At 67.5% G+C, this 42,648-nt stretch carries 33 protein-coding genes; 22 read left to right on the plus strand and 11 right to left on the minus strand.

The window, feature by feature from the left end; translation table 11 throughout:
- Positions 1-418: 418 nt before the first annotated feature.
- Together cls and RN629_RS15690 are read left to right on the plus strand one after the other, a co-directional pair.
- Positions 419-1,840 (plus strand): cardiolipin synthase, encoded by a 1,422-nt coding sequence (gene cls / locus RN629_RS15685; protein WP_407036079.1) that lies wholly within the window; start codon positions 419-421, stop codon positions 1,838-1,840.
- Between the two features lie 53 nt (positions 1,841-1,893).
- Positions 1,894-2,568, plus strand: a complete 675-nt coding sequence (locus RN629_RS15690; protein WP_407036080.1) for an FABP family protein — start codon at positions 1,894-1,896, stop codon at positions 2,566-2,568.
- Positions 2,569-2,634: 66 nt separating this feature from the next.
- Here RN629_RS15690 and RN629_RS15695 read toward each other — a convergent pair whose 3' ends face one another.
- The 8 genes from RN629_RS15695 to RN629_RS15730 form a co-directional block, all read right to left on the minus strand.
- Complete coding sequence (locus RN629_RS15695; RefSeq protein ID WP_407036110.1) at positions 2,635-2,967, minus strand: 2Fe-2S iron-sulfur cluster-binding protein; 333 nt, start codon at positions 2,965-2,967, stop codon at positions 2,635-2,637.
- Between the two features lie 165 nt (positions 2,968-3,132).
- The gene (locus RN629_RS15700; RefSeq protein ID WP_407036081.1) at positions 3,133-3,780 is read right to left on the minus strand and encodes a TetR/AcrR family transcriptional regulator; all 648 of its coding nucleotides are present in this window, start codon (positions 3,778-3,780) and stop codon (positions 3,133-3,135) included.
- A gap of 302 nt (positions 3,781-4,082) precedes the next feature.
- On the minus strand, positions 4,083-5,168 hold the full coding sequence (locus tag RN629_RS15705; RefSeq protein WP_407036082.1) for a hypothetical protein: 1,086 nt from the start codon (positions 5,166-5,168) through the stop codon (positions 4,083-4,085).
- A gap of 376 nt (positions 5,169-5,544) precedes the next feature.
- The gene (locus tag RN629_RS15710) at positions 5,545-6,699 is read right to left on the minus strand and encodes a peptidylprolyl isomerase (protein ID WP_407036083.1); all 1,155 of its coding nucleotides are present in this window, start codon (positions 6,697-6,699) and stop codon (positions 5,545-5,547) included.
- Positions 6,699-7,418, minus strand: a complete 720-nt coding sequence (gene narI, locus RN629_RS15715; protein ID WP_407036084.1) for a respiratory nitrate reductase subunit gamma — start codon at positions 7,416-7,418, stop codon at positions 6,699-6,701. Before narI ends, RN629_RS15710 begins: the two co-directional genes overlap by 1 nt.
- Positions 7,419-7,429: 11 nt before the next feature.
- Entirely contained in the window at positions 7,430-8,113 is a 684-nt protein-coding gene (gene narJ, locus RN629_RS15720) for a nitrate reductase molybdenum cofactor assembly chaperone (RefSeq protein WP_407036085.1), read from the minus strand.
- A gap of 2 nt (positions 8,114-8,115) precedes the next feature.
- Positions 8,116-9,651, minus strand: coding sequence for a nitrate reductase subunit beta (narH, locus tag RN629_RS15725; RefSeq protein ID WP_407036086.1), 1,536 nt, complete (start codon positions 9,649-9,651; stop codon positions 8,116-8,118).
- Positions 9,648-13,376: a nitrate reductase subunit alpha gene (locus RN629_RS15730; RefSeq protein WP_407036087.1), complete on the minus strand. Its 3,729-nt coding sequence runs from the start codon at positions 13,374-13,376 to the stop codon at positions 9,648-9,650. The genes narH and RN629_RS15730 overlap by 4 nt, the downstream gene beginning before the upstream one ends.
- Positions 13,377-13,721: 345 nt before the next feature.
- On the opposite strand from RN629_RS15730, the gene RN629_RS15735 reads away from it, so the two are divergent.
- The 5 genes from RN629_RS15735 (at position 13,722) to fixJ (ending at position 19,451) form a co-directional block, all read left to right on the plus strand.
- Positions 13,722-14,978: an MFS transporter gene (locus tag RN629_RS15735; RefSeq protein ID WP_407036088.1), complete on the plus strand. Its 1,257-nt coding sequence runs from the start codon at positions 13,722-13,724 to the stop codon at positions 14,976-14,978.
- Positions 14,975-15,973: a GTP 3',8-cyclase MoaA gene (moaA, locus tag RN629_RS15740; RefSeq protein ID WP_407036089.1), complete on the plus strand. Its 999-nt coding sequence runs from the start codon at positions 14,975-14,977 to the stop codon at positions 15,971-15,973. Before RN629_RS15735 ends, moaA begins: the two co-directional genes overlap by 4 nt.
- Positions 15,974-15,993: 20 nt before the next feature.
- Positions 15,994-17,220, plus strand: coding sequence for an NnrS family protein (locus RN629_RS15745; protein WP_407036090.1), 1,227 nt, complete (start codon positions 15,994-15,996; stop codon positions 17,218-17,220).
- Positions 17,221-17,296: 76 nt separating this feature from the next.
- Positions 17,297-18,850 (plus strand): sensor histidine kinase, encoded by a 1,554-nt coding sequence (locus RN629_RS15750; protein ID WP_407036091.1) that lies wholly within the window; start codon positions 17,297-17,299, stop codon positions 18,848-18,850.
- Positions 18,840-19,451, plus strand: a complete 612-nt coding sequence (gene fixJ, locus RN629_RS15755; protein WP_407036092.1) for a response regulator FixJ — start codon at positions 18,840-18,842, stop codon at positions 19,449-19,451. Before RN629_RS15750 ends, fixJ begins: the two co-directional genes overlap by 11 nt.
- A gap of 158 nt (positions 19,452-19,609) precedes the next feature.
- Here the strand turns inward: fixJ and RN629_RS15760 are convergent, their stop codons facing one another.
- Both RN629_RS15760 and RN629_RS15765 read right to left on the minus strand, forming a co-directional pair.
- Positions 19,610-20,422, minus strand: coding sequence for an alpha/beta fold hydrolase (locus tag RN629_RS15760; protein ID WP_407036093.1), 813 nt, complete (start codon positions 20,420-20,422; stop codon positions 19,610-19,612).
- Between the two features lie 21 nt (positions 20,423-20,443).
- On the minus strand, positions 20,444-21,601 hold the full coding sequence (locus RN629_RS15765) for an MFS transporter (protein WP_407036094.1): 1,158 nt from the start codon (positions 21,599-21,601) through the stop codon (positions 20,444-20,446).
- 167 nt (positions 21,602-21,768) lie between these two features.
- Here RN629_RS15765 and RN629_RS15770 point away from each other — a divergent pair, with 167 nt between their 5' ends.
- On the plus strand, positions 21,769-22,200 hold the full coding sequence (locus RN629_RS15770; RefSeq protein ID WP_407036095.1) for a MarR family winged helix-turn-helix transcriptional regulator: 432 nt from the start codon (positions 21,769-21,771) through the stop codon (positions 22,198-22,200).
- Between the two features lie 14 nt (positions 22,201-22,214).
- Here RN629_RS15770 and RN629_RS15775 read toward each other — a convergent pair whose 3' ends face one another.
- Positions 22,215-23,102 (minus strand): LysR family transcriptional regulator, encoded by an 888-nt coding sequence (locus RN629_RS15775; RefSeq protein WP_407036096.1) that lies wholly within the window; start codon positions 23,100-23,102, stop codon positions 22,215-22,217.
- A gap of 97 nt (positions 23,103-23,199) precedes the next feature.
- On the opposite strand from RN629_RS15775, the gene RN629_RS15780 reads away from it, so the two are divergent.
- The 14 genes from RN629_RS15780 (at position 23,200) to RN629_RS15845 (ending at position 42,502) form a co-directional block, all read left to right on the plus strand.
- Positions 23,200-23,940: a sulfite exporter TauE/SafE family protein gene (locus RN629_RS15780; RefSeq protein WP_407036097.1), complete on the plus strand. Its 741-nt coding sequence runs from the start codon at positions 23,200-23,202 to the stop codon at positions 23,938-23,940.
- A 122-nt stretch (positions 23,941-24,062) separates the two neighbouring features.
- On the plus strand, positions 24,063-24,644 hold the full coding sequence (locus tag RN629_RS15785) for an ANTAR domain-containing response regulator (protein WP_407036098.1): 582 nt from the start codon (positions 24,063-24,065) through the stop codon (positions 24,642-24,644).
- On the plus strand, positions 24,641-25,837 hold the full coding sequence (locus tag RN629_RS15790; RefSeq protein WP_407036099.1) for a CmpA/NrtA family ABC transporter substrate-binding protein: 1,197 nt from the start codon (positions 24,641-24,643) through the stop codon (positions 25,835-25,837). Before RN629_RS15785 ends, RN629_RS15790 begins: the two co-directional genes overlap by 4 nt.
- A 252-nt stretch (positions 25,838-26,089) precedes the next feature.
- On the plus strand, positions 26,090-27,325 hold the full coding sequence (locus RN629_RS15795; protein ID WP_407036100.1) for a nitrate/nitrite transporter: 1,236 nt from the start codon (positions 26,090-26,092) through the stop codon (positions 27,323-27,325).
- The gene (locus RN629_RS15800) at positions 27,325-28,512 is read left to right on the plus strand and encodes an alginate export family protein (RefSeq protein WP_407036101.1); all 1,188 of its coding nucleotides are present in this window, start codon (positions 27,325-27,327) and stop codon (positions 28,510-28,512) included. The genes RN629_RS15795 and RN629_RS15800 overlap by 1 nt, the downstream gene beginning before the upstream one ends.
- On the plus strand, positions 28,512-30,992 hold the full coding sequence (gene nirB, locus RN629_RS15805; RefSeq protein ID WP_407036102.1) for a nitrite reductase large subunit NirB: 2,481 nt from the start codon (positions 28,512-28,514) through the stop codon (positions 30,990-30,992). Before RN629_RS15800 ends, nirB begins: the two co-directional genes overlap by 1 nt.
- On the plus strand, positions 30,989-31,342 hold the full coding sequence (gene nirD, locus RN629_RS15810) for a nitrite reductase small subunit NirD (protein ID WP_407036103.1): 354 nt from the start codon (positions 30,989-30,991) through the stop codon (positions 31,340-31,342). The genes nirB and nirD overlap by 4 nt, the downstream gene beginning before the upstream one ends.
- Positions 31,343-31,368: 26 nt before the next feature.
- Positions 31,369-33,957 carry a molybdopterin-dependent oxidoreductase gene (locus RN629_RS15815; protein ID WP_407036104.1) on the plus strand — a complete coding sequence of 863 codons (2,589 nt, stop codon included), beginning with the start codon at positions 31,369-31,371 and terminating at the stop codon, positions 33,955-33,957.
- Positions 33,947-34,780, plus strand: coding sequence for a uroporphyrinogen-III C-methyltransferase (gene cobA / locus RN629_RS15820; protein WP_407036105.1), 834 nt, complete (start codon positions 33,947-33,949; stop codon positions 34,778-34,780). The genes RN629_RS15815 and cobA overlap by 11 nt, the downstream gene beginning before the upstream one ends.
- A gap of 484 nt (positions 34,781-35,264) precedes the next feature.
- Positions 35,265-36,203, plus strand: a complete 939-nt coding sequence (locus tag RN629_RS15825) for a formylglycine-generating enzyme family protein (RefSeq protein WP_407036111.1) — start codon at positions 35,265-35,267, stop codon at positions 36,201-36,203.
- Positions 36,204-36,246: 43 nt separating this feature from the next.
- Positions 36,247-38,091, plus strand: a complete 1,845-nt coding sequence (locus RN629_RS15830; RefSeq protein WP_407036106.1) for an arylsulfatase — start codon at positions 36,247-36,249, stop codon at positions 38,089-38,091.
- Between the two features lie 26 nt (positions 38,092-38,117).
- The gene (locus RN629_RS15835) at positions 38,118-38,297 is read left to right on the plus strand and encodes a YezD family protein (RefSeq protein ID WP_407036107.1); all 180 of its coding nucleotides are present in this window, start codon (positions 38,118-38,120) and stop codon (positions 38,295-38,297) included.
- 378 nt (positions 38,298-38,675) lie between these two features.
- Complete coding sequence (locus RN629_RS15840) at positions 38,676-41,129, plus strand: TonB-dependent receptor (RefSeq protein WP_407036108.1); 2,454 nt, start codon at positions 38,676-38,678, stop codon at positions 41,127-41,129.
- An 11-nt stretch (positions 41,130-41,140) separates the two neighbouring features.
- The gene (locus RN629_RS15845) at positions 41,141-42,502 is read left to right on the plus strand and encodes an MFS transporter (RefSeq protein WP_407036109.1); all 1,362 of its coding nucleotides are present in this window, start codon (positions 41,141-41,143) and stop codon (positions 42,500-42,502) included.
- Positions 42,503-42,648: the final 146 nt, after the last annotated feature.

Raw genomic sequence — 42,648 nt, forward strand, 5'->3', positions numbered from 1 at the left:
CGTGGCACTTTACCGGCGGGTAAAGTGCCACGGCTGGTTCGCATGGCCACGGGCAATCGATCGTGGTGGTCGGTCGCGTGTTGCGATGGCGACGCTTGGGCTGGAACCGAAGCATGCCGGGATCGCCCCATTCCCTCCCCCCGTTCCCTCATGGTCCCGTCCTGGGAAAGCCGCGCGCGGCGGAGCGTGGGGTGTAGTTGCCAATGGCGAAGTGCTGATGCAGGAAAGGCTGTCACCAAGGGATCGAATGTGCCGCGCTCCATGAACCAGTCCGGTGGCGTTCCACGCTCAGGCCAAGGCTATCCTGCGTCCCGGCAGGTAATCGACGCAGGGAATGGCGCGCGTCGCAGGAAAGCGCCAATCACCATGCGCGGCGCGTGTTGATCGTGCGAGAACACCGGCCGGCGCGCGTCTCGCGATGACGCTGGCGGTTCTGATCGGGCTGCTACAGGTGGCGATCGTCGCGTTGACGCTGCTGCACATCCTGGCGCGGCCGGACATCAACGCGACGGCGCGGATCGCCTGGGCGCTCGCGCTTGTCGTGCTGCCGATCTTTGGCGCGCTATGCTATTTCCTGTTCGGGCGCATCCGGTTCGACGGCGCACAAGGCGCGGCGCATCGGCAGGCCGAACGCGCCACCCGGCAGATGGTGCTGCACAGCGGAGCACCGCATGACCTTGGCGCGCAGGGACCGGCCAGCGGCTTCGCCAGCGCGATCAACGGATTCGGCGTCACTCTTGGCAACCGCGCCGAATTGCTCGACAGCCCCGATGCGCAGCGCGCGCGGCTTGTCGCGGATATCGATGCCGCCCGGTCCTTCATCCATGTCTTCTATTATATCTGGCTGGACGACGACACGGGCCGGTCGGTCGCCGACGCGCTGATCCGCGCGGCACGGCGCGGCGTTCATGTCCGCGCCGGGGTGGATGCGATCGGGTCGGCCGCGTTTCTCAAGTCCGGCGTCTGGCGGGCGATGCGCGACGCGGGCATCGAGACCATGGCGGCGCTGCCCATCGACAATCTCCTGGCGACCATGCTCGTCCGCCGGCCCGATCTTCGCAACCACCGCAAGATCACGATCATCGACGGCGTGGTGTGTCATTGCGGCAGCCAGAATTGCGCCGATCCAGCCTTCTCGCCCAAGCCACGATATGCGCCCTGGATCGATGTCATGGCCCGGTTCGAGGGACCGGTCGCACGGCAGATGGACCTGTTGTTCGCGCAATCCTGGTTCGAGCGCGGGCCGATCGACCTCTCCCCCTGGGCATATCCCCCCGCCTTTTTCGACGATGGCGTCACCGCGCAGGTCGTCGGCACCGGCCCGACCACGACAAAGGGCACCACGGCCCAGCTGCTCGCCCGCCTGATCGGCGAAGCAAGGCGGGAAATCATGATCACGACCCCCTATTTCGTGCCGGGCGATGTGGTGGCGGACGCCATGATCGGCGCTGCGATGGCGGGCGTCGACATCCTGATGACGGTGCCCCGTCGCAACGACTCCTGGTTCGTCGGCGCGGCGAGCCGGTCTTATTATCCGAGGCTGCTCGATGCGGGTGTCCGGATCCGGGAGTTCGAGGGCGGGCTGCTCCATGCGAAGATCCTGACCGTGGACGGCGCGTCGACCTTTTTCGGGTCGACCAATCTCGACTTCCGAAGCTTCGACCTCAATTTCGAGAACGACATCCTGGTGCGGGATGCGGACTTCACCGCCGCCATGCGCGAACGCCAGCAGGACTATGTCCGGTCGTCATGCGCCGTGACGCTGGACGATATCAGGGCGCTTCCGCTGCATGCCCGCATCTGGCGCAATGCCCTCGCCGCCCTCGGCCCCCTGATCTGACGGCCGGTTGCGCTTTTCCCGCATCATGCTCATGGTCCATCGACGCGAGGAGAATGGCACAGATGGTTGGCATGCCCGTCCCCAAGGACATCTTTACCGAACCCCGGAATGTGGACCCGGACACGCTCGCCAACCTCGGCCCGCTGCGCCGGCTGGCGGGCATCTGGGAGGGCGACAAGGGGCTGGACCTCAACCCTAAGGCGGATGGCCCGGAGCAGCGGCGATATTATGAGCGGGTCGAGATGCAGCCGATCGACCCGCAGACGAACGGACCGCAACTTTTCTACGGCCTGCGCTACCATACCCATATCGGCACGCGCGAAGAGGACATCACCTTTCACGACCAGATCGGCTATTGGTTGTGGGAACCCGCGACCGGCCTCATCCTACAGACGCTGGCGATTCCGCGCGGCCAGGTGGCGCTGGCCCATGGACAGGCGGCCCAGCATGACATGACGCTGACGGTGAAGGCGGTCCGCGGCCAGACCGACTATGGGATCTGCTCGACCGACTTCCTCGAACAGGCATTCCGTACCGACGATTACCAGCTGACGATCGACTTCGCGGCGGACGGATCCTGGACCTATGCGAGCGAAACCACGCTGATGGTCAAGGGCCGCGATCAACCCTTCGTGCACCGCGATGCCGGGAGCCTCAAGAAGGTCGGAGAGGCCGACCTCAATCCCTGGCTCCGCATCGTCCGGGACAAAGCGGGCCAGTCCGGCTGACGCCCACCGCGATCAGGGCGGATTGCGGACGGCAAGCCCGGGACGACGCTCAATCGACCCTGTCCCTCAATCCTCGGGCGCGATGCGTATCCGGCATCCCGGCCCGATGTCGCGCATCGCCAACTGGCAGGACAGGCGCGATTGGTCGGTGCGCCAGGCGCTGCTGTCGAGCAGATCGTCCTCGTCCGGGCCGGGCGGCGGCAAATTCTCCCGGCCCGCCTCGACATAGACGTGACATGTCGCGCAGGAACAGCATCCGCCGCACATCGCCCGCAGATCATCGACGCCCGCATCGCGGATCGCTTCCATGACGCTGGCATCGGCTGCACCCTCGACGTCCAGCCGCTCGCCGTCGCGCGTGATGACCTCGAAGGGGGCACCGAGGGGTTGATAGAATATACCAACGCCCAGACGATCGTGCGACGGTGCTGAACATCGGCTCGACTCTGCCCATCGGCACCGAAAGGCCATGTCTGCCCGGCAAGCCGGCATGCCCCGCCTGCTGCGAGATCAGCCTCGCAAGCCGGAAAATGGATGCAGTTTGCGTTCAGGGGGGCCTGTTATTCAAACGGCGGAACGATAACCCTCAAGGAAGAATCGAACGCTCTTTTTCACCTCGCTTCGCACGATGGCGGTCACGCCTTCGGGACGCGGCGCCAAGACAGAGGCTCTTATCTCAGGAGCGATCGCCACGTCCCACAATCGGCGTGCCCCCTGATGAAACACGTCCTCTGTCTTCCCGGCTGCATCGGGATGGTCTCGAAGGATCGTCGTGAAAAACGCCAATCCTTCGTGTTTCGCCGCCGCGATGGTTTGCGCGACCTCTGGAAAACGGACCGATTCCGATGAGCTGAGCCGATCCATCGCGATGACGTCCGGTGCCAGTGCGATGTCCAGGACCTGAAGGCATCCGGCAACGAGCCGCTCATCCAGCGGACCACTACCCTTCCGGCCGTCGAGAAGACCGAGCGTTGCTTTCGAGTAGGATTGGACGACGGTTCGAAACAGGTCTTCCTTGGTCGGGAAGCGACTGTAGAGGCTGCGCTTGGCGACACCGGCAATGCCGGCGATCTCTTCCATGCCGGTCGCCGCATAGCCCTTGTCGAGAAAGAGCCGCGTCGCCAATGCCACGATCCGCGTCGTGAGCTCTGCCGCCTGTTGGTTCGTGGGCCTGCCGCCAAGGCGCTTGGTGATTTCCTTATCCTGCGTCAACCGTCATCACTCCAGGCCCGACGATTGTTCGTCCATTGTCTATGTGGCCATCGACCATCTCTGTGTCGCTCCGAAACGGACGTGGCAAGATTGGTCTTGCAGGAGGCGGTAAGAACATCGGAAAATCATTACAAAGCCTTGTGGACAGCCCTCGGCCTCCAGCAGGCCGTCCATCGGCTGGCCGGGGCGTTCTCCACCCCTTTCCACCGCCCGGTCATGAAGTCGCTTGTCACTGGCGCCCGTTTGTCGACGGCGCCGGTCGTAGGCCGGACCGGTGGAAAGGCTATGGTCGATGGGGGCGTCTACCCGCGTTCGTGCTGTTTGATGGTTGTTGGCCGACCAAAAAAGTCCATGTTTTCGAGCGTGCCGCTACCGGTTGTCCGCACGGCGGGGCCATCGGACTGGCGGATATCGACGGTCACCTTGGCCGGGAAGCGCGTATACCAGGTTTCCCAGTTGCTTGAGGAGTTTGCCCACTGGAAGGATGCGATCACGGTGTGCTGGCCGTCGAAACGTACCGAAGCGCTCAGATCGCCTCGTTCAACCAGATAGATGCAATCGCTGCTTACATGCTTGCCGGTGTCAGGCTGCGGAATCTTGACCCCTTCGAGGCAAACGACGTCGTCGTTGAAGGCGTCGACGAGGATATCATCACCGCGCGCCACATAGAGCAACGGCGTCTCGCGGCCGCCGACATCCTGCCTGAATCGAACCGAGGCAGAAACAACTGTGGTGCCCTCGACTTCGGCCCGGCTCCACAGCCAGTCCGACAAAATCCTGTCCATGGGGACATTGCCCCAATTATGATCGTGATAGCCGTTGCCCTGCACCTCGACAGTCTCTCCGTCGACGAACAACTGCCCCTTGGCGTTGGCACCGGGAACGGCGCAGAACCATGAGAAATGGCAGCCATCCACATCCCAGCGCCCTGTACCCGGCCGGTATGACGGCACCGTCCGCTCCAGGATGAGATCGACCCCGAACCCGCGCGCTTCCGTCGGATCGACGTAAACATGATAGCGATCCATCCCGCCGTCGATGCTGCGGAAAAAATGCTTGCCCAGTTTTGTGTCGCAATGATCTTGCGAAAACGATGCACTGTCCGCGTCGACGGGGATCCGGAGATCGCAGAGCTTCTTTCCGTCTTTGGCGATGTTCAGGCTGATAAACGGATGATTGATACCGTTTGAGTCGATCTCGATGTGGTGGGACGCGACGCAGAAATAACCGTTCGAAAAATGCGCATCGCAATACCACCATTCCCATGAACCGGCTACGAACGGCTGCGGCAGACGCAACCCGTCTTCCCAGGAGCGGGCGGTCCGGCGATCAATGCCCAGCTGGTCGAAACTCGCACTATCGCCGAGTAGGTTGCCTTCGCTTGCCATTTCCATATCTCCACTGTGCTGTGCCGTGCCGTGCCGTGCCGTGCCGTGCCGTGCCGTGCCGTGCCGTGCCGTGCCGTGCCGTGCCGTATCGTCGTAGAACTTCAGGCCATAAACGCAACGGTTGCGTTGCGTTTATGGCCTTGCAAATGCCTCGTCTCGCCGTAGCGGCCGGGAAGGCGGTGCTCGACCCCACCGTTCGTTGGTGCGGTGTCTTCGTTGGCAAGGAAGGAAAGCCCATGACGCTGATGCGTCACGGAAGCGCCACGACCGCCCCGTGCCGAGAAGAAGGGCCCGGCGGGAGCCAAAGTCAGACCATGGCGCGGCCGGGCACGCGGCCGGGGTCAAGTTCTTGCGTGCGCAACGTCCCGGCACGCACCTATCGCCCGGTGCAACCGCTCCGACCCGGCTGGCTGGATGCCGTCGCGGGTTGCGGTGTGCCGCAGGATCCGGCCGTCTCCAGTTGCGCCTTCATGATCAGCGCCAGCGCCGCCCGGGCGGGGTCCTCGGCATCCCGCGCGGCGGAAATAAGCCTGGTCCAATGGTCATCGGTCGCGCGTTCGACAAAGTCCGCGACCACCCTGCGAACATAGGAAACCGCATCGATCCCCGCCGCGCCGGTCGCCGCCCGGAGACGCAGGCCGGTCTCCGGATCGCTCGCCTCCAGCCAGGGAACGAGGCGTTCGGCAAGCGCCCTGTCACCGATCAGGTCGCCGACCAGGTCGCCGAGACAGGCGGAGCCCTCCCTGGGCGTCCCGCCCGCAAGGGTAATCGCGATCCCCCTGGCGGTGGCCGCCTCGGCGAGACCGGCGACATAGCGCGCGCCCGCGGCCAGCCACGCCCGGCTTTCCAGATGAAGGCGGATGCGGGGCTCGGCGATCTCGAACGGCAGGATGCCAGCATCGATGCGCCGCTCGAGTTTCAGGATATGCCAGCCGAAGCGCGACCGGACCGGCGCGGGCGCCATGGTGCCCGGCGACAGGGCCAGCAGCGGCGCCTCCACCTCGGCGACCAGATCCCCGCACCGCATCTGGCCCAGCGACCCGCCGACCGCCGCGGACGGGCAGGACGAATAGTCCCGCGCCGCCTCGGCAAACGCGATCTCGCCCGCGGCGAGGCTGGCGGCGAGCGCCTGCGCCGCAGCCTCGGCGTCCCGCCAGCCGGCATCGTCGGTCGAACCGGGCTCGATCAGGATATGCGCCGCCTCGTAGAGCATCGGTGCCCGGAAACGCTCGGGCTGTGCGTCATAGACGCGCCGGCACTCCGCCTCCGTCGGCACGGCGATTTCAACCTCGGCCTCGATCACCGCACGCACCAGCGCCGCTTCCTCGGTTTCCTCGCAACCCTGCGCGTCCAGCTCGGGCGCCGCGTCCAGCCCCAGTTCCCGCGCGCGGTGGAGCAGCAGCGCCTTGGTCGCGAGCGCCTCGCCCGCCGCACGGCGGGCCGCGCCGATCGACTGGCCGGGATGATGCTGCGCCTCGCTGGCGATCAGGCGTTCGGGGATCTCGACCCCGTGGACGACGATCGCGCGCATCAGCGGGCACCCTTCGCCGCAAGCGCCGTCCCCGCCAGCCGCCGCTTCGAGCGCACCAGCTGCCAGCCGCGACGATTGAGATACCAGACCGGCGCCGACAGCATATGAACCAGCCGGGTGAACGGGAAGACGAGCAGGATCGTCATGCCCAGCACCAGATGCGCCTTGAAGATCGGATGCACGTCCGCGACGATCCCGGCGATGCCGGGTCGGAAGGTGAAGACACCCTGCGCCCAGTTCATGAACTTCACCATTTCGTGCCCGTCGAGATGCCCGGCCGATACCGGGATCGTCGCCAGCCCCAGGCACAGCTGGAGCATCAGCAGCACCAGGATGGCGATGTCGCTGAAGCTCGAGGTCTTGCGGATGCGGGCATCGAACAGCCGACGGTGGAGCAGCAACAGCCCCCCGGTCAGGCAGAAAAGGCCGGCGACGCCCCCCGCCGTCATCGCCAGGATCTGCTTGGCACCGTGCGGCACGCCGAGCGCGTCGAACACCCAGATCGGCGTCAGCAGGCCCACGAAATGCCCGCCGAAGATCGTCAGCACGCCGACATGGAACAGCACCGAACCGGCGACCAGCTGCCGCCGTCGCAGCAGCTGCGACGATCCCGAGCGCCAGCTATATTGCTCGCGATCGAACCGCACGACCGATCCGAGGACCAGCACGCTGATCGCGATATAGGGATAGACACCGAACAAGATCTGATTGAGGTCCATGGTCCTGCTCCTCAGGCGGCGTTGGCGGGCGGGTTCATCGCGGCGACGAGCGCTTCGGCCTTGGGGCAGCCGACCTCGGCCGGGCCGAACCGCACCGCGGTTTCGCCCCAGAGCCGGTCGAGCGCGGCGAGATCGTCGGGATCATCGTCCGGCTCGCGCAGCAGCGCGGCCAGCGCCTCGGCATCGGCGGGATCGCCGGCCAGCGCCGAAAGCGCGCCGAATACCGCGCGATACGGGCTCTGCCGCTTGTGCAGCCGCTCCCCCAGGGCGGCGATCACATGCGACGCCTCGCCGAGCAGCGACGCCGCTTGCGCCGTCGGCAGCACGGAGAGGAATTCGAGGAATACCGGCAGGTGATCCGGCAATTCGGTCGCGGCAAGGTCGAGCCCGTGGTGCCTGTAGAGGTCCTTCAACCCCACCATCGCCGGCCCGCGCTCGCGGCTCTCGCCATGCACATGCTCATAGAGGTTGAGCGAGAGCGAGCGGGTGCGATCGAACAGCCAGACATAGCGTTCCTGGAGATCGTAGAGATCGTCCGCCGCCAGGCTGGCCGCCAGCTTCGCCAGCGCCCGGCGGATCGGCGCGGGCACCAGGCCCTCGCCCTCGATGATCGCGGCGGCATCGCCCGCCGCCGCCCGCACGTCCTGCGTGGGATAACGCAGCAGCAGCGCCAGGGCGCGATAGGTGGTCGCCACGATCAGTTCTCCAACTTGGCATGGGCGTGAACCTGGGCGCTCGGCCGCTTGTTCGGCCCGAACAGCCCGACCTTGGTGTGGCCATCGGAACAACCATTGCCGAAGGTGAAGCCGCAGGCGCCGCGCAGCCCATAGGCATCCTCGACCTGCTCGCGGTGCGTGGTGGGGATGACGAAACGGTCCTCGTAATTGGCGATCGCCATATAGCGATACATCTCGTCGAGCTGCGCCGCCGTCAGGCCCACCCGGTCGGCCACCGGATGGTCGATCCGCCCCTCGACGCTCTTGGCCCGCATATAGCTGCGCATCGCCAGCATCCGTTCGAGCGCCCGCGTCATCGGCGCCTCATCGCCCGCGGTCAGCAGATTGGCGAGATACTTCACCGGAATCCGCAGGGAGGCGACATCGGGCATCTCGCCGTCCATCGCCAGCGCGCCAGCGGCGGCGGCCGACTGGATCGGCGACAGCGGCGGCACGTACCAGACCATCGGCAGCGTGCGATATTCGGGGTGCAGCGGGAAGGCGACCTGCCAGTCGATCGCCATCTTGTAGACCGGGCTGCGCCGCGCCGCGTCCAGCCAGGGCTCGGGCACGCCATCGGCGCGGGCCTGGGCGATCACGGCAGGGTCGGCGGGGTCGAGGAACACGTCGCACTGCGCCCGATACAGGTCCTGCGGGTTCGCGGTCGACGCCGCGGCCTCGATCCGGTCGGCGTCATAGAGCAGCACGCCGAGATAGCGGATCCGGCCGACACAGGTTTCCGAACAGACCGTCGGCTGCCCCACCTCGATGCGCGGGAAGCAGAAGGTGCACTTCTCCGATTTGCCCGAATGCCAGTTGTAATAGATCTTCTTGTACGGGCAGGCGGAGACGCACATCCGCCAGCCGCGGCACTTGTCCTGGTCGATCAGGACGATGCCGTCTTCCTCGCGCTTGTAGATCGCGCCCGAAGGGCAGGCCGCGACGCAGGTCGGGTTGAGGCAATGCTCGCACAGCCGGGGCAGATACATCATGAAGGTGTTTTCGAACTGGCCGTAAATCTCCTTCTCCACGGCGTCGAAATTATGGTCCTGGGATCGCCCGGCGAACTCGCCGCCCAGGATCTCGTCCCAATTGGGACCACGCTCGATCTTCTCGATCCGCTCGCCGGTCACCTTGGAGCGCGGCCGCGCGGTCGGGAACGCCTTCATCTCCGGCGCGGTCTGGAGGATGCCATAGTCGAAATCGAACGGCTCGTAATAATCGTCGAGCTCGGGCAGGTCCGGATTGGCGAAGATCTTCGACAGGATCCGCCACTTGGCACCCATGCGCGGCTCGATCTTGCCGTTGGACCTGCGCCGCCAGCCGCCATTCCAGCGCTGCTGGTTCTCCCAGTCGCGCGGGAAGCCGACGCCCGGCTTGGTCTCGACATTGTTGAACCAGGCATATTCCACGCCTTCGCGATTGGTCCACACATTCTTGCAAGTCACCGAACAGGTGTGGCACCCGATGCACTTGTCGAGATTCAGCACCATGCCGATCTGTGCACGCACCTTCATTTCGCGAACTCCTTTTCGGCACGGGCTTCATCGAGCCAGTCGACCTTGCGCATCTTGCGGACGATGACGAATTCGTCGCGGTTGGAGCCCACCGTGCCGTAATAATTGAAACCATAGGCCAGCTGGGCATAGCCGCCGATCATATGCGTCGGCTTGAGCACGGTGCGGGTGCAGCTGTTATGGATGCCGCCGCGCCGTCCGGTGATCTCCGACCCCGGCGTGTTCACGGTCTTTTCCTGCGCGTGATACATGAAGGTGGTGCCTTCGCGGATCCGCTGAGAGACGACCGCGCGCGCGGTCAGCGCGCCATTGGCGTTGAACACCTCGATCCAGTCATTGTCGACGATCCCGGCCTTCGCCGCATCGACCTCGGAGATCCAGACCACCGGCCCGCCGCGGTTGAGCGTGAGCATCAGCAGATTGTCGCTATAGGTGGAATGGATGCCCCATTTCTGGTGCGGGGTGATGAAGTTCAGGACGATCTCGGTCTCGCCATTGGGCTTGCCACCCTGGACATAGGTGGTCTTGAGATCGATCGGCGGGCGATAGACGCACAGCGCCTCGCCGAACGCCCGCATCCATTCATGATCCTGATAGAGCTGCTGCCGCCCGGTCAGCGTGCGCCACGGGATCAGCTCGTGCACGTTCGTATAGCCGGCAGTGTAGCAGACATGCTCGCTCTCGATGCCCGACCAGGTCGGCGAGCTGATGATCTTGCGCGGCTGCGCGACAAGGTCGCGAAAACGGATCTTCTCGTCTTCTTTGGGCAGCGCGAGATGGGTGTGGTCGCGCCCGGTCTGCGCGCCGAGCGCCGCCCAGGCCTTCACCGCCACCTCGCCATTGGTTTCCGGCGCGAAGGTGAGGATCGTCTCGCAGGCGTCGATATCGCTTTCGATCCGCGCCATCCCCCGGGTGGCGCCGGGTTCGAGCACTTCGCCGTTGAGCTGCTTGAGGAAGGCGACTTCATCGCCGGTCTCCCACGCAATGCCCTTGCCGCCATTGCCGACCTTGCCCAGCAGCGGCCCCAGCGCAGTGAAGCGCTTATAGGTGTTCGGGTAATCGCGTTCGACGATGGTGATCTGGGGCATGGTCTTGCCCGGCACCGCCTCGCATTCGCCCCTGGACCAGTCGCGCACGTCGAACGGCTGGGCCAGCTCGCCCGCGCTGTCATGCTGGATCGGGGTGAGCACCACATCGGTCTCGACGCCGAGTACCTCGGGCGACACCGCCGAAAAGGCCTTGGCGATCGCCTTGAAGATCTCCCAGTCGGATTTGGCTTCCCAGGAGGGGTCCACCGCCGCGCCCAGCGGATGGATGAAGGGGTGCATGTCCGAGGTGTTGAGGTCGTTCTTCTCGTACCAGGTCGCGGTCGGCAGGACGATGTCCGAATAGACGGCGGTGGTCGACATGCGGAAGTCGAGCGTGACCAGCAGGTCGAGCTTCCCCTCCGGCGCCTGGTCGTGCCAGGCGACATCGCGCGGCTTCTGCCCGCCGCTTTCCCCCAGATCCTTGCCCTGCACGCCGTGATCGGCGCCGAGCAGGTGCTTGAGGAAATATTCATGCCCCTTGCCTGAGGAGCCGAGCAGGTTGGAGCGCCAGACAAACATGTTGCGCGGCCAGTTGGCGGGATCGTCGGGATCCATGCACGACATCCGCACCGCGCCCGACTGGAGCGCCGCGACGGTGTGCGCCTTGGGATCTGCGCCCAGCGCCTTCGCCTCGCGGGCGAGATCGAGCGGATTGCGCTGCAGCGCCGGCGCCGAGGGCAGCCAGCCCAGCCGCTCCGCCTTGGCGTTATAGTCGATCATCGACCCGCCCCAGTCGCCCGCCGGCGCGGTGGGCGACAGGATCTCGCCCATCGCCACCGTCTCGTAGCGCCATTGGTCGCTATGCGCGTAGAAGAAGGACGTCGAATTCTGCTGGCGCGGCGGGCGGATCCAGTCGGTCGCGAAGGCGAGCGGCGCCCAGCCGGTCTGCGGCCGCAGCTTTTCCTGCCCCACATAATGCGACCAGCCGCCGCCCGACTGGCCGATACAGCCGCACATCACCAGCATGTTGATGGCCGCGCGGTAGTTCATGTCCATGTGATACCAGTGGTTCATCGCCGCCCCGATGATCACCATGGACTTGCCGTTGGTCTTCTCGGCGTTGCTCGCAAAGCCGCGGGCGGTGGCGATGATCTGGTCGCGCGGCACCGAGCTGATCGCCTCGGCCCAGGCCGGGGAATAGGGCTGCACATCGTCATGGTCGACGGGCATGTGCGCCCCGCCGAAACCCTGATCGACACCGTAATTGGCGAGCAGCAGGTCGTAGACGCAGGCGACCAGCGTTTCGCCTTCCGGCAGCATCATCCGCTTCACCGGCACGTTGCGGGTCAGCACGTCGGGATGATCGGTCATCGCGAAGCCGTTGGTCGCCGCCCCGCCGAAATAGGGGAAGCGCACCGGCGCGACCTCGTCATGGATGCCCTTCAGGCCCAGGCGGAGCATGGTGTCGCCCGCCCCCGCCTTTTCCTCCAGGTTCCACTTGCCCGCCTCGCCCCAGCGGAAGCCGATCGAGCCGTTGGGCACGACGACGTCGCCGGTCGCCTCGTCGATCGCGACCGTCTTCCATTCGGGGTTGTTCGCCTCGCCCAGCGCGGCATCGAAATCCGAGGCGCGGAGCAGGCGCTCCGGCACATGGCCGTCGCCCTGCGGCACCAGCCGGACGAGCATCGGCATGTCGCTGTATTTACGGACATAGTCGCGGAAATACGGCACCTGCCGATCGACGTGGAACTCCTTGAGGATGACATGGCCGAACGCCATGCCCAGCGCCGCATCGGTGCCCTGCTTCACCGCCAGCCAGAGATCGGCGAATTTCGAGGCTTCGGAATAATCGGGGCAGATCACCACCGACTTGGCCCCGCGATAGCGCGCCTCGGTATAGAAATGCGCGTCGGGGGTGCGGGTCTGCGGCACGTTCGAGCCCCAGAGGATCAGGAAGCCCGCATTGAACCAGTCGGCGCTCTCGGCCACGTCGGTCTGCTCGCCCCAGGTCTGCGGCGAGGCGGGCGGCAGGTCACAATACCAGTCGTAGAAGGAGCCGCACACGCCGCCGATCAATTGCAGATAGCGGGCGCCCGCCGCATAGGAGACCATCGACATCGCCGGGATCGGCGAGAAGCCGAAGATCCGGTCCGGCCCCCAGGTCTTGATCGTATGGGCATTGGCCGCGCCGATGATCTCGGTCACTTCCTCCCAGGTCGCGCGCACCATTCCGCCCGAGCCGCGCATCCGGGTGTAGGACGCCCGCACGGCCGGATCGTTCTGGATCGCCGCCCAGGCAGCGACCGGCGTGCGCGTCGCCCGCGCCGCGCGCCACGCCTTGAGCAGCCGCCCACGAATCAGCGGGTGCTTCACCCGGTTGGCGGAATAGAGATACCAGGAATAGCTGGCGCCGCGGGCGCAACCACGCGGCTCGTGGTTGGGCAGGTCCGGGCGGGTGCGCGGATAATCGGTCTGCTGGGTTTCCCAGGTGACGATCCCGCCCTTGACATAGATCTTCCACGAGCAGGAGCCCGTGCAGTTCACGCCATGCGTGGAGCGCACGATCTTGTCATGCTGCCAGCGATCCCGATAGGCCTGTTCCCAGGTGCGGTCGTCATTGTTCGTCACGCCATAGCCGCCCGCGAAGGTTTCGGTACGGCGGGTGAAGAAGAAGAGGCGGTCTAGGGTGTGACTCATCCTGGAATCCCAAGCTGGCGCAGCACCGAGTCGATGGTGCGGACGGCCCTTGGCTAGGGGGCGGTGCCGATGCTGTCGGCCTGGGTATTCTCCCTCCGGTACGTCCCCTAGGTCGCACACCCCAATGGCCCGCCCCGGCGGCGCGGCCTATCCCGCCGGGGCACGCAGTCCCGCCACCGGGGTATCCATGACCGACCGACCACCACCCCCACCGATCCTGCCGCGGGACTCGCACGGAACGGAAACCCGCGCCGTCTGGCCCAGCCCGAAATTGCCGCGGCCGGTGGTGCTGGCCCCCGCCGAGCCGCCCAAGCCCCCCACGCCCCCCGCTCCCGGAGAAGCGCCATGAACCTGGCCGCCCCCCCGTCCCGGCACCGCGCGCTGCTCGTGCTGCTGGTGTCGACGCTTGCCTTCGCCGTCACCTTTGCATCCTGGATGATGTTTGGCGTGACCGGCATCCCGATCCGCAAGGAACTGGGGCTCAGCGCGTCCGAATTCGGCCTGCTGACCGCCACGCCGGTGCTCACCGGCGCGTTGCTGCGGCTGATCTTCGGCATCTGGACCGATCGCTTCGGCGGTCGCGCGGTGATGACCTGGCTGCTCGCCGGCAGCGCGATCCCGCTATGGATCTCCTCCTACGCCACCCAGTTCTGGCAGTTCCTCGCCATCGGGCTGGTGCTGGGCGTCGTGGGCGCCAGCTTCTCGGTCGGCACCCCCTATGTCGCGCGCTTCTTCACGAAGAACCGTGGCTTCGCCATGGGGGTTTTCGGCGCTGGCGTGAGCGGCGCCGCGCTCAACATGTTCGTCGCGCCGCAACTGATCACCCATTTCGGCTGGCAGAGCGTACCGCGCGTCTATGCGCTGTGCCTGCTCGCCGTGGCGCTGCTCTTCCGCCTCGTCGCGCTGCCCGACCCCGGCAAGGGCAAGGGCACCGCGTCGATCGGCCAGCAGCTCGGCGTCCTGCGCGACCCCCGCGTCTGGAAATACTGCCAATATTATTCGATCGTGTTCGGTGGCTTCACCGCGCTGTCGATCTGGATGCCGCAATATTTCCTGAACCAATATCATCTGCCGATCGCCCGCGCGGCGCTGCTCGCGACCTGCTTCTCGCTGCCCGGCGGCGTGCTGCGCGCGATGGGCGGCTGGCTGTCGGACCGTTTCGGCGCGCAGCCGGTGACCTGGTGGGTGCTGTGGACGGCGTGGATCTGCCTGTTCCTGCTCTCCTACCCGCCCACCGACCTGATCATCCAGACGGTGCGCGGGCCGCTCGCGCTGCATCTCGCGCTGCCGCTCTGGGGCTTTGCCGGGCTGATGTTCGTCCTCGGCGTCAGCTTCGCCTGCGGCATGGCCTCCACCTTCAAATATATCGGCGACGACTTTCCCGAGAATATGGGCGCGGTCTCCGGCGTGGTCGGCATGGCCGGGGGCCTGGGCGGCTTCCTGCTGCCGATCCTGTTCGGCGCGCTGCTCGACCTGACCGGCATCCCCTCGACCTGCTTCATGCTGCTCTACGGGATCGTCTGGGTATCGCTGATCCTGCTCTACGTCACCGAGATCCGCCAGGTGCGGGTGCTCGGCAGCGCCCCGGCCGCAGGCGCATGACCGAGGCAGCGGCTGGCGGGCCGGGGCTGGCCGACGCGTTCGGACGGCGGTTCCGCTATCTGCGGCTGTCGGTGACCGAGGTTTGCAACTTCCGCTGCACCTATTGCCTGCCCGACGGCTATCGCAAGCTGGGGCCGGCCCGGTTCCTGACGGTCGAGGAGGTGCGCCGGCTCGTCGCCGCCTTCGCCCGGCTCGGCATCGGCAAGGTCCGGCTGACCGGGGGCGAGCCCACGGTGCGCCGCGACATCGAAGCGCTGATCGCCGGGGTGGCGGCGACGCCGGGCATCGGCAAGGTCGCGCTCACCACCAATGGCTGGAACTTGCGCCGCCATGTCGCGGCCTGGCGCGCGGCCGGGCTCACCCATCTGAACGTCAGCGTCGACGATCTCGACCGCGCCCGCTTCGCCGCGATCACCGGCGGCGACCGGCTGCCCGCCGTGCTCGCGGGGATCGACGCCGCGCTCGACACCGGCATGCCCGCCGTCAAGCTCAACAGCGTGCTCCTCGCCGACCGGGCCGAGCCGTCGTTCGAGCGTTTCGCGGCCTTTGTCCGCGACCGGCCGATCACCGCGCGCTTCATCGAACTGATGCGCACCGCCGACAATGCCGCCTATTTCGCCGCCAACCATGTGCCCGGCGATCGGCTGCGCGTCTGGCTCGATGCGCAGGGCTGGACGCCCCTGCCGCGCCTGCCGGACGGCGGCCCCGCGACCGACTATGCCCATCCCGATCATCGCGGCCGGATCGGGCTGATCGCGCCCTATGCGTCCGGCTTCTGCGACGGCTGCAACCGGCTCCGCGTCACGGCGCGCGGGCGGCTGCGGCTATGCCTGTTCGGCAGCGGCGACATCGATCTGCGCCGCTTTCTCGCCGATGGGCAGGAGGCGGCACTCGCCGCCCGCATCCGCCTCGCCCTCACCGGCAAGGCCGCCGGGCACAGGCTCCACCAGGGCGACACCGGCGATCTGCGCCAGCTGGCCCAGCTCGGCGGCTGAACCCACAAGGAGCCCTTGCGATGCAACCACGCCCCCACCCTACCGACCCCGAGGCCCCTTCCGCCCGTCGGCGGCGGCTGGCGGCGAGCCCGCCCGTCCTGCGCGGCGGCTTCCGCCCCTTCTTCCTGGCAGGCGCGCTCTGGGCAATCGTCGTGCTGCTGCTCTTCCTGTGCGCGCTGGCCGGGCAGATCATCTTGCCCAGCCGCTTCGACGCCGTCGCCTGGCACCGGCACGAAATGCTGTTCGGCTATATCGGGGCGGTGATCGCGGGTTTCCTGCTCACCGCCATTCCCAACTGGACCGGGCGGCTGCCGATCGCCGGGGCGCCGCTCGCCGCGCTGGTCGGGCTGTGGGGTGCGGCGCGGGCGGCGGTGCTGTTCTCCGCCTGGGTCGGCGCACCGTTGGCCATTCTGCTCGATACCGGTTTTCTGCTGGTGCTGGCGGCCTGTTGCGGCCGCGAGGTGCTGATCGCCCGCAACCGCAACCTGCCCGTGATCCTGCTGGTCATCATGTTCGCCCTTGCCGACGGGCTCGACCATGCCGAGGCGCTTGGCGCGCCCCTGCCCGCCGGGCTCGGCAACCGGCTCGCGATCGCGCTCGTCACCATGATGCTGGGGATGATCGGCGGCCGCATCATCCCGTCCTTCACCCGCAACTGGCTGGCCCGCCAGCCCCGGCCGGGCACGCTGCCGGGCCAGCCGACCCGGTTCGACCGGATCGTGCTGCTGCTCAGCGCCGCCGCGTTGCTGGCATGGACGGCGGCACCGCTCGCCGCCGCCACCGGCTGGTGGCTGGTGCTGGCCGGGGCCGGGCAGCTGCTGCGCCTGTCCCGCTGGCAGGGATATCGCACCCTGGCGGATCCGCTCGTCGCGATCCTCCATCTCGCCTATCTGTGGATTCCGATCGGCCTGCTGCTGATGGGCGCGGCGATCCTGACCGACCGGGTCATGCCCTCGGCGGCGCTGCATGCGCTCACCGCCGGTGCGATGGCGAGCATGACGCTGGCGGTGATGACCCGCGCCACGCGCGGCCATACCGGCCGCCCCCTGCTGGCCGATGCCACCACCAGGATGGTCTACGCGCTCGTCCTGCTCGCCGGGATCCTGCGGGTCGCGGCGCCACTGCTCCCCCTGCCCACCATGGCCGTGATGCAGCTCGCCGCGCTCGCCTGGTGCGGGGCCTTCGGGCTGTTCCTCCTTCATGACGGCCCGATGCTGTGCCGCCCGCGCGCGGATGGCCAGCCATGAGGCGATGGCGGATAGTCTCGCAATGCCGCCGAATCTGGTAGAGCCGCCCGCAAACCATCTGACGGGGCAGCAAGACGTGGACCATCCTCCGAGCGAAAGCGGCACCGCGCGCGCGCCCGACAAGGCCTTTCCGGCGGCGCTCGGAAACGGGGCGCCCGCCTCGTTCGTGCGCGAGATGAACGGCACTGTCGCGCTGCTGTTCGCGGTGTCGGTTCTGACCGTGGGTTTCTGCGCCCGCGTCGGCCTCGATCCGCTGCTCGAACGCCGGGCGACCTATATCTTCTTCGTCCCCGGCATCGTCGCGGCGGCGGTGGGCGGCTTCTGGCCGGCGCTCCTGGCGACGGCGCTCGGCGCGGCGGCCGGGATGACGGCCGACGTCCTCACCGGCCAGCTCTTGTTCGGCGATGCGGTGGCGACGGGCGTCTATTGCTGCGTCGGGATCATCCTGGCGCTGGGCGGCGGCTGGCTGCGGCGCGTGCGCGACCGGGAAGCCGCCAAGACCCGCGACCTCGCCGAGCGCGAGGCGCATCTGCGATCGATCCTGCGCACCGTGCCCGACGCGATGATCGTAATCGACGAGGACGGCCTGATCCGCGATTTCAGCGACACCGCCGAACGCCAGTTCGGCTGGACCGCCGAGGAGGTGGCCGGGCGCAATGTCAGCCTGCTGATGCCGTCCCCCTATCGCGAGCAGCACGACCAGTATCTCCAGCGTTATTACCGGACCGGCGAGCGCAAGATCATCGGGGTCGGCCGCGTCGTCGTCGGCGAGCGCAAGGACGGCACCACCTTCCCGATGGAACTCGCCGTCGGCGAGATCGAACTGCCCGGCGGCCGCTTCTTCACCGGCTTCGTCCGCGACCTGACCGAACGCCAGCAGACCGAAACCCGGCTTCAGGAATTGCAGACCGAACTCGTCCATGTCTCGCGCGTGACGGCGCTGGGCGAAATGGCCTCGGCGCTCGCCCATGAGCTGAACCAGCCGCTGAGCGCTATCGGCAATTACCTCATGGGCAGCCGGGCGCTGCTCGAACGCGACGCGCCCCCGCTCGACCGGATCGCCGAGGCGGTCGAGCGCGCGGGGCGCGAGGCCTTGCGCGCGGGCGAGATCATCCGCCGGCTGCGCGACTTCCTCGCCCGCGGCGAAACCGAACGGCGGCTGGAAAGCCTGGCCAAGCTGCTGGAGGAAGCCTGCGCGCTGGCGCTGGTCGGCGCCAAGGAACATGGCATCCGCGTCCGCTTCGAACTCCACCCCGCGATCGACCTCACGCTGGTGGACAAGGTCCAGATCCAGCAGGTGGTCCTGAACCTCATCCGCAACGCCGTCGACGCGATGAGCGAGGCCGAGCGGCGCGAGTTGCTGGTGCGCGTGACGCCCGACAAGGACGCGATGGCGCGGGTCACCATCGCCGATACCGGCCCGGGCATCCGGCCGGACATCGCCGCCCAGCTGTTCCAGCCCTTCGTCACCAGCAAGCGCAACGGCATGGGGGTGGGCCTGTCTATCTGCCGGACCATCGTGGAGGCCCATGGCGGGCGCATCTGGGTAGACGCGGAGAGCGAGGGTGGCGCAATATTCCACTTCACGGTGCCCGATTTGAGCAGGGAGGAATTGCACGATGCCGAGTGAGCCCGTCGTTCATGTGATCGACGACGACGAAAGCGTACGCGATTCGCTCGCCTTCCTGCTCGATTGTTCGAACATTCCGACCCGCACCTATGAATCGGCGACGCAGTTCCTGGCGGTCGCCTCCGCCATCGACAGCGGCTGCATCATCACCGATGTCCGCATGCCGGAAATGAGCGGGCTCGAACTGCTCACCAAGCTCAAGGCGATGGGCCATGCGCTGCCGGTGATCGTGATCACCGGCCATGCCGATGTGCCGATGGCGATCCAGGCGCTGCACGCCGGGGTCGCGGACTTCATCGAAAAGCCGTTCGGGGACGAGGCGATCCTGGTCGCGGTCCGCGCCGCGCTGGCCAAGCAGCGCGACCGCGAGGAGATCGCGCTCGAACGCGACGAAATCCGCAAGCGGCTCACCACCCTGTCCGGCCGCGAGCGCGAGGTGATGGAGGGGCTGGTCGAAGGCAAGGCCAACAAGGTGATGGCCTATGACCTGGAGATCAGCGCGCGGACGGTCGAGGTCTATCGCGCGAACGTCATGACCAAGATGAAGGTCCGCACGCTCTCGGAACTCGTGCGCATGGTGATGATCGCCCGACTGGCCTGACGAAGGAGGCGCGGCTGGTCAGTCGCTTTGGGGGACGTCGCGGAGGGAAAAGGTCCGAAGCGACCGCCCGAAGCGGTGATGACCATCGGAATACGGGCACGTGGCGTCATGGTCGCCAGGTAGTGCAGGCTGAACCAAGCCTGCTATCCCGACCATCGTCACGGTCGGGCGTGAGCGGCATCCAGATGGGTCAGCATGATCCGCGTGAAGCCACTGGCGCTGTCCACGTTGGAGATGTGCCCAGCCCCTTCAATCACCTGACAGGTGCCTTGGGGTGCACGCCGGGCCATGGTGCGGCTGAGATCAGGCGGCGACATGCGATCAAGCTCGCCCGCGATGAACAGCGTCGGCATGGCCAGTTCACCGATACGATCCGTGCAGTCGAAGTCGGTGACGCCGCGCGTGACATGCGCCAGCGACGGCCCATCGGCGCTCGCGGCGATGCCGTGCCAGACCAGCCAGGTACGCAGGCCCTCCTCCGTCGCCTGAAAGCCGGGCGAAACCAGGCTGGGCCAGTTCTGCTCCAGGCGCAGGACAGGGCCATGCGGCTGCTCGAAAATACGGGCCCATCCCTCGGCCATGGTCTTGAATTCCGGCATTGTCGTCCGGTCGAAACTGTTCGCCACGATCAGCCTGCCGACATGCCGGGGACGGCGCAGCGCCAGTTCCAGCGCCACCATGCCGCCCAGCGACAGGCCGACGATATCCAGCCGGTCGATGCCAAGCTGGTCGATCAGCGCCTCCATGTCGTCGGCAAGATCCGTCACGCCGAAGGGCGCCGACAGGGCCGACGACGCGCCATGCCCCGCTTGGTCGGGCACGATCGCCCGGTAACCGGCCGCCACCAGCGCGGGCACCTGAGGCGCCCAGGCACGGCCCGAATTGCTGATGCCATGCAACAGGAGGACGGGGTGGCCTTCACCGACGCTGACATAATAGTTGGTGCGACCCTGAACCGTGTAGAACGCCATGATGGTCTCCTTTCGAGGGGGTTAGGTGAGGCGCGCGCCGGGCCGCAGCCGGACGGCCATCAGCGCAAGGACGAGACACAGGGCGACCATCAGCCACCATGCGGGCGTGAGGTCCGAAAGATGCTGCCGCAGCACGCCGGCGATCAGGGGGAGGAGTGCCGCCAGTCCATAGCCGCCGCCCTGCACGAACCCGGCGATCCGCCCGGCCTCCGCCGCATCCCTGCCATGGTCCATGGCGACGATCAGGCCGAGCGGGAACAGGGCGCCAATGCCCAGGCCGCAGAGCAGCGCCGCGCACCAGGCCAGAGGCAGGGGTGCCAGAGCCAGGCAGAGGAGCCCGGCGACCAGCGCGCCGATCGCGAGCAGGATAGCCGCCCGCCTGTCCGCGGACCCGCCGACGATCAGGGACACACCGAGGCCAGCGGCGACTTCGGCGAGTGTCAGGGCGGACAACAACGCGCCGGACGCCTCGGCCGACCAGCCTAGACCGGTATAATAGGGCGGCAACCAGGCGAGGACGAGCGTATAGGCCCCGGTCCCCAGGCCGAAGAAGGACAGCAGCAGCCAGCGCCTGCCACCGCGCAAGGCTGCCCCGTCCGGCGGCTCGGGCGCCGCCTCATTCCGATTGTCCGTCGCCAGCCACCAGATCGCCAGGCCGATAAGGGCGGGCAGCGCCCAGATCCCGGTCGCCACCGTCCACCCTTGAGCAGACGCGATGCGCGGCGCAGCAAAGCTCGCGCATGCCGCACCGGCCATGATCGCGGTGGAGTAAAGCGCCATCAGCGTCGCCGTCCGGTCGCCCGCGCGGTTTCGGATGATGATCGGCATCACGGCCTGCGCCACGGCGATGCCCATGCCGCCGACCACCGCGCTCGCCAGCAAGGCGGGCACCGTCGGCCACTGCCACCGGACCAATCCTGCGACGGCCAGAGCGGCGAGCCCGGCCGCAACGCCGCCCCGTTGCCCCAGAACCGCCTGCACATGTCCGCTGCCCAGCAGGCACAGGCCCATGAGCAGCACCGGCAGGCTGGTCAGCAAGCTGGCGCCGGTGTCGTCCAGCCCCGTGTCACGCTGAATCTGGTCGAGCAGCGGGCCGATCGACGCGAGCGAGGGTCGCAGGTTGCCGCCGACGAGCAGGATCAGGGCCGCAAACAACAGCCGACCGGATGGTCTGAACACGATGATACTCCGATGCGGCGGCCTGGATTGCCATCATGCTCGCCGCTGATATATCTTCATGTAGAGGCATATATCTCTATGTCAAGATAATCGGAGCCGGGATGGACAGAGCGGAACAGGCGGCAGGCCAGTGGGCACGAGAACGGCCGGATCTCGATACCGGGCCCATGATATTGCTGGGCCGGCTGGCGGAGGCCGCGTTGAAGACGGCGCGCGATCACCTCAACCCGCTTTTTGCGGACCATGGCCTGCAACCCGGTGAGTTCGACGTACTGGCAACGCTGCGGCGCGCCGGATCCCCCTATGCGCTGACACCGACCGACCTTTACGGGGCGGCGATGATCTCATCGGGCAGCATGACCAACCGGATCGACCGCCTGGAAAAGGTCGGGCTGGTGGAACGCCGCGCGCATCCTTCCGACAGGCGCGGGACCTTGGTGGTTTTGACCGCCGCCGGACGGCACATGATCGACTCGATCATCGCCCTGCATGTCGCCAATCAGCACAAGATCGTGAACGGCCTTGATCCGCGCGAGCAGGAGCAACTCAGCCAGTTGCTCGCAAAATTGCTGGCGACCGTGGACAATACCAACGCATGATTCGCCGCCCTGAGCTATTCGCCTGCCTGTGACAAATGATCGAACAAGGCCTTGGCGGGCGGGGTGAGTTCGCGTTCGTCGCGCACGCACAATGACAGGTGACGCGTCGCCCAGTCATCCCGCAGGCGGATGATCGCGATCCCCGTCGACCGCCGGCAACGGCGCGCAGCGGATTCCGGGACGATCCCGATCCCTGCCCCGGCGCCCGCCATCTGGCAGATGCCATCGAAGCTGCGGAGCCGGATCCGCATCTTCAGCCTTGCCCCGGCGCGGGCGGCGTGCGCGTCGATATGGTCCTGCAACGCCCCGCCCGTCAGGCCGATGAAATGATGCCCGAGAAGGTCGCCGAACCGCACCCGCGCATGGCCCGCCAGCGCATGCGTCCGCGCCGCAACGACCACGAGGCGATCGATCGCGAAGGGCCGCAACGTCAGGTCACCCATCTCGACCGCGCTCGACAGCACGCCGATTTCGGCGAAGCCCGCGTCGATGCTTTTGGCGATCGCGACGCTCTGGCGTTCCTTCAGTTCGATGTCGATCTGCGGATGGGCCGCCATCCAGGGCGCGAGGCGCCGGGGCAGGAACTCCGTCATGGCGGCGGTGTTCGCGAAGATCCGTACCGAGGCGCGCAGGCCCCTGGCATAGTGGCCGATATCGCCCCGCATCTGCGCCATCTGGTGCAGGATCGTGCGCGCATGATGCGCCAGCATCTCCCCGGCCTCGGTTGGCGCTACGCCGCGCCGCCCGCGGTTCAGCAGGATCACGTCCCCCGCCGCCTCCATGTCGCGGAGCCGTTCACTGGCCGCCGGAAGCGACAAGCCGATATCGGCGGCGCCATGGGTGATGCTCCCGGCATCCACCACCGCGAGGAACAGGCGAAGGTCGGTCAGGTCGAAGCGCATGATGGCTTCCTAGTGGATTCGCAGCCTTCGCTCCAGCCGAAGCCTGGCCTCGGCCCTTCCGCATTGTGGGTCGCCGCGCGGTCGCTACCGCGGGCGCATGACCGACCACGCATTTCCCTTCATCGTCGCGACCTTCTTCGCCGCCGGCATCGTCAAGGGGGTGACGGGCATGGGGTTGCCCACCGTGGCGATGGCCGTGCTGGGCTCGCTGCTGTCGCCGCTGACCGCCGCCACGCTGCTATTGGTGCCGTCGTTCGTCACCAATGTCTGGCAGCTTGTGGCAGGCCCGAAGTTCGGAATGCTCGTCCGTCGCCTCTGGCCGATGATGCTGGCGATCATCATCGGGACGGTCGTCGGCACGATGATGCTGACCGGAGGCGGCACCGGACGGACGACCATGGGCCTCGGCATCGCCCTGGTCGTCTATGCGGCCTATACGTTGCTGGCCAGGCCGCTCCACCTTCCGCCCCGATGGGAGCCGTGGCTGTCGCCGGTGGTCGGGCTGGTCACGGGACTGGTCACGGGGGCGACGGGCGTGTTCGTGATCCCTGCCGTGCCATATATCCAGTCGCTCGACCTGGAGCGCGACGATCTGGTGCAGGCGCTGGGTCTTTCGTTCACCGTGTCGACGATCGCGCTGGCGATCGGAATGGTCTGGCATGGCGCATCCCCGGCCGCGCATCTGCTCGGCTCGACGCTGGCGGTCATTCCCGCGCTGCTTGGCATGGCGGCCGGACAGTGGATCCGGACACGGATCAGCCCGCCGCTCTTTCGCCGGCTCTTTCTGATCTTCCTGCTGTTGCTCGGCCTGGAAATGGCCGTCCAAGGCCTGTGTTGACAGGATCACTCGGCATCGCGTTCGACTGCGTCTCGCGGTCCGGCGGCAGCGCGCCGCAGGCCCAGTCGTTCGCCATGACCGGGCTGGCCGGTTTTGGATTTTGGCGATAGGGGGTGTCCCCCGTGAGAATCGCGATCATCGACACCAGCACCACCCGCGCGGCGATCATCGCCGAGGGGCTGCGTGAGGCCGGGCTGGACGATCAGGTAGTGATCGATCCCGCCGGACCGCTCGCCCGCCAGATCGAGGCGTGCACGCCAGAGGTCGTGCTCATCAATCTGGAAAACCCCAGCCGTGACCTGCTGGAGGATTTCTTCGCCATGTCGCGCGCGCTCGACCGGCCGATCGCGATGTTCGTCGACCAGTCGGATGCGGAAAGCGCGCTGGCGGCGGTCGATGCCGGCGTATCGGCCTATGTCGTCGATGGTCTGGCCAAACAGCGGATCAAGCCGGTGCTCGACGTCGCGATCCGGCGTTTCCAGGCCTTTTCGCGGCTTCAGGCCGAACTCGCCGAGGCAAGGACCGCGCTGGCCGACCGCCAGACGATCGACCGGGCCAAGGCGATCCTGATGCGCCGTCGCGGGATCGACGAGCCGGCCGCCTATGCGCTGTTGCGTGGGCATGCGATGCAATCGAACCGGCGGATCGCCGATGTGGCGGAGGCGATCGTGACCAGCGACACGCTGATGGGAGACCTGCCATGAGCACCGAGCCGTTCCGCATCGGCTTCGTGCCGCTCGTCGACGCCGCGCTGCCGATCCTGGCGCGCGAACTGGGGTTTGCCGAGCGTGAAGGATTGTCGCTCGACCTCGTCCGCGACGTCACCTGGGCGACGGTGCGCGACCGGCTGCTCTATGGCCATACCGATGCCGCGCACATGGTCGCGCCGCTGGCCATCGCGACGGCGCTGGGGCACAACCGGCCGGCGACCGCGATGGCGGTGCCGTTCGTGCTGGGCCTGAACGGCAATGCGATCACCGTCTCGACCGCGCTGGGCGAGGCGTGCGGCCTGGGCGATCGGCTGGGCGATCCATATGAAGTCGGCGCGGCGTTGCGCCGGGTGGCGGCGACACGGCGACTGCGCTTCGGCGTCGTCCACCGCTATTCCAGCCACAATTACATGCTGCGCTACTGGCTGGCCGGCGTCGGCATCCGCCCCGATGTGGATGTCGATATCGTCGTGACCAGCCCGCCCTTCGCAGCCGATGCGCTGGCGGCGGGCGAGGTCGATGGCATCTGCGTCGGCGAGCCGTGGAATTCGATCGCGGTCGATCGCGGCGTGGGGCGGATCGCGCTCGCCACTGCACAGATCTGGCGGCGCGGGGTCGAAAAGGTGCTGGCGATGCGCGCCGACGTGGCCGACGAACGCGCCGACGCGACCCGGCGCCTGATCCGCGCGCTTCACGCCGCAGCGGCCCATTTCGTCCGACCCGAAACCGCGCAGGAAAGCGCCGCCATCCTCGCGCGGTCGCGCTATCTCGATGCGCCGGTCGATGCGATCCTGCGCGCGATCACCGACCATATCCGCGTCGTTCCGGGCGGGGAGCCGGTGCATTACCCTGACTTCATGTTCCAGTATCGCGAAGCGGCGAACTTCCCGTGGCGCAGCCAGGCGGCGTGGCTCTATGCGCAAATGACGCGGTGGGACGGACGGCCCTATGACAGCGGCGCGGCCGCGACGGCGGCGGCGACGTTCCGCCCCGACCTCTACCGCGCGGCGCTGGCCGGATCGGGCGCGGTGCTGCCGGGCGCCAGTTCGAAGCTGGAGGGCGCGCTCGCCGAGCCGATCGCGGCGGGGTCGACACAGGGGCGGCTGTTGCTGGGCAATGACCGCTTCTTTGACGGGCGGGCCTTCGATCCCGACGACATACCGGGCTATCTGGCCGGGCTGCCCTGACGCGCGCGGCGGCCCATGCCGCACCTGCGAATGGCCCTTGTGCCGCGCGACCGAATCAGGCAGGTTGAGCATCGCTGGGCAAGGATGCCGGGCACGAGATAACAGTGGCACGCCTTTCCAGCGCCGGGGAGGTTGCCGCTGACGGACCGCCGGAACGCCCGGCATCCGATGAGGCAACGAAGCCGCCAGGACACACCCGCAAGGGTCGTCGTCCTGGCGGCTTTTTTCATTTCCGGCTTGAGGGAGGCAGGGATGGCGACGACATTCTGGGACGAGACCAAGGATACGCCCAACGGCTTCTGGCAGAGCGGCCACATACCGACATTGGTCGCCGCGCTGCTCTATTTCGATTTCGCGTTCATGGTGTGGGTGCTGCTCGGCCCGCTGGCGCCGGACATCGCGACGACGCTGGCGCTGACCCCGGCGCAAAAAGGGCTGATGGTCGCGGTCCCGACACTGGCGGGCGCGGTGCTGCGCGTCGTCAACGGGCTGATGGTCGATCGCATCGGGCCGAAGCGCTCGGGGGCGATCAGCCAGGTGGTCGTCATCGCCGGCCTGTTCACGGCATGGGCGCTGGGCATCACCAGCTTCGCGGGCACGCTGGCGCTGGGCGTGGTGCTGGGCTTTGCGGGCGCAAGCTTCGCGATCGCCCTCCCCCTCGCCAGCCGCTGGTATCCGCCCGAACATCAGGGCAAGGCGATGGGGCTGGCCGGGATGGGCAATTCGGGCACGGTCCTCGCCGCCCTGTTCGCGCCGGGGCTGGCCCGCGCGTTCGGGTGGAACGCGGTGCTGGGCCTGGCCTGCATCCCGCTGACGATCGTCTTCGTCGCCTATCTCGTGATGGCGAAGGACCCGCCGAACGCGCCCGCGCCCAAGCGGTTCGCCGAATATCTCAGCCCGCTGCGCCAGGCCGATGCATGGTGGTTGATGGGCTTCTACGCGGTCACGTTCGGCGGCTTTGTCGGGCTTGCCGCCAGCCTGCCCATCTATTTCACCGACCGTTTCGGCCTGTCGACGATCCATGCCGGCTACGCCACCGCCGCCTGCGTCTTCGCCGGATCGCTGGTGCGGCCGGTGGGCGGCGCGCTGGCCGACAGGGTCGGCGGCGTCAAGGCGTTGACGGCGGTGTTCCTGCTCGCGGCGATCGCGCTGGCCGGTGTCGCGAGCGCGGGATCGATCGAGGCCGCGCTCACCCTGTTCGTCATCGCGATGCTGGCACTGGGCATCGGCAACGGATCGGTGTTCCAGCTGGTGCCGCAGCGCTTTGCCGCGGAGATCGGCGTCATGACGGGACTGGTCGGCATGGCCGGTGGCGTGGGGGGCTTCTACCTCGCCTCCTCCATCGGCCTGGCCAAACAATGGACCGGCAGCTTCGCGCCGGGGTTCCTGATCTTCGCGGCGCTGGCGCTCGCCGCGCTCGGCGGGCTGACGCTGGTCAAGGGCGGCTGGCGGCGGAGCTGGGGCGCGGCCGAAGGCGTGCGCATCTGATGCGCCCGCTCGCGCTCCTGTCATTGGTCGCGACCCCGGCCGCGGCGCAGACGGTCACGCCGCTCGCCGAGGCCCGGCTACGCTACGAGCAGGTCGACCAGGACGGCCTGCCCCGCAATGCCGACGCGCTCACCACCCGCGTCCGGGCCGGGGTGGCCATCGCCGAGGGGCGCTGGTCGGCGCTGGCGGAGGCGCAGGGCAACCTCGCCATGGTCGGCGACTATTTCGACGGGCTGCACCCCTACGCCACCCGGCCCCTCGTCGCCGACCCGCAGTCGATCGGTCTCTACCGCGCACAGATCCAGTATAAGGCCCCCGGCGTCACGCTGACGGCGGGGCGCCAGCGGATCGCGCTCGACGACGAACGCTTCGTCGGGGCGGCGGCCATCCGCAACAATGGACAGACATTCGACGCGGTGCGTGCCGAGCTGGTCCCGACCAGGGGGCTGAAGGTCGACGTCACCTATGCCCGCGCGGTCCACACCATCTGGGGCATCGACGGAACAGGGGTACGCCCGGGGGTGATCGACGGCGACAATGTGTTCGCCAATCTTGGCTATACCACGCCGCTCGGCACGCTGACCGGCTTCGCCTATCTGGTCGATCAGGACGCGGCGGCGGTGCAGAACTACCGCCTGTCGAGCCAGACCTATGGCGTTCGCTTCGCCGGAACCCGCACGCTTGGTCAGGCCAGGCTCAGCTATCAGGCGAGTTGGGCGCGCCAGTCCGACTGGCACCGAAACCCCAATGACTATGCCGCCGGCTATTGGCTGGCCGATGCCGCGATCGACCTTGCCGGACCGCGACTGGGGGCGGGCTACGAAGTGTTCGGCGCCAGCGACGGACGCGCCCTCACCAGCTTCCAGACCCCGCTCGCCACCGCCTTCAAGTTCAACGGCTGGGCGGAGAAATTCACGCCCAAGCCCGCCGATGGCCTGCGCGACCTCTACGCCAGCGCCGGCTGGGGCTGGAAGACGCTCGGCCGCGCCAAGGGGGTCAGCGTGCAGGCGATCTGGCACCGGTTCGAGAGCGACCGGCTGACCCGCCATTATGGCAATGAACTCGACCTGCTCACCCAGGCGACGCTCGGCCGCACAACCGCCAGCATCCGCTACGCCGACTATCGCGCCGACCGCTTCGCCACGTCCACACGCAAGATGTGGCTGCAACTCGACTGGACAATCTGATGAAACACCACCCGATATCCCGGCCCGAAGGCGAAACCCGGGACCATCTCATCGTCATCGGCAACGGCATGGCCGGGTGCCGCGCGGTCGAGGAACTGCTGGCGCGCGATCCGACGCGCTACCGCGTGACGATCTTCGGCGCCGAGCCGCTGGTGAACTATAACCGCATCATGCTGTCGCCGGTGCTCGCGGGCGAGAAGTCGTTCGACGACATCGTCATCAACGGACCCGACTGGTATGCGGACAACGGCATCACGCTGTTGCGCGGCGACCCGGTGATCGCGATCGACCGCGCGGCGAAGACGGTGACGAGCCGCAACGGCCTGACCCTCGACTATGACCGGCTGCTGATCGCGACCGGCTCCGATCCGTTCATCATCCCGGTGCCGGGCAAGGATCTGCCCGGCGTGATCAGCTTTCGCGACATGAAGGATGTCGAGCATATGCTCGCCGCGGCGGAGCGTGGCGGCAGCGCGGTGGTGATCGGCGGCGGCCTGCTCGGGCTGGAGGCGGCGCATGGGCTCAGCCTGCGCGGCATGACCGTCACCGTGCTGCACATCATGCCGACGCTGATGGAGCGCCAGCTCGACGAGGCGGCGGGCTGGCTGCTCAAATCGGCGCTGGAGGCGCGGGGGCAAACGATCCTGACCGGCGCCGATACCGCCGAGATCGTCGGTGATGGCCGCGTCGAGATGGTGCGACTGAAGGACGGGACGGACATCCCCGCCGACCTGGTGGTGATGGCGGTCGGCATCCGCCCGTCGGTCGCGCTGGCCCGCGACGCCGGGCTGGACGTCGGGCGTGGGATCAAGGTCGACGACCATATGGTCACCAGCGACCCCGCGATCCTGGCGGTCGGCGAGTGCGTCGAGCATGACGGCCAGGTCTATGGCCTGGTCGCGCCGCTGTGGGACATGTGCCGCGCGCTGGCCGATGGTCTCGTCGAGGCGCCCAGCGGCTATCGCCCCGCGCCGACCTCCACCAAGCTCAAGGTCGCCGGGCTGGACGTCTTTTCCGCCGGCGACTTCTCCGGCGGCGACGGCGCGGAGGACATCGTGCTGCGCGACGCCAGTCGCGGCGTCTACAAGCGCGTCGTCGTGAGGGACGACTGCATCGTCGGCGCGGTGCTGTATGGCGACACGGCGGACGGCAACTGGTATTTCGACCTGCTCCGGCGCGGGGCGAGCGTCGCCGACATCCGCGACATGCTGATCTTCGGCCAGGCCTTCGCCTCGGGGGGCGCCCTCGCGGACCCTAAGGCGGCCGTTGCGGCGCTCTCGGACGATGCCGAGATCTGCGGCTGCAACGGCGTGACCAAGGGACAGGTGGTGTCCTGCATCGCCAAGGGCGCGCACAGCCTGGACGCGGTGCGCGGCACCTGCAAGGCGTCGGCGAGTTGCGGATCGTGCACCGGGCTGGTCGAGACGATCCTGGCGCTGACGCTCGGCGACGAGGTGGAGGCGGGGCCGAGGACCATGTGCAAATGCACCAGCTTCGGCCATGACGATGTCCGCCGCGAGATCGTGGCGCAGGGCATGCGATCGATCCCGGAGGTGATGCAGAAGCTCCACTGGTCGACGCCCGACGGCTGCGCATCGTGCCGCCCCGCCCTCAATTACTACCTGCTCTGCGCGCTGCCGGGAGACTATCAGGACGACCAGCAGAGCCGCTTCGTCAACGAACGGCTCCACGCCAACATCCAGAAGGACGGCACCTATTCGGTCGTGCCGCGCATGTGGGGCGGGATCACCTCGCCGAAGGAATTGCGCGCGATCGCCGATGTCGTCGAGAAATATGACGCGCCGATGGTCAAGGTGACGGGCGGCCAGCGGCTCGACATCTTCGGCATCCGCAAGGAGGACCTGCCCGCCGTCTGGGCCGATCTCAACGCCGCCGGGATGGTGTCGGGCCACGCCTATGGCAAGGCGCTGCGCACGGTGAAGACCTGTGTCGGCAGCGAATGGTGCCGGTTCGGCACGCAGGATTCGACCGGGCTGGGCGTCAGGATCGAGCGGGCGACCTGGGGATCGTGGATGCCGCACAAGTTCAAGATCGCGGTGTCCGGCTGCCCGCGCAACTGCGCCGAGGCGACGATCAAGGATTTCGGCATCATTTGCGTGGACTCCGGCTATGAACTCCATGTCGGCGGCAATGGCGGGATCAAGGTCCGCGCGACCGACCTGCTGTGCAAGGTCGCGACCGAGGCCGAGGCGATGGAGATGTGCGCCGCCTTCATCCAGCTCTATCGCGAGGAGGCGCGCTATCTGGAGCGCACCGCGCCGTGGATCGAGCGGGTCGGACTGGCCTATATCCAGTCGCGGCTGCTGCCCGACGCCGACGCCCGCGCCGACCTCGCGCAGCGCTTCGCCTATTCGCAGACCTTCTCGCAGGACGACCCCTGGGCGGCGCGCGCCGACGGGGCCGAACGCGAACATCATGCGCCGATGGCGCGCTTCCAGCCCGCAGGAGCGATGGCATGACCCCCAATCCCTTGACCGCCGACTGGCTCGACATCGGCTGGGTCGATGAAATCCCCGTCCGTGGCAGCCGCACGGTACAGGTCGATGGCGGCGACGACATCGCGGTATTCCGCACCGGCGAGGGCAAGGTCTTTGCCCTGCGCGACCGCTGCCCGCACAAGCATGGCCGGCTGAGCCAGGGCATCGTCCATGGCGGCGCGGTGACATGTCCGCTCCACAATTGGCGCATCTCGCTGACCAGCGGCGAGGCGCTGGGCGAGGATCGCGGCTGCACGCCGACGGTGCCGGTGAAGGTCAGCGGCGGGCGGGTGCTGATCTGCCGCGCCACGACCCTGACGGCCGCCGCATGACCGTTGCGGCGGGCAGGACGGACCCGATGACGATCAGGACCACCTGCGCCTATTGCGGCGTCGGCTGCGGCATCCTCGCCACGCCGACCGGCGCGCGGTCGGTGCGGATCGAGGGCGACCCGGACCACCCCGCCAATCGCGGCCGGCTCTGTTCCAAGGGCACGCATCTGGGTGAGACGGTCGGCCTCGACGGCCGGCTGCTCCATCCGATGATCGGGCAGAAGCGCGCGAGCTGGGACAAGGCGCTCGACCTCGTCGCCCGGCGTTTCCGCGACACCATCGCCCGCCATGGTCCGGGCAGCGTCGCCTTCTACGTCTCCGGGCAGTTGCTGACCGAAGACTATTATGTCGCCAACAAGCTGATGAAGGGGTTCATCGGCAGCGCCAATATCGACACCAATTCGCGGCTGTGCATGTCGAGCGCGGTCGCCGGGCACAGCCGCGCGTTCGGCGAGGATGTGGTGCCGGCCAGCTATGACGATATCGACGCCGCCGACCTGATCGTGCTCGTCGGATCGAACACCGCCTGGTGCCACCCGATCGTCTATCAGCGGATCCGCGCCCGGTGCGAGGCGGGGGCGAAGCTCGTCGTCATCGATCCGCGCCGGACGGAAACGGCCGCGGAGGCCGATCTCCACCTCGCGCTCCGCCCCGGCAGCGACGTCGCGCTGATGAACGGCCTGCTCGCCTGGTGCCGCGATGCGGGCGTGCTCGATGCCGCGTTCCTCGCCGATCATGTCAGCGCACCCGAGGATTTCTGGGCGCGGGTGGCGGAGGGTGGCGACCTGTGGTCGGTGGCGCAAAGCTGCGACGTGACGGTGGCGGACCTCCGGCGTTTCTACGACCTCTTCGCCGCGACCCCGCGCACCGTCACGCTGTTCAGCCAGGGCATCAACCAGTCGCTGACCGGCACCGATCAGGTCAACGCGATCGTGAACGTGCATCTGGCGACGGGGCGCATCGGCAAGCCCGGCGCGCAGCCCTTCTCGATCACCGGCCAGCCCAATGCGATGGGCGGGCGCGAGGTCGGCGGCCTCGCCTCGACGCTGGCCGCGCATATGGATTTTTCGGACGAGAACCGGGCGCGGGTGCAGCGTTTCTGGGCCGCGCCGACGATGGCGGCGAAGCCGGGGCTGAAGGCGGTCGACCTGTTCCGCGAGCTGGGCAATGGCCGGATCAAGGCCTTGTGGGTGATGGCGACCAATCCCGCCGTCTCGATGCCCGATGCAGGCGCCGTGCGCGACGCGCTGGCAAACTGTCCGTTCGTCGTCGTCAGCGACGTGATGGCGGAAACCGACACCGGCGGCTTCGCCCATGTCCGCCTGCCCGCCGCCGCCTGGGGGGAGAAGGACGGCACCGTCACCAATTCCGACCGCACGATCAGCCGCCAGCGCGCGATCTTCGTCCCGCCGGGCGAGGCCAGGCCCGACTGGTGGATCGTCAAGGAGGTCGCGCGGCGAATGGGGTGGAAGACCGCCTTCGCCTATGATCGCCCGGCCGATATCTGGCGCGAGCATGTCCGGTTGTCGACCTATCAGAATGACGGCGCCCGCCTGTTCTCGCTGGCCGGGCGCGGCGGCGGCGGGAATGCCGAATATGACGCGATGGCGCCGTTCCGCTGGGGCGGGCAGCCCTTCGCCGATGGACGCTTCCCGACGCCCGATGGCCGCGCGCGGCTGGTGAGCGTCTTCCAGAAGCCGTTGCCCGCGCCGCTCCGGGACTGGCCGCTGACGCTCAATACGGGCCGCTATCGCGATCACTGGCACAGCATGACCCGCACCGGCCTCGCCCCGAAACTGGCCCGTCACCGCGCCGAGCCGCTGGTCGAGGTCCATCCCGACGATGCCGCCCGGCTCGGGCTGGCCGATGGCGGCCTCGCACGCGTGAGGACGCCGCAGGGCGACAGCCTGTACCGGGTCTGCACGAGCGATGCGCAACGCAGCGGCGAATTGTTCGTGCCGATCCACTGGACCGACCACACGTCATCGGGTGGCCGCACCGGCCTGCTGCCGCGACCGCTCGCCGATCCGATCTCCGGCCAGCCCGGCTTCAAGTCCACCCCGGCCGCCATCGCCGCCGTCGCGGTGCGGTGGCGCGGCTTCCTGATCGGCGCGGGCGAGAGCGTGCGCCGCCCCGACTGCCTGTGGGCCACCCGCGTCGCGGTGCCGGCCGGGACCATGTGGGAGGTCGCGGGCGATGGCGATCCGGCCAGCCTCGACGCGTGCCTGCCGAAGGGTGACCGGATCGAGGCGGTCGACGGCGCGCGCGGCACCCGCCGAGTCGCCGTGCTGGACCAGGGCCGTCTCGCCGCCGTGCTGTTCCTGACCGAAAGCGGCGAACTGCCGACCCGCGACTGGCTGATTGCGCAACTGAGCGCGCCGCAGGCCGCGCCGACGATCCTGGCCGGGCGCGCGCCGGGCGAACAGGTCGATCGTGGCACGATCGTCTGCGCCTGTTTCGACATCGGCACGCGCACGATCCTCGCCGCCATCCGGACGCAGGGACTCGCCGATGTCGCCGCGATCGGCGCGGCGCTGGGCGCCGGCACCAATTGCGGTTCGTGCCGCCCCGCGCTCGCCCGCCTGCTCATCGAGGAGAAGACCCATGCCGCATGACGATTTCCCCGCCGGCAGCGTCTGGCTGGTCGGTGCCGGCCCCGGCGATCCCGACCTGCTGACCCGCCGGGCCGCGCGGCTGATCGCTCAGGCCGACATCGTCTTCCACGACGCGCTGGTCGGGCCGGGCGTGCTCGACCTCATCCCGGCGGGGGTGGATCGCGTCAGCGTGGGCAAGCGGTCGGGCCGCCATTCGAAGGATCAGGCGACGATCGACGCGCTGATCGTCGCCGCCGCGCGGGCCGGACGGCGCGTCGTCCGGCTCAAGGGCGGCGACCCCGCGATCTTCGGCCGTACCGCGGAGGAGGTGACGGCGTGTCGCGCCGCGGGCGTGGCCGTCCGCATCTGCCCCGGCATCACCGCCGCCAGCGCCGCCGTCGCGGCCGCCGGCACCAGCCTGACCCTGCGCGGCGTGGCGCGGCGACTGACCTGCGTCACCGCGCATGCCAAGGGCGACGCGCCGCTCGACCTCGACTGGCCGACGCTCGCCTCGCCCGACGCGACGCTGGCGATCTATATGGGGCGCAGCGCGGCGGCAACCGTCGCCCGGCAACTGATCGCCGCCGGTCGCGCGCCCCAGACGCCAGTCCTCATCGTCGTGAACGCGACACTGGCCGACGAACGCATCATCCACGGACATCTGGCGTCCTTGGCCTTTCTGGTGGAAACGGTCGGCGCGGACGATCCCGCGATGCTGATCATCGGCGAGGTGGCGGCGGCGCTGCATGGCACGGTCGCCACCTCAGCGGTCGATCACACTCCGGTCCCCTCGTCTGCCAGCTTCGGGGAGCCGCCGCCACGGCCATGCGGCAAGCGCTGCTGATCCGGGCACGAACGATTTGCGAACAGCGCGTCTAGGAGCAACGCCGGATAGCGCCATCGCTTCGTGAACCGTTGCGGCGGCGTCATGGCGCTCGCCTTGCACGTCAGGGGAACGCGCCACTGTCGCGGGACCAGTCCATCGTGCCCGACGCTCATCGTCGGGTCGCGACGGATCGCGCCCTCCATCCCATGGTTGCTCATGGCGAACCGCCGGCTGTTCCACGCGGCCTTCGCCCAAGAAGCCGAGCATTGCGCCGCGTCCCGATCCGCCACCTTCGACCCGTAAAGTTCGCCTTCTGCACGCAAAAGAAACGCCGCATCGTATTTCCTATCAGATCAGTGTGAAATCCGATCACCATCCGACGTCGCGATGGCAAGCAGGGGGCAAGCAGGGGGACGGGATGGTGAATCGTACGGCATCGGCGACATCGCGGTTCGCGCGTCACACGGCGCGGCGCGCGCACGCGCTGGCCGACCGGTCCGCCATGGTCGACGTTCCGGGAGGAACGTTCCACATGGGGTCCGATCGCTTCTATCCCGAGGAAGCGCCGGTTCGGCGCGTGCGCGTCGACAGGTTCTGGATTGACACGCACCCGGTCACCAACGGGCAATTTGCCGCATTCGTCGCGGCCACCGGCTATCGCACACTGGCGGAGATCCCGCCCGATCCCCGCGACTATCCCGGCATGGCGGAAGAGATGGCGCGTGCGGGGTCGTCTGTTTTCACGCCGCCGCCGCGTTTGTACGACACGACCGACCATCGCCAGTGGTGGCGCTTCGCATTCGGCGCGGACTGGCGTCATCCGACCGGGCCGAGCAGCACGATCGACGGGCTGGACGATCATCCGGTCGTCCACGTCACGCATCAGGACGCCGCCGCCTATGCCCGCTGGGCGGGCAAATCGCTGCCGACCGAGGCCGAGTGGGAATATGCGGCGCGCGGCGGCTTGGAGCAGGCCGATTACGCGTGGGGCGACGAGCTCGCGCCAGAGGGGCGGATGCTCGCCAATTACTGGCGCGGCGCGTTTCCGCTGGCCCATGACGAAACCGATCGATGGGCGCGAACGTCGCCCGTCGGCAGTTTCCCGGCCAACGGCTATGGTCTGTACGACATGATCGGCAATGTCTGGGAATGGACCGACGACTGGTATGCGATCGCGGCCCCTCCTGCCCGTGCGGGCTGCGTGGTGGACAACCCGCGCGGCGCGACCAGGGGCGACAGCTACGACCCCGCGGCGCAGGGCATCAGGATCGCGCGCAAGGTCCTGAAGGGCGGATCGCACCTGTGCGCGGAGAATTATTGCCGGCGCTACCGGCCAGCGGCGCGCCACGCGCAGCCCATTGATACCAGCACGACGCATATCGGCTTCCGCTGCGTCTGGCGGCCGGAACGGGTGACCGGGGCCGCGCCACGCCGGGGTTAGCCGCCAAGCTCGACCTACCTTCATCAGCAAAGGGGATCATGACATGAGACGCTCCATGACGGCGCTCGCCGCCATCCTGTTATTGGCCGGCGGCCAGGCGCAGGCGCAGACGCAGACGCAGCCATTCCAGGGCAAGATCGGCGCCACGCTGGCGGAATCGGTCGAGGCCTGGCCTGCCCCGGTGCGAGCCCCCGCGGGCGCGCCCAATATCGTGTGGATCCTGCTCGACGATGTCGGCTTCGGTGCGGCCAGCGCATTCGGCGGCGGGGTGGCCACGCCGCGACTGGAGGCCTTGGCGCAGCAGGGCCTGCGCTACACCAATTTCCATACTACCGCGATCTGCGCGCCGACCCGCGCGGCCCTCCTGACCGGGCGCAACAGTTCGTCGGTGCATGAAGCGGGCTTCTCGCATCGCATCCTGTCGGCAGGCTTTCCAGGATGGGACGGCCACCTGCCGTCCTCGGCCGGGACGATCGCCGAGATCCTGCGCGACAATGGCTATAATACGCTGGCGGTCGGCAAATATGGCGTGACCCCGGACGAAGACGCCACCGATGCGGGACCGTTTGATCGCTGGCCGACGGGCAAGGGCTTCGATCATTTCTTCGGCTTTCTCGGATCGCAGACCGATCAGTACAAGCCCGATCTGGTCGAGGACCAGGCGCATGTCGCCCCCGACGGACGGCATCTGAGCGAGCAGATCACCGACAAGGCCATCGCCTTCATCACCCGGCAGCAACGCGCCGCCCCCAGTGACCCGGTGGTCGGCCTTGCGCCAAAGGCACCGCCGAAACCCTTCTTCCTCTATTACGCACCGGGTGCCACCCATGCGCCGCATCAGGTTCCGGCGGAATGGCGGGATCGTTACAAGGGCCAGTTCGATGCCGGCTGGGACGTGTATCGCCAGCAGGTGTTCGCGCGGCAGAAGAAGCTGGGCGTCATCCCGGCCAATGCGATCCTTCCCGACCGCGATCCCACGATCAAGCCATGGACCAGCCTCAGCCCCGACGAGCGCAAGCTCTATGCCCGGTTCATGGAGGTGTACGCCGCCTATCTCAGCTATACCGATGCCCAGATCGGCCGACTGGTCGATCATCTGAAACAGATCAACCAGTTCGATAACACGTTGTTCGTGGTCATCATCGGCGACAACGGCGCCAGCAAGGAAGGCACGCTGAACGGCGATATCGACCGCCGCCTGGGCGCACCGCCGCTCGATGAAAAGACCAACCTGGCGCATAATCTGGCGTTGATCGACAAGATCGGGACGCCCGAGGGCGTGGAGGTCAATTATCCGCTCGGCTGGGCGCAGGCGGCCAACACCCCCTTCCGCTGCTGGAAACAGGATGCGAATTGCGAGGGCGGCACCCGCAATCCCCTGATCCTGTCCTATCCCAAGGCAATCACCGCAAGGGGCGTCCGCGAGCAATATGGCCATGTCATCGACATCCTGCCGACTACCCTCGAACTGGCCAAGGTGACGGCGCCCGCGACGATCCGGGGGATCGCGCAGCAGCCCATCGAAGGCACGTCGCTGCGCTATTCCATCGATGATGCCAGGGCGGCGTCACGCCATCGCACGCAATATTATTACATCTTCGGAGCGCGGGCGATTTATCAGGATGGTTGGAAAGCGTCGCTGGCCGCCTCGAACACCCTCAATGCGCCTCCCGGCAGCCAGGTGGAGACGCCTGCATGGCGGCTCTACGACCTGAACGCCGATCCCACCGAGCGGATCGATCTGGCAGCGAAATACCCGGCCAGACTGGCGGAGCTGAAACGCCTGTTCGATCACGAAGCACAGGCGCACAACCTGTATCCGCTGATCACCTGGGACGATATCCAGAACCGGATCCGCACCGCCCGAGCAGGCGGCGTGGCGCGCTGACCCCACGACGAAAGCAGAAGGCGGACATGAGGATCGACCCATTGCCAGTCGGCATCGACGCACCCGTGCGACCACAGGACAATGCCGTGCTGCGCGCGATCGGCGAGGCACTTGCCGGGCTTGATTACGGGTCGGTCCTCATCACCGTGCACGCCGGGCGCGTCGTCCAGCTGGACGTCACGCGCAAGCGCCGCTTTCCGGACTGATCGGTCGGCGCACGGCGTCTTTCGCGCCTGATACCAAAGCTATTGTTGACCACAAATCCCATTGAACGGATAGGTATTGCACAGAGCGACTGGCCACCGCTCCCGGCGTCGCCGGATGAGAGGCCCGCGGCTTTTGATCGGGATGCAGCTTGCTCCGCGTGACCAACGGCTAAAGCGCACGATGCCGAGGCGACAGCGCCAGGCTCGTGTCTTCCCCCTGATGCGAAGGGGAATGTGATGCGACGGATTCCATAGACACCGTGCCCGGTCAGGCCCCGCATCAACACGCGCGTGGTCGGCCAGAAGCATGATCCAGGGTTCACGACGGGCGGCGACGGCACACTCGCGCCCGATCAGGAAATAAGGGAGTTCCAGATTTTGTCGTTTTCGACCACCCTTGCGGGCGGACGGCGCAGCCATGCCCGTTATCTTGTCCTGATCGCGCTGTCCGGCGCGACGTCCACGGCCGCGCTGGCCGCCGAGCGTCCGGGTGCGGCCGGGCGGTTGATCCCCGCTGCCGCCCGTGACATCGCGGCCGGTCCGACCGCCCCCGACAGCGCAACCGAGACCGACGATACGGCCAGCGATGTGGTCGTGACCGCGCGCCGCCGCCAGGAACGCGCCCAGGATGTGCCGATCGCGCTCAGCGTCGTCAGTGCCGACACATTGGAGAAAACCGGCGACTTCACCCTCGGCCAGGTGCAGCAGCTCGTGCCCAGCCTCCAGATATTCAGCTTCAACCCGCGCAACACCAACATCAATATCCGGGGCCTCGGCTCGAACGTCGCGCTGACCAATGACGGCCTCGAAAACGGCGTCGGCATCTATATCGACAATGTCTATTACGGACGGGTCGGGCAATCCCAGTTCGACCTTGTCGATCTCGAACGGATCGAGGTGCTGCGTGGTCCGCAGGGCACCCTTTTCGGTAAGAACACCACCGCCGGCGCGATCAACATCACCTCCCGCGCGCCGAGCTGGACGACCGAATTCGCAGGCGAGGCGACGCTTGGCAATTACGGCTATCATCAACTGCGCGGCTCGCTGTCGGGACCGATCGTCGCCGACAGGATCGCCTATCGCCTGAGCATCGCCGACACGCATCGCGACGGCTTCCTGACCAACGTCACGAGCGGCCAACGCGCGCAGGATTACACCAATTTCACCGCGCGCGGCCAGCTGCTGATCACCCCCACCCCCGCATTGTCGATCCGGCTGATCGGCGACTATTCGCGCCAGAAGCAGAATTTCGTACTCGGTATCTTCGCGAATTATTTCGGCCGCTACGACAGCGGGGCAGCGATCGCCAACGCCTTTCGCGATCGAACCGCGCGCGCCAATCACACGCCACTGCCGATCGATCCGTTCGCCCGCCGCGGGGAGTCCGACAGCCGGTATCAATCGAACATGAAAAGCTATGGCGCGTCCGCGCAGATCGACTGGGACGTGGGACGCGCGGCGCTCACGTCGATCACCGCCTATCGCTGGTGGGACTGGGATCCGGCCAATGATGGTGACAATACGGCGTTGCCCGTCGTCACCAAGGCGCAACAGGCGAACCGGCAACGCCAGTTCAGCCAGGAGGTCCGTTTGGCCTCGACGGGGCGGAATCGCATCGATTACGTCGTCGGGGCCTATTATTTCTGGCAGATCATTCGGGGTTATGGGGCGACCGCCTATGGTCCGGCGGCGGCCAACTGGTTCTTGCCCTCCGTGCCCGCGGCGATCGGCAATGCCGCACTGTCGGGGTTTGAGGCCAATTCCACCTCGACCCCGCAGACCAAAAGCCTCGCGACCTTCGGCCAGGCGACCTGGAATGCGTCGGACGCGCTCCACCTGACACTGGGCCTGCGCTACACGCATGAGAGCAAGGATGGCCGATTCCACCAGTTCCCCGTTGCGGGGGTCGACCTGTCCACGCTGCCCAGCAACGCGCGCGCGGCCGCGCTCGCGATCCGCAACCAGTTCAATCCCGGCCTGGATTTCTCGACGAGGCTGAAGGACGACAGCCTCTCCGGTCTCGCCACCCTGTCCTATCGTGTCGCGTCCGATGCGCTGGTCTATGCTTCCTATTCGCGGGGCAGCAAATCGGGTGGTCTCAACCTCACCGCACTGCCCGCCGGGGTCAATCCCAATGTCCGGCCCGAGACGGTCAATGCCTATGAGGTCGGGCTCAAATCGCAATGGTTCGACCGGCGCGTAACGCTCAATCTCGCGGGTTTCTGGACCGACATCGCTGATTATCAGACCGGCATCACCGAGCAGCTGGCGAACACGGTCACGTTCCGCCAGTATATCGCCAACATCCCCTCTGTCCGCTCGCGTGGGATCGAGGGCGACCTGGTCTGGACGCCCGTGCACCGGGTGACCCTTACCAGCTCTTTCAGCTACACCGACGCGACCTATCGCGATTACCGCAATGCGCCGCAGGCGCCCGAACGGCTCGATCGCGGCGGTATCCAGGACCTGACCGGCCAACCGCTCGCCGGTATCCCCAAATTCACCTACACCCTGGGGGCCGATGCGGGGGCACCGATCGGCGGCTGGCAAGGACATCCGATCGAACTCTACGGTCACGCCGACTTCTCGCACCGCTCCTCGTTCAACACGTCCGCCAGCAATTCGCGCTTCGGCCAGATCGCAGGGTACGGCATACTCAATCTTCGGGTCGGAGTGCGCCCGGACCATGCACGCTGGGACCTCTCGGCCTGGGTCCGCAATCTGGGCGACACCGAATATTACCAGACGCTTTCGCCCGGCAACACCGGGCTCGTGACAGGGATCCTCGGCGACCCGCGGACCTGGGGCGTCACGCTTCGCACGAAATTGTGAGGATTTGCGCCATGGCCACGCTTCACGCACGCCTGTTCGCCGCGCCGCCGCGCCCCGGCGGACGCCTTTCGCCGCTGCGGCTGGCGGCCTTTTCGTCGCTGACCCTGCCGATCTACGCCGCGCAGGGACCACTCGCCGTCTATCTCCCCGCGATCTATGCCGAGCATTATGGCCTGCCGCTGGCGACGATCGGGCTGATCTTCCTGTTGGAGCGGATCTGGGGCGCGGCGGCCGATCCGTTGATCGGTTTCCTCGGGGACCGCAGCGGCGGGCGGCGCCGCACCTGGATCGTGACCGGCGCCGCCATGTATGCCGCCGCCGGAGCGGTGCTGTTTTTCCCGCCGCCTGGGTTCGGCGCATCGCTGCTCGCGACCGGACTGTTCCTGTTCTACCTTGGCTGGTCGATGATCCAGATCCCGTATCTGGCATGGTCGGGCGAGCTGTCCGACGATTATCACGAGCGGACCCGGATCGCGACCTACGGCACCGTGGCGGGGTCCTTGTCGCTGCTGATCGTCCTCGTCCTTCCCACGATCATCGACCAGTTCGATCCGAATCACGCCGCGCTCAAGCTCGCCTCGTTCGGGCTGGTGGTCATCGGCGGGCTGGCGATCACCCTGCCGCTCGCGCTGACCGCGGTGGATGATACGCCCCGCGCGCGACCGGCCCATCAGCACCTGCCGCTGATCCAGACACTGCGGATGATCGTACAGGACCGGCTGCTGCTCCGCGTGATCATGGCCGATTTCGCGGTCACGGCCGGCCAGCTCATCCGCTCCGCGCTGATCGTCTTCTTCGTGAGTGCCTATATGGGCCGCCCCGAATGGGCGAGCGGGCTGTTCCTGTTCCAGTTCGTGTTCGGCGTTGCCGCCGGCCCGATCTGGATGCGGATCGCGACGCGCCTCGGCAAGCACCGGACCGCGATGCTGGGCGAACTGGTGCAGGTCGCGATCAATCTCGGCCTGCTGCTGGTCACGCCCGCGCGCTTCCCGCTGCTGCTCGCGCTGACGCTGGCGCAGGGACTGGCGCAAGGATCCGGCAATCTGATGCTCCGCGCGATCGTCGCCGATATCGCCGACAGGCATCGGCTGGAAACCGGCGCGGATCGCACCACCCTGTTCTTCTCGGTCTTCAGCCTGACCAGCAAGGCGGGCATGGCCGCCGCCATCGGCATCGCCCTGCCGCTGGTCGCATGGTTCGGCTTCTCCCCGACCGGCCCCAACACACCCGCCGCGCTCGATGGACTGTTGTACGTCTTCGCGCTCGGACCGGCCCTCGCCCACCTCCTGTCCGCCGCCTGCCTTTACCGCTTCCCGCTCGACCAGGCCGAGCAGGAGCGGGTCCGGCTCGCGCTCGCGATGCGCGCTGGCTGACCCACCGTTTTCGCCCCCCCCTGTCTGATGTGATGCTGGTATGAAGGTGTTGCGGAAGGGAGCCCGTCCCCCCCGAGGGTCTGGAGCCCGATAGGGAGCAAGGGCCCCTTCCGCGTTGGTCACAACCCTGAACAGTTGCTTGGGAC

Origin of the sequence: Facivitalis istanbulensis (assembly GCF_040560405.1) — a bacterium.
Taxonomy (GTDB): Bacteria; Pseudomonadota; Alphaproteobacteria; order Sphingomonadales; family Sphingomonadaceae; genus Sphingomonas; species Sphingomonas istanbulensis.

Excerpts from the sequence above, each read along its gene's own strand:
- RN629_RS15815 (WP_407036104.1), top strand. The coding sequence starts at position 31,369 with ATGACGATCAGGACCACCTGCGCCTATTGCGGCGTCGGCTGCGGCATC.
- fixJ (WP_407036092.1), top strand. The coding sequence starts at position 18,840 with ATGCCGAGTGAGCCCGTCGTTCATGTGATCGACGACGACGAAAGCGTA.
- RN629_RS15825 (WP_407036111.1), top strand. The coding sequence starts at position 35,265 with ATGGTCGACGTTCCGGGAGGAACGTTCCACATGGGGTCCGATCGCTTC.
- RN629_RS15730 (WP_407036087.1), bottom strand. The coding sequence starts at position 13,376 with ATGAGTCACACCCTAGACCGCCTCTTCTTCTTCACCCGCCGTACCGAA.
- RN629_RS15830 (WP_407036106.1), top strand. The coding sequence starts at position 36,247 with ATGAGACGCTCCATGACGGCGCTCGCCGCCATCCTGTTATTGGCCGGC.
- RN629_RS15745 (WP_407036090.1), top strand. The coding sequence starts at position 15,994 with ATGCAACCACGCCCCCACCCTACCGACCCCGAGGCCCCTTCCGCCCGT.
- RN629_RS15780 (WP_407036097.1), top strand. The coding sequence starts at position 23,200 with ATGACCGACCACGCATTTCCCTTCATCGTCGCGACCTTCTTCGCCGCC.
- narI (WP_407036084.1), bottom strand. The coding sequence starts at position 7,418 with ATGGACCTCAATCAGATCTTGTTCGGTGTCTATCCCTATATCGCGATC.
- RN629_RS15710 (WP_407036083.1), bottom strand. The coding sequence starts at position 6,699 with ATGCGCGCGATCGTCGTCCACGGGGTCGAGATCCCCGAACGCCTGATC.
- RN629_RS15800 (WP_407036101.1), top strand. The coding sequence starts at position 27,325 with ATGCGCCCGCTCGCGCTCCTGTCATTGGTCGCGACCCCGGCCGCGGCG.
- RN629_RS15705 (WP_407036082.1), bottom strand. The coding sequence starts at position 5,168 with ATGGCAAGCGAAGGCAACCTACTCGGCGATAGTGCGAGTTTCGACCAG.
- RN629_RS15770 (WP_407036095.1), top strand. The coding sequence starts at position 21,769 with ATGATATTGCTGGGCCGGCTGGCGGAGGCCGCGTTGAAGACGGCGCGC.
- RN629_RS15735 (WP_407036088.1), top strand. The coding sequence starts at position 13,722 with ATGAACCTGGCCGCCCCCCCGTCCCGGCACCGCGCGCTGCTCGTGCTG.
- RN629_RS15845 (WP_407036109.1), top strand. The coding sequence starts at position 41,141 with ATGGCCACGCTTCACGCACGCCTGTTCGCCGCGCCGCCGCGCCCCGGC.
- RN629_RS15795 (WP_407036100.1), top strand. The coding sequence starts at position 26,090 with ATGGCGACGACATTCTGGGACGAGACCAAGGATACGCCCAACGGCTTC.
- RN629_RS15775 (WP_407036096.1), bottom strand. The coding sequence starts at position 23,102 with ATGCGCTTCGACCTGACCGACCTTCGCCTGTTCCTCGCGGTGGTGGAT.
- RN629_RS15835 (WP_407036107.1), top strand. The coding sequence starts at position 38,118 with ATGAGGATCGACCCATTGCCAGTCGGCATCGACGCACCCGTGCGACCA.
- nirD (WP_407036103.1), top strand. The coding sequence starts at position 30,989 with ATGACCCCCAATCCCTTGACCGCCGACTGGCTCGACATCGGCTGGGTC.
- RN629_RS15790 (WP_407036099.1), top strand. The coding sequence starts at position 24,641 with ATGAGCACCGAGCCGTTCCGCATCGGCTTCGTGCCGCTCGTCGACGCC.
- cls (WP_407036079.1), top strand. The coding sequence starts at position 419 with ATGACGCTGGCGGTTCTGATCGGGCTGCTACAGGTGGCGATCGTCGCG.
- moaA (WP_407036089.1), top strand. The coding sequence starts at position 14,975 with ATGACCGAGGCAGCGGCTGGCGGGCCGGGGCTGGCCGACGCGTTCGGA.
- cobA (WP_407036105.1), top strand. The coding sequence starts at position 33,947 with ATGCCGCATGACGATTTCCCCGCCGGCAGCGTCTGGCTGGTCGGTGCC.
- narH (WP_407036086.1), bottom strand. The coding sequence starts at position 9,651 with ATGAAGGTGCGTGCACAGATCGGCATGGTGCTGAATCTCGACAAGTGC.
- nirB (WP_407036102.1), top strand. The coding sequence starts at position 28,512 with ATGAAACACCACCCGATATCCCGGCCCGAAGGCGAAACCCGGGACCAT.
- RN629_RS15760 (WP_407036093.1), bottom strand. The coding sequence starts at position 20,422 with ATGGCGTTCTACACGGTTCAGGGTCGCACCAACTATTATGTCAGCGTC.
- RN629_RS15690 (WP_407036080.1), top strand. The coding sequence starts at position 1,894 with ATGGCACAGATGGTTGGCATGCCCGTCCCCAAGGACATCTTTACCGAA.